Raw genomic sequence first — 56,859 nt, forward strand, 5'->3', positions numbered from 1 at the left:
GAACGCCTTGCTGACGAGCCGACGCAGCCGGGTGTGGTCCGGCGGGTCGATGTTCAGCAGATGCGTCATCAGCTCGGCCTTGCGCTCCCCCGGGATCCCCGTCCTGCCCTTGGCGTGCGCGGACCCGTCGTGGTGCGCGGGGTTCTTGGAGAGCCGCTGGTCGGCGAGGGTCTGCCGGGCGTCGGCGTACCGGGTGACGAGCCAGGCCTCCACCCCGCTGGGCAGCCGCGTCCGGTGCACCGGCGCGTGCTCCCTGAGCCAGGCGTACGCCGGGTAGGGATCGGTGGCGAACTCCCAGCTGAAGAGTTCGGGGGCGGGGCTCGCGGAGGTCTCGTGCTCGGTCACTCCCCGACGGTATCCGCCGGCGGCCGGGATGCCGGGGCGGGCCCGCGCGGCCGGGGCCACGCACGGGGGCGGGGCGCCACTCGTCCGGTTCGCCCGGGGCTGTCCGCACATCGGAAGCTGTTTGACTCGGCCGCGCGGCAGCTCCCACATTCACGCAGTGGACCCCGAAATACTCAAGTCCAGCTTCGCGGTCGTGGAGCGCCGGGCCGAGTTCGCCGTCAAGTACTTCTACGCGCACCTGTTCCGGCACCACCCGGAACTCCGCGAGCTGTTCCCGACGGACTTCCCGGAGGACATGGAGCGGCAACGGGACCGGCTGTTCGCGGCGCTCACCTTCGTCATGGACCGGCTCGAGGACCCCGAACTGCCCGACTACTTACGGGATCTCGGACGGGACCACCGCAAGTACCTGGCCCAGCCGGACCACTACGCGGCGGTGGGGTCGAGCCTGATCGCGGCGTTCGCCGCCGTCGCCGGATCCGCCTGGAGCGGAGAGACCGAGAAGGCCTGGTCCGAGGCGTACGGAGCGATCGCGAACATCATGCTCCAGGGCGCCTGGGAGGCCCAGCACCACGGCGAGCCCGGCTGGTGGGACGCGGAGGTCGTCGCCCGCACCCGGCACGGTGACGACCTCGTGGTCCTCACCCTGCGGCCACGGCAGCGCCTCACCTACTCCGCCGGGCAGTACGTCAGCGTCAGCACGCCGCATCTGCCGGGCATCTGGCGCCCCTACTCCCTCGCCAACGCACCCCGGCCCGACCGCACCGTCGACCTGCACGTCAGCCGGGTCGAGGGCGGAGTGCTCTCCACCGCCCTCGTCCGCCAGACCCGCGTGGGCGACGTCCTGCGGCTCGGCGCGCCCGGCGGCGGCCTCACCCTGCGGACCCCGGCGGACCGCCCGCTGACCCTCATCGCGGCCGGCACCGGCTGGGCGCCGGTGAAGGCCCTGCTGGAACAGCTCGAACCCGCCCACGAGGCCCGCCTGTTCCTCGTCGCCCGCGACATCGCGTACCTCTACGACCAGCCCTCCGTGGACCGTCTGCGGGCCCGGCTTCCCCGGCTCACCGTCACCCACATCACCCCCGCGCCCGGCCGCCCCAAGGCCCAGGCGACCGAACGGCTGCTGACCGCGCTCGGCAACCGGGCGGGCTGGACCCGGCACGACGTCTACCTCGCGGGGCCGCCCGACCTCGTCGAGGAGGTCGCCGACACCCTGCCCTCCCTCGGTACACCGGAGGGCCGACTCTTCCACGACCTACTGCCGCCGACCGGCGGAAACCGCCCGCTGGGGGCGGCGGAGTGGCTCCTCGACCGCCCGCGGCCGAGCTGGCACAACCCGACCGGCCGCACCCCCGGAGCCTGAACTCCCCCGCCCGTCCGGCTCCTTACTCCTCCTGCTCCGACTCCAGCTCCAGCTCCAGCTCCAGCTCCTCCTTCTGCTGCTCCACCGGAACTCCCGCCCGCTCCTCCGCGAGGATCGCGTCCCGGTAGGCGCGGGCCGCCGCCCGCAGCGCGGCCTCCGGGTCCACGCCTCCGGCCTCGGCGCGCGCCGCCAGGGCCAGCAGCTCGTACCCCACGCCCTCGCCGGCGGGCAGCGGCACGTCGAGGCCCGCCGTGCGCACCCGGGACGACAGCTTCGCGGCAAGGGCCAGACCCGGCTGGCCGAGCGGGACGCCGTCGGTGACGGAGGTGCGCCGCTTCTCCTCGGCCTTGGTGCGCAGCCAGTGCTCCTTGACCTCCTCGGGGGTCGTCGCCGTGGCGTCGCCGAAGACATGGGGGTGCCGGTGGATCAGCTTGGCGACGATGCCGCCCGCGACGTCGTCGACCGAGAAGGGCGCGTCCTCGTCCTCCTCGGCGATACGGGCGTGGAAGACGACCTGGAGCAGCACGTCGCCCAGTTCCTCGCGCAGCTCGTCCCGGTCGCCGTCCTCGATGGCCTCGACGAGTTCGTAGGCCTCTTCGATGCCGTACTTCGCCAGGCCCTCGTGGGTCTGCCGGGACGACCAGGGGCACTCGACGCGGATACGGTCCATCACCTGGACCAGGTCGAGGAGGCGGGCGCCCGGCAGGTCGTAGGAGGCGGGGAGCAGCTCCAGGTCCGGCATCCGCACCCGGCCGGAGCCGGCCAGCCGGGCCAGTCCGTCGGTGAGCCCCGGCTCGCCCTCGCCGGTGGCGACGACCACCAGGGTGCGGCCGCCCGCGCAGGCGTCGACCAGGTCCTCGGCGGTCGGGGACACCTCGTCCACACCGATGCCCGCCTCGCGCAGATACGGGATCTGGGGATGCGCGCCGTCGGCGCACAGCACCCGGTCCGCGCCGTGCAGCGCCTGCCAGGCCGGCCAGGACAGCAGGCCGGGAGCGACCCGGTGGCTGGTGGTGAGCAGGACGATACGGCCGGGGTCGGTGGCGGTGGGGCCGCCCTCGGAGCTGCTGGTTGCGTTCACCCCTCGAACGTAACCCACCCCGCCGACGGCCCCGGAGGTTGTCCACAGGTCCGCCGGGGGCCGGTGACGGCCCCCGTACGGATCACGTCGTCTGCTGGGTACCCGCCGACGTGACCTCGCGCAGCCACGGCGTCTTCGCGTCGACCCGGCTGCTCTTCTGGACGTCCCAGGCGCCGTAGCGCGGGTTCAGGTCGACGTGGAGCTGCTTCGAGGCGGTGGACATCGCCTTCCAGAAGACGGCCTTGCCGTCCGTGGTGTTCATGTCGGCGCCGAGCGCGGCGGCGAGCTTCTGCGCCTCGATCTCGGTGCGCAGGCTGTCGTCGAGTCGCTTGGGCGCGACCCCGTAGTTCTGCAGCCAGGCCGTCTCCAGGGCCTTCGAGCCGCCCGCCTGCTGTTCGAGGGCCGACCGCATCTGCTGGGAGTCCTTGCGGGTCACGGTCACCCCCTCGTTCTTCGCAGCCCGGTCGAGGACCTGGTCCAGGACCATGCCGTGCAGGGTGTCGCGGGTGAGCGTGCCGGTCTTGGCGATGGCCTGCTCGTACTGCGCCTCGTCCTTGGTGGCGGCGCGCTGCGCCGAGCGCACCTCGTTCACCCGGCTCTCCAACTGCGCGACGGTGATCCGCCGGCCTCCGACGACCGCGGCCGCGCCCGGATGCGCGTCACTGCCGCAACCGGTCAGCAGGGGGGCCGCGGCGACGATCGCGGCGGAGAGGACGAGCGCGGTGCGACGGCGGCGGTGCAAGGAAGCCTCCCGAGGAGATTGTGCGGCGGTGCACAAAGTCTTGCGGTGATCGATGGTAGGCAGTGGCTCGCCTCCCGGCCAGCCATTCGACCAACGATTCACGACGACTTCGGGCACCGCCGCACGTCACATCGCGATCAGCCCGTGATCGCGACGGGCGCGTCCCACGCGTCGCGGTCCACCGTGATCGTGTAGGCGCCGCGGGTCTCCTTGCTGTTGACCATGTACTGGTGCGCGCGGCTGTGGTTCGTGAACTGGGTCGCTCCCCACGGCCAGTCGGCCGTCGTGGTGTTGTTCTTGTCCCACAGCGCGTACCAGAGGTTGCCCGGCAGGTCCGTCTTGTCGCTCGCCGTCGCGATCGCCGTGGCGCTGGAGCTGGTGAAGCCGTAGTAGCCGGTGCGGTACGTCTTGGCGTGCAGGGTCTTGTCGAAGGCCCGCACGTACGTCAGCACGGCGTCGTTGCACGCCTTGTTCGTGACGTCGTACGACTCCATGTCGAGGTAGACCGGGCTGCCGGCCTTCATGCCGAGGGCCGCGGCCTTGGCGACCGCGTCCGCGCCGTCCTTCGCGCCGAGGGAGGCGGCCGTCGAGGCGGTCATCTTCTCGGGGCTGCTCCCCGTCTGGCAGGACGGCTGCGCGCCGACGTACAGGGGGACCAGTTTCCAGCCGAGCGCGCTGACCGACTTCACCCAGGAGGCGGTCAGGTTGGGCTGCGCGCAGCCGCGGTTCTTGCCGCCCACGTAGACGGCGGCGGCTCCGTAGAAGCCGGTGTGCCAGGCCTTCATCGCGGACAGCGAGGGCGCGGCGCAGGCGTCGAAGGCGCGGCCGGTGAAGGTGCGCTGCGCGGGCCACGTGGTCGCGGCCATCGAGGTCTGCGCGGCGATCCCCGCGCCGGCGACGACGGCGGCACCGGCCGCGGCCCAGGCCACGTATCTGCGCTTCTTGGAATGCCGATGGCTGGACATGAAAATTCCCACCCCATGGTTCAACTGGTGCAACGGGTACGACGGGTACGACGGTCGGAACGGCACGACGGGTCGACGGCCGCCAGGGCTGCCGTGCCGGTGCTGTGTGCCGGGTGCGGGTCACGCGGTCGTGCGGCGCGTCCGGACCGGGCCGCGCACGCGCGCGTGACGCACGGAAGACCGCAACTTACCCGGCGCGTCCCTCCGCCCGGGTAACCCCGCCCCCTGATCATCACAAGTTTCGGCCAAGGCGGCGCAAAACCTTCGGCGTCCGGGCGGGCTCAGCCCCGGACCTGCCCGAGCCACTGGAGTGTGCGGCGGATCTCCCCGGCCATGGGGTGCCCGGGCCCGCGCAGCCGGTCCACGTCGTGCAGGAGCCGGGCCAGCGTGTCGTGGGCGGCGGCCCGGTCGCCGAGCGCGAGCAGCAAGTGGCCCATCCTGCGGCGCACTTCGAGCGAGATCTCCGGGTCTCCCGCGACGTACTGGTTCTCGTAGTACGGCAGCAGCGCGCGGTACTCGGCCAGGGCCGCGGCGGGTTCGCCGAGCTGTTCCAGACACTGGGCGGCGTCGTAGCGGAAACGCAGTGACTGCGGGTCGGCGTGGCCCGCCTCGGAGGCGCGCTCGTCGGCGAGCCGGCGCAGTTCCGGCAGGGCGCGGCGGTACTGGCCGTCGTCCATGAGCGTGGCCGCGTACTGCTTGCGCAGGGTGCGCACCACCGGCGAGTGCTCCCCGTGCTCGGCGGCGGCGGCCGGGAGGATCGAGCCGAGGATGTCCACGGCCTGCGTGATGCGGCCCTCGCCGAGCAGCCGCTTCACCTCGTCCACGGCACCGGCCACGTCGGGCTTCTCCACGGCGGGCGCGGCCTGCGGCTGGGTCGCGGGCGTCCGTGCACGGTCCGGCCACGGGGCGTGCGGGCGCAGGAACGGCCGCGTGGGATCCAGCGGCGCGCCGGTGGGCGTGCCGCGCGCGGGCAGCAGCGGGAGGAGCTGCTCGTACGTCTCCTGTGCGGAACCCGGGCGGTGCTGGGGGTCCTTGGACAGCAGGCGCAGCACCAGGTCCTCCAGCGCGGGCGGCACCTCGGGGCGCAGCCGGCGCACCGGCAGCGGCGGCTCGTACAGGTGCCGGTGCAGCACGCCGAGCGCGGTCGAGCCGGAGAACGGCACGTCCCCGCTGAGCAGTTCGTGCAGCAGCACACCGAGCGCGTACAGATCGGTGTACGGGCCGACCGCGCCACCCATCGCCTGCTCGGGGGCCATGTAGGCGGGGCTGCCGATGGGCGAACCGGTGTGCGTCAGCCGCGTGGTGTCGGTGTCCATGACGGAGGCGACGCCCAGGTCGAGGACGGTGACCGTGCCGTCCTGCTTGACCATCACGTTCCGCGGCTTGAGGTCGCGGTGCACGATCGGCACGGCGTGCACCGCGCTCAGCACCGCGCACAGCTGGGCGGCGACCGCGACGGCCCACTGCCACGGGTAGGGGTCGTGCTCGGCGAGGTGGTCGGAGAGGTCCGCTCCGTCGACGTACTGCATGACGAGGAACAGCTCGTCGCCGACGCTGCCCGCGTCGTGGACCGTGACCAGCCCCGGGTGGTCGACCTGCGCGGTCACCCGGCACTCGCGCACGAAGCGGCGGCGCAGCTCGTCGGCCTCCTGGCCCGCCACCTTGTCGGGGCGCAGCAGCTTGACCGCGACCCGCCGGTCCAGGCGCTGGTCGTAGGCCGTCCAGACCTGGCCCATGCCGCCCTGGCCGATGAGCGTGGACAGTTCGTAGCGGTCGGCGATCACCCGGCCCGTCGCAAGGCTCACCTGCCGTCCCCGCCGTCGGTCCGGCCGTCGCGCTTGCGGAGGTAGTCGCTGAGCTCGTCGAGTTCGGCGCGCACCTGGTCGATCCGCACGGGCGCGGGACGCTGCGGAGGCGGCGGCACGACGGGCGGCTGCGGCAGGGGCGGCTGCTGGTGCGGCACCGGCGTCCCGTACGGCGATCCCGTACCGGCCGTCTGCGGGTAGCCGTAGTGCGGGCCGGGCTGCGGGGTCCGGTGGAGCGGCGCCGGGTAGCCGGGCGGGGCGAGCCGGCTGTAGTGGCGGATGTCCGCGAACAGGAAGTACCCGGTGCAGGCGACCGCGTTGAGCAGCAGGATGCTCATTCCGACGTTGCCGTTCGGGCTGCTGAAGTCGTCGGTGTGGTCGGTGCTCAGGTAGGCGAAGCTGATGCCCATCGCCAGCAGCGACCCGAGGAAGATCCACCAGTCCACGGCGCGGCGCGTCACCAGCGCCACGCGCAGGGTGGACCCCCATGCCAGGAAGCCGATGCTCAGGAGCGGCAGCGCTCCGAAGATCACGCGCAGCGCGACGAGCAGCCCGGTCGGGGGTCGCTTCGGCGGAGGCGGCGCGTAGCCGTGGCCGTGCATGGCTGCTCCTGGAGGCCTGATGGGGACGGACGTACGAGTTGGAAGTCCGAGCGTATAGGCCGACAAGGACAACCGGTCCCGGGTTGTACCGAACCGTTGTCGCGCTGATCACTTCACGTGGTCCGGCGCCCGCGTGGCGCCCCTTCGGGAAGCCGCCGTTCCGCCCGTCCGGGGCGCCTCCGCCGTCACCCCGCGCGGGTCAGCCGGGAGCGACCGTCCCGTCCGTCAGCCCGTCGTACATGCCGCGGACGAGCTGCTCCCCGAGGCGCCCGGCGCGGCGCAGCGCGTCCTCGAACTCGGCGAGGGCGCGGAAGCGTTCGCCGTAGCGGCGCTGGTCCTCCAGCGGCAGGCGCGGCAGGTGCAGCCGTCGTACGTCGAGCCGGGTGGCGGTGGACGCGTAGCTGCTGGCCTGCCGGTTGTTGGCGGTGCCGCGCAGGAATCCCGCGAGGAACCACGGGTCCAGCGCGGCCAGGTCGGGGCGCAGGAGGGTGAGGTTGCGTCCCAGTACCGCGCCGGCCGTGTCCGCGTCGATCACGCGCGCGACGGAGCCGCCCCCGAGCACGGGGACCACGACGTCGCCCGCCTCGACCGGGACGGTCTCCTCGTCGCCCTCGGGGAGACTCCCGGAGGGTGCGGTCCCGGCGAGCACGTCGTGGTCGGTGAGCACCCTGGCGCGCGCGGGCGCGCTGTTTCCGCCCGTGCGCAGCAACAGGGCTCCTCCGCGCGCCAGTTCGCCGACGGTGATGAGCGGCCAGCGCACGGCGGGGGTGTGCAGCGCCTCGGGGGGCGTGAGGCCTGCGGCGAGCCGCAGGGTCTCACCGAGGTCCTCGCGCACGCTCGCGAGCCGCTCGGAGCCGCCTCCCGCGGCGGCCGGCGGCAGATGGCGGGCGGGCGCGAGATCCACGTCGTCGTCGAGGAGTTCGATGACCGGCACCGAACGGCTGAACCCCGGCTCCTCCCGCACGCTGCCCGCGCGTTCGAAGGGCCGCCACGCGTCGAGCACCGCTCCGCGCACGGCGGCCCAGTCGAAGGCCCTGCCCTCCCCGGCCGACGCGCCGGTGTCCACGAGCAGCAACTCGGGCTGTGCGGGCGCCTTCTCGGGACGGCGCAGCACCCAGACGTGCAGCGGGATGTTGTACGGCGGTGCCGCGCCGATCGGCAGCGCGATCACGGCCCGCAGCGCGCCGCGGCGCAGCAGGTCGGCGCGGATACGGCGGCCGGAGCGGCGCGAGGCGGCGGCGGGCGGCATGAGGACGACGGCGCTGCCGCCGTCCCTGAGGTGCGCCAACGCGTGCTGCACCCATGCCAGTTCGGACTCGGTGCGGGCCGGGAAGCCGTACTCCCAGCGGGCGTCGTAGGCGAGTTCGTCGTGTCCCCAGTTGCGTTCGTTGAACGGCGGGTGGCACAGCACGACGTCGGCGCGGAGCGTGGGAAGGGCGTCCGCTCGGAGGCTGTCACCGGTGGCGGTCCGCACGGCGGCCTTGCCCTGGAGCGCCAGCCGCAGCGCGGAGAGCGCCGCCAGTTCGGGGGCGCTGTCCTGCCCGAACAGCTCCTGCCCGGGCCGGGCGGCCACGGCGCGCAGCAGGGCGCCGGTGCCGCACGCCGGGTCGAGTGCGGTGCGTGCCGGTCCCGCGAGTTCCGCCATCAGCGTCGCGAGGCCGGCGGGGGTGAGCGTGTACTGACGGGGGTTGGCGTCGAGGTGGCGCCCCAGAAGGAACTCGTACGTCTGGCGGGCGCCCAGCTCGGCGGCCAGTTCGGCGGCGCCGCGCAGCAGGGGTGCGGAGGTGAGCAGCTCCGGACCGGCCGGGGTGTTCACAGCGCGTTCGCGCGGGGGGCCGAACCTCGGGGTGATCACCTGGTCGAGGGCGGCGGGCAGCAGCGCGGCGAGCCGTTCGTCGGAACCGGCGCTCAGTTCCAGCCAGTCGGTGGGGCGGTCGTGGATGAGCAGGAGCACGCAGCCCGCGTGGACGAGGGCGGTGACAGGGCCTCCAGGGTGACCGGCGAGCTGCTGCCAGACGCGTTCACGGAGGGGGACCTCGGCGAGTTTCCCCTGGTCGCGCAGCCAGGCCTCGACCTCGGTGAGGGCGAAGGAGGGACTGGTCTCGGTACCGCCGACCGGTTTGGGGAAGTCGGCGTGGCGGCGGCGCCAGTTGCTGACGGCCGCGCGGCCGACTCCGGCGAGCCGTGCGATTCCGGCGGCGGTCACCTCTGTCGCGTTGTGCTGCACCCGCCCGGCTCCCCTCGTTCTGGTCGGCACCCCTGTGACCCCGGCCGGCCCGCCGTCACCACCGCACCGCAATCCCGGTGTTCTGGCACTTCGGCAGTCCGGTGCTCCGGTGTTCCGGTGCGTGGCGCCGAGCATACCGGCGCATGCAAGATCTACCCCTTCACAGGCGTGTACACAACCTTCCCCGTGAACCGTGTTGACTCGGTTCACAAGCTCTGCTGTTATTGACCCATCGAACGGGCAGGCCGCCGGAGCGATCCGGCCGCCCCTGGCTCCACCGACACCGCCACCCACTCCACGCCAAGGAACTCTCATGCGTCGCACCGCACTTGCCGCTCTCTGCCTCGCCGCCGCGGCCACCGCCGGTCTCACCGGTTGCCTGCCCGGCGAGACCAAGGCGGACAGCAAGCCGAAGGGTCCGTTCGCCGGTCTGTCCGGGGGCGAGATCGCCGACCGGGCCGTGAAGGCCACCGACGGCGCCGCCTCGCTCCGGATGAAGGGCGACGTGCCCGACGACGAGGACGGCGGCACCATCCGTATCGACATGGCCCTCAACAAGAAGGGTGACTGTGCCGGAACGCTGGGCATGGGCGGCCAGGGCAAGGCCGATCTCATCAAGACCGGCGACACCGTCTACATGAAGTACGACGAGGCGTTCCTGCGCGCCCAGGGCAAGGGCGACTCCAAGGCCGACACGGACGCGGTCGTGAACATGCTGGCCGGCAAGTGGACCAAGATGTCCGCGACCGGCTCCGACGCCAAGGACATCGCGGGCTTCTGCGACCTCGACTCGGTGCTCGCCGGCGCGGAGGACGTCAACTCCGATGCGACGCGCGGCAGGACGACCACCGTCGACGGGACCGAGGCGATCATCCTGCACGAGAAGGACGGCAAGGACCGGTACACCCTGTACGTCGCCACGAAGGGCAAGCCCTACCTGCTGCGGGTCGACAGCACCTCCGCCAAGGACCCCGGCACGATCACCTTCGGCGACTACGACAAGCCGGTCCCCGCCACCAAGCCCGCCGGCAAGGTCATCGACATCGACAAGCTCGGCAGCTGACCGGCGGGACGCGGGGGTACGGCGTCCGTCCGGCGCCCGGCCCGCGACCGGACGCGGCCGGGGGGCCGGGGGACGCACCGCCGGGCACGGCCGCTAGTTCGCGGTGAACCGCTTCGGGGCGTCCGTCGGGTTGCCGCCGGAGGGGAGCTTCTGGCCGGGGCAGCCGGACAGGACCTTCTTCATCGCGGCCTTCTCGGAGCCGGTGACCCACAGCCCGTACTTCTTCTTCACGGCCACCTGTCCCGCCACGTACGTGCAGCGGTACTCCTTGTTCGGCGGGAGCCAGGTCGCCGTGTCGCCGTCGCCCTTGCTGCGGTTGGCGCTGGCGCCGACGGCGGCGAGGTTGAGCGGGTCGTTGGCCAGCGCTATCCGCTTGCTCGCGTCCCAGTACTTGGCGCCCTTCTGCCAGGCGTCCGAGAGGGCGACGAGGTGGTCGATGTCGACCAGGCTGCGCCCGCGGGTGAAGGTGACGTCCTTGCCGCCGTAGGGGTCCGGTTCGAGGACTCCGTGCGACACCTTGCACTTGCCGTCGCTGTACTTCACGTCCTTGAGGTCCCGCTTGAGGATGTCGTCGCGGGTGTCGCAGTGGTTCGCGTCGGTGTCGGCCCAGGCCGTGCCGAACCGCTCCCTGCTGTAACCGGTCTTCGGGGCACGCCCCTTGACGGTCAGCGAGTCCACCGCGGAGAGCGCGGCCCCGCCACCTCCGCCGCCACCGCCCGCCGTCTCCTCGGGCCCCGCGGAACCTATGGCGTCCTCTTTGCAGCCGCTGACCCCGGCACCGAGCACGATCAGCACCGCCGCGGCAGCAGCCGCCCCACCCCTCATACGCACGACAAACGCCCTCCCCTTCGCCTGCCCGGGTCCGCCCCGCCCGGGCGTGCTTCCCCTCTGCCCAACCTATCGGGGCGTACTCCCGGGTCATACCCGACCCAACGGGCAATTGGCGCACGCCCGGCGTATCGTCGGTGGTGAGTCAGCCCCCGGAAGGAGCTCTGGATGGGCATCTTCGACAGGTTCAAGAGCAACCGCGCGGCACAGGACAAGGCGAAGGACATGTCCGACGCCGCGGAGAAGCAGGTCAACAAGAAGACCGGCGACAAGTACACGGACAAGGTCGACGACGCGCAGGGCAGGGCCGAAGGCGCGATGGGTATGGACCGTGACCGCGACCGGCCTTGATCGGTCCTGACCGGCCCGGACAGCCATATCCGGAGCGGATGCCGGGAGCGGGTGCCCGAGCGGGCATCCACTCGGCCTTCCCCGCAGTCGGCCGCGTGCCGAGGTGACGGCGCCTCAGAACCGAAGAGGTCCGTGTCGGACTCCGACAGGTCGGTGATCCCACGGCCGGTGTGAACGGACCGGTGGCCCTGGCCCTCCTCGCGCGCCCCTCACGTCCCGCCCCACCACGGTGTCCCACCGGGTGGGGCCGACGTCGTCATGGACTCGGGTCCGACGACCCGGCAGCGGCCCGGGCGTCCCGCCCGCCTCACACCTTCCCGATGCCCAGCGTCGTCTCCGCGGGCAGCAGCCCCGAGCCGATGACCGCCACCCAGAACTCGCCCAGCAGATCGGCGAGTCGACCGGTGGCATCCGGACCGAGCGACTGCCAGGGCCCGGCGGCCAGTCGGTCGGTTCGCTCCTCGACCTCGCGGCGCAGCGCACGGCCGGCGTCCGTCGTGACACCTCCTGCGTCCACCAGGCCGCGGGCGGCGAGCCGCTCGCGGCCGGCCGCCCATTCCCGCGGGCTCCACCCGCGGCTCTCGAAGCGCTCCACCGAGGCCGCGCCTATCGCGGCGAACGAGACGAGGGACTCGACGGGATCGAGACCGGCGACGAGCAGAGCCGCGAGGTGGCCGTCGCCGCGGTGTTCGCGCAGGATCGTCGCCGCGTGCCACAGCTGGAGGTGCGGCGGCTCGGGCCAGTCCAACGCGGCGCCGGCCGCGGCGAGCGGGCGCCCCGCCGTGTTCGCCGCCTCGGCCGCCCGCCGGGCGAGAGCCGCGGCCTCGGCCATCTGTGGCCCGGCGATTCCGTCACCCAGCAGCGCCCGGTAGGCGCGGTCGACGGATCGCTCCCGCGCGGCGAGCACCTCCTGCGGACTCGCCGTCCGCCAGGCCGACGCGATGTGTTCGTCGACCATGCGAGGGCTGAAGCTGTAGAAGGCGGAGGCCACCCGCTCGGCGCCGACGGGGCCCAACGGGGCCGCGCGGTAGGGGAAGTAGCTCGGCCAGCGCTCCTCGGTCCCGAACCCGAGCGCGGCCGCCTCCTCGAAGCTCTCCGGCGCGTAATACAGCACGGCGTGCAGGGGCTCCAGAAGATGCCACAGCCGGCGCACCTGGCCCGGTGCGATCCCGCCCTCGCCGACACCCCCCTCCGCCGCCGCCACACCGCCTCCCCCGGTGCTCCCCTCGAACCGATCCGTCCCGCCGGCCCCGCTGACGTTCCCCGACATGACCGCTCCCCTTGTCACGTGACGACCCGCTCCACAACTTGACACCGACAAGATTGCCCGACCGCCCCGCAACTTGTCAATGACTAGATTCCGCGTACGCTGCTGTCCATGAATCCCGCCCCGCCCAGCGACTCCGCGCGCCCCTATCACCACGGGGATCTGCGGCGCGCCATCCTCGGTGCCGCGCTCGACGTCATCGCCGCCGAAGGGCCCACGGCGCTGAGCCTGCGTGACCTGGCCCGCCGCGCGGGTGTCTCGCACGCCGCCCCGGCGCACCACTTCAAGGACCGCACCGGCCTGCTCACGGCGATCGCGGCGGAGGGCTACGCGCTGCTGGCGGCGGCACTCGACACGGCTGACGACCTGCGGGACGCCGGCGTTCGCTACGTCCGCTTCGCGCGGGAGCACCCCGCCCACTTCCAGGTCATGTTCTCCCCCGAGCTGCTCCGCGGGAACGACCTGGAGCTGACGGCGGCCAGGACCCTCGCGGGCGAGCGGCTGCGCGCCGCCGTCTCCGACGTCCCCGCCGAGGGCCGGGGGGAGGACGCCCGGCTCGCCGGGGTCGCGGCCTGGTCACTGGCCCACGGCTTCGCGACGCTCCTGCTCAGCCACAATCTGGACGGCCCGGTGGGCGACCAGGACCCCGACGAGGTGTTCCACGCCCTGACGGGCCTGCTGTTCCGCCCCCGGCAGCCGTGACCGGGGACCGGGCGGGCCCGGCGTCCTGGGCGCGAAGGCACGCCCGGCCCTCGGGCCGGGACGGAGCACCACCGGTCCTGCCGGTGTCACGGACCACCGCCCCCTGCCGGCGTCACGGACCACCGGCCCCCGCCCGCGTCACGGACCACCGGCCCCCCCCGTCGGCGTCACGGAACCGCCGCTCCCTGCCGGGCTCCCGCCTTCGGACGGCGGGAGCCCGGCCGCCGGAGACGACCGGGCACCCGCGTCCGGCTGGGCTACGACCCGAGGATCGTGGCGAGGAACTCGCCGGTCCAGCCGAGGAGTTCGCGGCCGACCAGCGGCTTCCCGCCCACCTTCGCCGTCTTCGGGCGCGGGACCAGGAGCTGGTGGGCGGCCTGCTTGACGACCGTCCCCGGGTAGAGCCGCTGGAGACGCAGCTCCTGGGACTCCCTCAACTCCACCGGAGCGAAGCGGATGTTGTTGCCCTGGAGGACGATCTCCCCGACCTCGCAGCTGCGCGCCAGCATCCGCAGCCCCGCGACGAGGAGCAGGTTCTCGACCGGCTCGGGCAACTTGCCGTAGCGGTCCACGAGTTCCTCGCGTACGGCCTTCACGTCCTCCTCGGTGTTCGCGGAGGCGATGGACCGGTACGCCTGGAGACGCAGCCGCTCGCCCGGCGCGTAGTCGTGCGGGACGTGCGCGTCGACCGGCAGCTCGATCTTGACCTCCAGCGGCGGCTCCTCCTCCACCCCGCCGTCCAGCGCGGCGCGGTAGTCCGCGACGGCCTCGCCGACCATGCGGACGTAGAGGTCGAAGCCCACCCCGGCGATGTGGCCGGACTGCTCGCCGCCGAGCAGGTTGCCCGCGCCGCGGATCTCGAGGTCCTTCATCGCCACGTACATGCCCGCGCCCATCTCGGTGTGCTGGGCGATCGTCGCGAGCCGCTCGTGCGCCGTCTCCGTCAACGGCTTCTCCGGCGGGTACAGGAAGTAGGCGTAACCGCGCTCGCGGCCACGGCCGACGCGGCCGCGCAGCTGGTGCAGCTGCGAGAGACCGAAGTTGTCGCCGCGCTCCACGATCAGCGTGTTCGCGTTCGAGATGTCGATGCCCGACTCGACGATCGTCGTGGAGACGAGCACGTCGAACTTCTTCTCCCAGAAGTCGACGACCACCTGCTCCAGGGCCTGTTCCGACATCTGTCCGTGGGCCGTCGCGATCCGCGCCTCGGGCACGATCTCGCGCAGCCGGGCCGCCGCGCGGTCGATGGACTCGACCCGGTTGTGGATGTAGAAGACCTGTCCCTCGCGCAGCAGTTCACGGCGGACCGCCGCGCCGATCTGCTTCTCCTCGTACGGGCCGACGAAGGTCAGCACCGGGTGCCGCTCCTCCGGCGGGGTGGTGATCGTCGACATCTCGCGGATGCCGGTGACCGCCATCTCCAGGGTGCGCGGGATCGGCGTCGCGGACATCGTCAGGACGTCGACGTTCGCGCGGAGCTTCTTCAGCTGTTCCTTGTGCTCGACGCCGAACCGCTGCTCCTCGTCGACGATGACCAGGCCCAGGTCCTTGAACTTGGTCTCCGAGGAGAACAGCCGGTGGGTGCCGATGACGACGTCGACCGATCCGTCGCGCAGCCCTTCCAGGGTCGCCTTCGCCTCGGTGTCGGTCTGGAAGCGGGACAGGGCGCGGACATTGACGGGGAACTGCGAGTAGCGCTCGGAGAACGTGCCGAAGTGCTGCTGCACCAGCAGGGTCGTGGGAACCAGGACCGCCACCTGCTTGCCGTCCTGGACCGCCTTGAACGCGGCGCGGACCGCGATCTCCGTCTTGCCGTAGCCGACGTCGCCGCAGATCAGGCGGTCCATCGGGACCGTCTTCTCCATGTCGTCCTTGACCTCGGCGATCGTGGTGAGCTGGTCGGGCGTCTCCACGTACGGGAAGGCGTCCTCCAGCTCGCGCTGCCAGGGGGTGTCGGCGCCGAACGCGTGCCCGGGGGCGGCCATCCGCGCCGAGTACAGCTTGATCAGGTCGGCGGCGATCTCCTTGACGGCCTTCTTGGCGCGCGCCTTGGTCTTGGTCCAGTCGGCGCCGCCGAGGCGGTGCAGGGTCGGGGCCTCGCCGCCGACGTACTTGGTGATCTGCTCCAGCTGGTCGGTGGGGATGTAGAGGCGGTCGCCGGGCTGGCCGCGCTTGGCGGGGGCGTACTCCACGACCAGGTACTCGCGGGTGGCGCTCTGCACGGTGCGCTGGACCATCTCGATGTAGCGGCCGACACCGTGCTGTTCGTGGACGATGTAGTCGCCGGCCTCCAAGGTCAGCGGGTCGATCGTCTTGCGGCGGCGGGCCGGCATCCGGGCGCCGTCCTTGCCGGCCGCCTTCTGGCCGGAGAGGTCGGTCTCCGTCAGGACGGCGAGCCGGAGGGCCGGGTCGACGAAGCCGTAGTCGATGGAGCCGCAGGCCACGTGCACGACGGAGGGGCCGATGTCGGTGAGGTCGATGTCCAGGCGGGCGGCGATGCCCTCGCCGCCGAGCACCTCCGCGGTGCGGGCGGCCGGTCCCTGTGCCTCGGTGACGTAGACGGCGCGCCAGCCCTCGGCCAGCCAGCCCTTGGTGTCGGCGAGCGCGCGGGCGGTGTCGCCGCGGTAGGTCTCGGGGGCGTGCATGCCCAGCTTGAGGGTGTCGCCCGCCGCGCCGGGGGCGAAGTCGGCGAGTTCCCCGTCGGCGGCGAACGGCGACACCGACCACCACATCATGTCCAGCGCGCGTGCCCGTTCCCGTACGTCCGCGATGGACCACAGGGAGGCGGCGCCGACGTCGATGGGTGCCTCGCCGCCGCCCGCGGTGGCCGCCCAGGACGCCTGGAGGAACTCCTGCGAGGTGGCGACGAGGTCCGCGGCCCGGGTGCGGACCCGCTCGGGGTCGCAGACGACGGCCATCGAGCCCTCGGGCAGCACGTCGAGGAGCAGTTCCATGTCGTCGACGAGGACGGGGGCGAGGGACTCCATGCCCTCCACGGCGATGCCCTCGGCGATCTTGCCGAGGAGTTCGCCCAGCTCCGGGTGGGCCTCGGCGAGTTCCGCCGCCCGGCGGCGCACGTCGTCGGTGAGCAGCAGTTCGCGGCAGGGCGGCGCCCACAGGCCGTGTTCGGCGACCTCCAGGGACCGCTGGTCGGCGATCTTGAAGTAGCGGATCTCCTCGATGTCGTCGCCCCAGAACTCCACGCGCAGGGGGTGTTCCTCGGTGGGCGGGAAGACGTCGAGGATGCCGCCGCGGACGGCGAACTCGCCGCGTTTCTCGACGAGTTCGACACGGGAGTACGCGGCCGCCGCGAGCGCCTCGACGGTCTCGCCCAGGTCGGCGCTGTGCCCGGTGCGCAGGATCACGGGCTCCAGGTCGCCGAGCCCCTGCACCTGCGGCTGGAGCACGGAGCGGACGGGGGCGACGACGACGGACACCGGGCCGGTCTCCGGGTCGTCGGGGCGCGGGTGGGCGAGCCGGCGCAGCACGGCGAGGCGGCGGCCGACGGTGTCCGAGCGGGGCGAGAGCCGTTCGTGCGGCAGCGTCTCCCACGAGGGGTAGTCGACGACGCCCTCCGGGGGCAGGAGGGTGCGCAGGGCGGCGGCCAGGTCCTCTGCCTCGCGGCCCGTCGCGGTCACGGCGAGGACGGTGCGGCCGGCCTCCCGGGCCAGGGCGGCGATGGCGAAGGGGCGTGCGGCGGGCGGGCCGACCAGGTCGACGTGCATCCGGTTGCCGTCGCCGGCGGCCTTGACCGCTTCCGTGAGGGCGGCGTCCTTGACGACGGCGTCGAGCAGACCGTGCAGGCTCATGAAGGGCTTCCATCCCGGGGAGTGGGCAACGCGAGACGCCCGACACGTGGGACGGGCCGGGGGTTATCCAGCCTACGACTCCGCGCCGACTCGCGCGTGGCCGTTCCTCGTGGGACCGGTCACCCAGCGTGACGCGCAGGCGCGGCGGCCGGGCGCTTCCCTGTGTCCCCGGCCCGTGCCCCCGGCCCGGTTCGGTGCGGGGGACCGGGGGGCCTCGCCGGGGTGGGACGTCCGCAGGCACCCCCGGCCCCGCTCGGTGAGGCGGGGGCCGGGACGCGCCGAGGGCCCGGTCCGAAGAGCGTGCTGCTCCTCGGACCGGGCCCGTCCGCCGCGACCCCCGTGCGCGGTGGTCCGGTGCGGCCGTCCCCGGCCGGGATCGCCGGCTATTCGGTGGCGATGGCGTTCAGGACGTTCATCCGGCCGGCCCGGAACGCCGGGATCAGGGCGGCGAACAGGCCCACGAAGGCCGATCCGATGAAGACGCCGATGATCGTCGGCCACGGGATGTCCAGGACCTTCAGCCCCTCCAGGGCGAGGAGCTTCTGGGCGGTGGCGCCCCAGCTCATGCCGAGCCCCAGTCCGAGGAGGGCGCCGAAGAGGGCGATGACGACCGACTCCAGGCGGATCATGCGGCGCAGTTGGCGGCGGGAGAGGCCGATGGCGCGCATCAGGCCGATCTCGCGGGTCCGCTCGACGACCGACAGGGCGAGGGTGTTGACGACGCCGAGGATCGCCACCACGATCGCGAGGCCGAGCAGGCCGTAGACCATGTTCAGGAGCTGGCCGACCTGGTCCTTCAGTTCCTGCTTGTAGTCGGTCTGGTCGCGCACCTGGTACTGCGGGTACGGCTCCATGGCCTTCTTCAGGGCCGCGTAGGCCTGCTTCTGCCGGCCGTCCTCGGCCTTGGCGAACATGATCTCGTTCGGCGGGATCTTGCTCGCGGGCACGTACTTCTTCATGGTCGCGATGCTGGTGTAGCGGGCGCCCTTGTCGATGGCGACGTCGTCGTCCGTGATGGCCGCGACCTTGAGCTTCGCCGTGGAGCCGCCCTTGAAGGCGACGCTGATCGTGTCGCCGACCGTGACGTGGTGCTTCTTGGCGTACTCGGAGCCGACCGACATGGCGTTCGTGCCGTACGCCGCCGCCAGGTCACCGGCGGTCGTCTCGCGCCGCAGGTCCTGGGCGTACGAGGGGTCGGCCGCGGTGATCTCGTAGTCCTCGGCCTTGCCGTCGGGCGAGGTCATCGTGGTCGAGAGGTCCTTGTAGCGGGTGACGTGGTCGAGGCCGGGGGTGTCCTGCATGGCCTTCTCTGCCTGCGGGACGATCCGCTGCTGCCCTTGGACGATGAAGTCCGCGCCGACCGACTTGTCGAGTTCGTCGGTCGCCGAGGCCACCATGGACGAGCCGACGACCGAGAGGCAGGCGACCAGGGCGAGGCCGATCATGAGGGCCGCGCCGGTGGCGCCCGTGCGGCGCGGGTTGCGCAGCGCGTTGCGTTCGGCGAGCCGGCCGACCGGGCCGAACATCCGGAGCAGGACGGCGCTGATCACCCGGACCACGCCCCCGGCCAGCAGCGGGCCGACGATCACGAAGCCGATCAGGGTGAGCACGACGCCCGCGCCGAGCACGAGCGAACCGTCGCTCGCCTTGTCCGCGGTGGCCGCGAGGTACAGGGCGAAGGCTCCGGCGCCGGTCAGCACCAGGCCGATCAGCCCGCGGACGAGTCCGGCCCTGCCGTCGGCGGGGGTGCCGGCGTCGCGCAGCGCGGCCATCGGGGAGACCTTGCCGGCGCGCCGGGCCGGGAGGTAGGCGGCGAGGACGGTGACGACGACGCCGAGGATCATGCCGATGACGGGGGTGGCCGTCTTGACGGTCAGGTCGCGGGTGGAGAGGTCCATGCCCATGGAGGACATGAGTTTCATCAGGCCGACCGCGAGGCCGATGCCCGCGGCGACGCCGAGGACGGAGCCGATGAAGCCGAGGAGCAGCGCCTCGACCAGGACGGAGCGGTTGACCTGCTTGCGGGAGGAGCCGATGGCGCGCATCAGACCGATCTCGCGGGTGCGCTGGGCGACCAGCATCGAGAAGGTGTTGATGATGAGGAAGATGCCGACCAGGAACGCGATCCCGGCGAAGCCGAGCATGGCGTACTTGATGACGTTCATGAACGCGCCGACGCCCTCGCGGTTCTCGTCGGCGTTCTCCTTCTGCGTCTGGATCTTGTAGGACCCGTCGAGCGTGGTGGAGACGTTCTGCTTGAGGCGCGTGTCGGAGACGCCGGCCGCGGCGGTGACGTTCAGCTGGGTGAACCGGCCCGTGGAGCCGAGGAGTTCGCGCTGGGCGGTCGCGGTGTCGAAGTAGACGACGGCGGCACCGGGGTTGGTCACCTTGAAGGTGGCGATGCCGACGATGCGGGCCTTGAAGTCGCCGGTGACGGCGATGGTGCGCAGTTCGTCGCCCATCTTCAGGTGGTGCTTGTCGACGGTGTCGGCGTCGACCATGACCTCGGTCGGGCCGCGCGGGGCGTGGCCGGAGGTGATCTCCATGGACCGCAGGTCGTTGTGCGTCCAGTTGCCGGCGATGGTCGGGGCGCCGGTCGTGGAGCCCATGTTCTTGTTGTCACCGTTCACGACGGTCACGTTCATCGAACTGACCGCGCCCTCGGCCGACTTGACGCCGTCCGCCTGCCTGGCCTGCGCCAGCGCGGAGGCCGGGACAGACTCGGGCTTGCCGTTCTGCGGGGTGTCGTCGCTCTTCGCCGCCTTCGGCAGCACGGTCACGTCCGAGGAGGTGACCGCGAAGAGCTTGTCGAACGTCGTGTTCATGGTGTCGGTGAACACCAGGGTGCCGCAGACGAAGGCCACCGACAGCAGGACCGCCACGGCGGACAGCGCCATGCGTCCCTTGTGCGCGAAGAAGTTGCGCATCGAGGTCCTGAGGACGGTCATGACGTCCGCCCGCGGGAGTCGAAGTCCTTCATGCGGTCGAGGACCTGGTCGGCCGTCGGCTGGTGCATCTCGTCGACGATCCGGCCGTCGGCGAGGTACAGGACGCGGTCCGCGTACGAGGCGGCCACCGGGTCGTGCGTGACCATCACGATGGTCTGGCCGAGGTCGTCCACGGAGCGGCGCAGGAAGCCCAGCACCTCGGAGCCTGCCCGGGAGTCGAGGTTTCCGGTCGGTTCGTCACCGAAGATGATCTCGGGGCGGGCGGCCAGTGCCCGGGCCACCGCGACGCGCTGCTGCTGGCCGCCGGAGAGCTGGTTCGGCCGGTGCTTGAGGCGGTCCGCGAGTCCGACGGTCTCGACGACCTGGGCGAGCCACGCCTTGTCGGGCTTGCGGCCCGCGATGTCCATGGGGAGCGTGATGTTCTCCAGCGCGTTCAGCGTCGGGAGCAGGTTGAACGCCTGGAAGATGAACCCGATCCGGTCCCGGCGCAGCTGCGTCAGCTTCTTGTCCTTGAGGCCGGTGATCTCGGTCTCGTCGAGGTGGATCTGGCCGGAGGTGACGGTGTCGAGGCCGGCGAGGCAGTGCATCAGCGTGGACTTGCCGGACCCCGAGGGGCCCATGATCGCGGTGAAGCGGCCCCGCTCGATGTCCACGTCGACGTGGTCGAGGGCGACGACGCGGGTCTCCCCCGACCCGTACGCCTTGACGACCTGCCGCGCTCGCGCGGCAACGGCCGTACGCCCTCCAGTGCCCCCGTGCCTGGGAATGGTTACAGCCGATGTCACGGTATGTCTCCTATGTCGGCCAACAGGGCGAGCTGCTGGGCTGCGAAGGTTCGAACGGTCGGGAGGGACGGCGGTGTTCGCGCCGCCCCGGTGTGGTGCGCTGCCCACGTCCGTAAGTCTGGTGCCGGCGGAGGGTCGGGCGCGCTGGTGCACGGCCCCGTCTTCTGCTGGGGAAAACCCCACCCCCCAAGGTGTGGTCCGTACGAGGCGAACCCGCCCTCCGACGACGTAAAGCCAGGTTAAGGAAGCACCCCGGCCCGTCTCGTCCTCCGCCGGGACGAACCCGCCCCGACCCGTAGTAAGGAGGTCCCCCTAGGGGACCTCCACCCTTCGGTGGACAACTCCTCGGGGTCGCGTCCACCCCCGGGCCCACCGGCGGACGCCCTCCCGCGCCCCTGCCCCCAAGTGGCAAGCTGGTCCCGGCAGACGGATGCAGGGGGAAGGGATCCCGTGGGCGAGGGGGACACCGGGATACCGGTCGTGCAGGAGAAGCCGCCGGTCGGAGACCGTGCGGACGACCGCCGCCGGCGGGCCGTCGTCGCCGCGCTCATGCTGGCGATGGGGCTGGCCGCACTCGACTCCACCATCGTGTCGACGGCCGTGCCGCAGATCGTCGGCGACCTCGGCGGGTTCTCCGTCTTCTCCTGGCTGTTCTCGGGCTATCTCCTGGCCGTCACGGTCACCCTCCCCGTCTACGGCAAGCTCTCGGACACCTTCGGCCGCAAACCGGTCCTCGTCGCGGGCGCGGCCGTCTTCCTCATCGGCTCGCTGCTGTGCGCCACCGCCTGGAACATGGCGGCGCTCATCGCCTTCCGGGTCGTGCAGGGGCTGGGCGGCGGCGCCCTCCAGGGCACCGTGCAGACCCTCGCCGCCGACCTGTACCCGCTGAAGGAACGCCCCAGGATCCAGGCCAAGTTGTCCACGGTGTGGGCGACCTCGGCGATCGCGGGCCCCGCTCTCGGCGGTGTCCTCGCCGCGTACGCCGACTGGCGGTGGATCTTCCTCATCAACCTGCCGATCGGTGCCGTCGCCCTCTGGCTGATCGTCCGCCACCTGCACGAACCGCAGCGGGCCCCGCTGGCCCGCCGGCCCCGCGTCGACTGGGCGGGCGCCCTCGCCGTGTTCGCCTGCGGCGGTGTCCTGCTGACCGCCCTCGTGCAGGGTGGGGTCGCCTGGGCCTGGCTGTCGGCGCCCTCGCTCGCCCTGTTCGGCGCCGGACTCGCGCTGGTCGGCGTCGTCGTGGCCGTCGAGCGGCGCGCGGCGGAGCCGATCATCCCCGGATGGGTGTGGCGCCGCCGGACGATCGCCGCCGTCAACCTGGCCCTCGGCGCGCTCGGCCTGCTCATGGTCGCGCCGACGGTCTTCCTGCCCACCTACGCGCAGGCCGTCCTCGGTCTCGCCCCGGTCGCCGCCGGTTTCGTGCTCTCCGTATGGACGTTGAGCTGGCCGGTGTCCGCGGCGCTCAGCCAGCACGTCTACCGCAGGATCGGCTTCCGCAACACCGCCTTGATCGGCATCGGCACCGCCACCCTCCTGCTGCTCGCCTTCCCCTTCCTCCCGTATCCCGGCGAGCCGTGGCAGCCCGCGCTGCTGATGCTGCTGCTCGGCGGCGCGCTCGGGCTCTTCCAGCTCCCCCTGCTCATCGGCGTCCAGTCCACGGTCGGCTGGGCCGAGCGCGGCACGACCACCGCCTCCGTCCTCTTCTGCCGCCAGACCGGACAGACCCTGGGCGCCGCCCTCTTCGGCGCCGTCGCCAACGGAGTGCTGGCCGCGCGGCTCGGCGGCGCCGGAGACCTCGACGCGGTGACCCGGGCCCTCGACTCGGGCGCGCCGGCCGGACATCTGCGGCACGCGGTCGCCGACGCCGTCCACGCCGTCTACCTCGGCGCCGCGGGGGCCGCCGCCCTCGCCTTCCTCGTCCTGCTGCTCGTCGCACCGCGCCGCTTCCCCGTCCTCAAGGACGCGGCGGACTGACCGCGGGCCGGCACCGCCCGCAGCCGGCGACGGGGGTCCGGACACCGGCGCGCGCATGGCCCGTCGGGGAGCCGCCGGACCCGGCGCCGCCCGCGCCCGGGGAAAGCGCGTTCACGTCCCATCCGTCACGGGGTGCACTCCAGTCCCACACGTGACGTCCTGCGAAACCCCTCCGGAACTCCGGCGGAACTCCACAGGTGAACGCGGGTAACACCCCAGGTCACCGAAGTAAGCGCGTACCGACCGACCAGTTCGGTCAAACCGCTACGCACGCGAGCTACCTACGAGTAGCGTGCGCTGCTCACCCCCCAGCTCCCTGCGGTCCCCGCACCGGACCCGAGCCACGCAAGGAGAACCGGGATGCCCGACGCATTCTCGTCCCCCGAGCACCCAAGGCCACGCCAGCAGCACCCGCAGCACCCGTACCGGCAGAACCGGCCGTACGACCGGAATCCGCAGACCCCGCCTCCCCAGCCGCAGGGAGACCCCTCCTCCCCCGCGTATCCCCCTTACCAGCCGCCTCGGGCACGGCCCCCTCAGCAGCCGTACCAACCGGACCAGCCGCACCTGACCTATCCCTGGCAGCCCCGGCCGAAGCCGCCCGAGCCGGCCCCGCGGCGCAGGCCGCGCCATCGCGCGCTCGGGCAGCACAGCGACATCCGCGTGCTGCGCGGCGCCTACCGCCGGCAGCGCCGCGTCGCGACCCTCACCGCGCTCGGCTACTTCACCCTCTTCCTCGTCCTGTCCGCGTTCGCCCCGTCGCTGATGACGAGCACCGTGTCCGGCGGACTGTCGACCGGACTGCTCCTCGGCCTGCTCCAGGTCCCCGTGACCTGCCTGGCGATCGGACTGTACGAGCACAGCGCGCGCCGGAGCGTCGACCCGATCGCCGACCGGATCCGCAGACAGGCCGAACTGGACGCACGGCGGGAGGCGGCATGATGACCGGGTTCAGCAGTTCCGCGCAGACGATGTCGCTGGTGGCGTTCACCGCGGTGGCCACGATCACGCTCCTGCTGTGCGTGATGACGGGCCCGGACCGCGACGACCTCGACGAGTTCTACACCGGGTACGGATCGCTCTCCCCGATGCGCAACGGCCTCGCCATCGCCGGCGACTACATCTCCGCGGCGACCGTCCTCGGCACCGGCGGCGTCATCGCCCTGGCCGGCTACGACGGCGTCGTCCTCGCCCTGAGCACCGCCCTGTCCCTGATGCTCCTGATGTTCCTGCTGGCCGAACCCCTGCGCAACGCGGGCCGGTTCACCATGGGCGACGCCCTCGCCCGCCGCACCCCCGGCCGTGCCGTCCGCAACACGGCCTGCGCGGTGACCATCGTCGCGCTGCTGCCGCTGATGCTCGTCCAACTCGCGGGCGCCGGCGACCTGCTGGCCTTCATCCTCGGTTTCTCCAGCGACTCCCTGAAGACCGGCTGCGTCATCGGCCTGGGCGCCCTGATGATCAGTTACGCGGCGATCGGCGGTATGAAGGGCACCGCCCTCATCCAGATCCTGAAGATCGTGATGCTGCTCGGTTCGGGCGCCGTGGTCGCCGCCCTCGTCCTGAACCGCTTCGACTGGAACCCCGGCGCCCTCCTCGACAGCGCCGCCGCGAACAGCGGCGTCGGCGCCGCCTACCTCCACTCCGGGCTCCAGTTCGCGGGCGGCTCCAACCCCCGCCTGGACATGATCACTTCGGAGCTGACGGTCGTCCTCGGCGGCGCCTGCCTCCCGCACGTCACCATGCGCATGTACACCGCGGGCAGCGCCCGGCAGGTGCGCCGCTCGCTGTCCTGGGCGGTGCCGTGCGTCGCCCTGTTCGTCCTCGTCATCGGCGTGATCGGGTTCGGGGCCACCGCCCTCGTCGGGCGGGACGTGATCGTCGCGGGCGACCCGCAGGGCAACACGGCCTATCTGCTGGGATCCCGGGCCGTGTTCGGCGCGTCCGTCTCCACCGCCGAGACCCTGCTCTTCACCACGGTCACGACGGCGATCTTCCTGACCCTGCTCGCCTCCGTCGCCGGGATGATCCTGGCCTGCGCCAACTCCCTGGCCCACGACGTGTTCGCGCACAGCCGGTTCTTCCGGGGCCGCCGCCGCGGCGACGAGCTCTCCCCGCGCCGCGAGATGCTCCTCGCCCGCGTCTCCGCGCTGGCGGTGGGCGGACCGGCCATCCTGCTCGCCACCCTCGCCCAGCACCGCAGCCTGCAGCCCCTGATCACGCTGTCGTTCTGCCTCGGCGCCTCCGCCATCGCGCCCGCGCTCGTCTACAGCCTCTTCTGGCGCCGCTACACCCGAACCGGCCTGCTCGCCACGCTCATCGGCGGCACCCTCACGGTCCTCCTCCTCATGCCCGGCACCAACCTCGTCTCCGGCTCCCCCACCGCGGCCTTCCCGGACGCCGACTTCAACTGGTTCCCGTTCACCACCACGGGCATCGTGTCGATCCCGCTGGGCTTCGCCTACGGCTGGCTCGGCACGGTGGTCTCGGGCCGCCGCAAGGCCGAGGAACAGCGCCGGCAGTACGAGGCGGTGGAGGGCTGGATCCTGGCGGGGGCGGTACGCAGGGGAAGGTGAGGCCGCTGCCGGCGAGCCGGGTCACTCGGCGGGGGCGCGCCCCGTCAGCGACATGAGGCTGCTGCGTACGTGGTCCATGTGGGCCCGCACGTCGTCCCACCGCTCCCCGTGCTCACGCAGCACCCGCTCGGTCTCGCGGGCGATCCGGTCCTCGCGGACCCGTGCCTCGGCGATCACCTCGGCCGCCCGCACCTCCGCCTCGTCCTGCCGGCGCCGGTCCGACTCCTCCGCCTCGGCGAGGGCCCGGCCGGCCTCGGCGAGCGCGGCCTCGGCGCGGGCCACCCGGTCCTCGTGGTGCGCCTCGAACGCGGCCTCCCGTTCGACGGCGGCCCGTTCGGCCTCCGCCCAGCGCACCGCCTGCTCCTTCTCCTGTTCGACGAGGAGCCCCTCGGTCCGCCGGCGCACCTCGCGCAGCCCGGCCAGGGCCTCGCCCCGGTTCTCCTTGACCTCGCGCCGCGCGGAGATCCGTACGTCGTCGGCCTCGGCCCGTGCGGCGAGCAGCCGTTGCCGGGCGTGCTCCTCGGCCTCGCCGCACACCTCGTCGGCGTAGGCCTGTGCCGCCTCCCGTACCGCTCGGTCCGCCGCCTCGGTCTCCTCCACCGCCGACCGGACCCTCTGCCGCGCCGCTTCGCGCAGCGCCTCGGCCTCCTCCTCGCCGAGCTCGAAGATCCGCCGGGCCCGCTCACCGAGTTCGTCGTACGTCTGCGGGACGAGCCCGGCCACGGCCTCCCGCATCCGCTCCGCCTCGGCCTCCATCTCCTTCTCCAGCACGGTCAGCCGGGCGGCGCGCTCCCAGGCGGCGTCGCGGTCCGCGGAGAGCGCCGCGGCGTACGCGTCGACCTGTTCGGGACGGTAACCACGTCCCCGTACGGCCATGAAGCCGTGCGGTGACACCGATGTGCTGCTCATCCTTTGACCCCTCTCCGCCGACCCACACAAAATGACGATTTGGCGCACATCTTGATGGATCACACGGAAGTGTTCATAACGCGACACTCCGCCCGCAGGTTCGGACGTGAAGGGGTCGTTCACGCGTCATTTGAGGTCAGGAGCCTGCGAGGAGGGTGGCGCGCCGGGCGCGGAAAGGGCGCACCCGACCGTTCGGACGGACCCCCGGACGGACGCGCCCTCTCACAAGACGGGACCGGACGGGAACGCGAACGCGTCGGGCCGGAACGCCCCCACACACACGACGAGGCGCCCGCCCCGTCACCGGGCGGGCGCCTCGACCGTTCTCCGCAGCGGCCCTGCCGCCGCCGCGCTGTTCCCCTACCTCCGCATCGCGGCTACAGGAGTCCGTCCCACATCTGCTCCAGCAGGACCGACCACCAGCTCTCGGGCGAACCGAGCGCCGCCGGGTCGAGCGCGGCGAGCTGCGCCTGGAAGTCGACGGTCCAGCGGCCCGCCTGCTCCTGGTTGAGCCCGAACCGCAGCCGCCACATCCGGCCCAGCAGCCCCAGGCAGCGCGCGAACTCGGGCAGTCCCGTGTTCACGAACTGCGGCGGCACCGGAACACCGCCCGGACCTGCCTCCACCGGCACCGCGACGATGTTCGCCGTGCCGTACTGGACACAGATCGCCTTGCCGAAGTCGCTGCCCATGACGAGGTACGAGCCCGCGTCGGGACCGGCCGCCACCCCGCGCTCCTGCGCCAGCTCGGCGAGCGTCGGCACGGGCCGGCCCGGCTGGGCCTGCGCCCAGAAGAACGGCCCCATGTCGAGCGGCAGTCCGGCCACGACCAGGGTGTGCGCCACGATGTCCGGCACCCCCTGCCGCGACACGGCGCCCTGGTCGAACCGGAACACACCCGGCCCGAACGCGGCCGCCAGCTCCTGCCCGATCGCCTCCGGCGGGACCGGCGGCGCGGGGTGCACCGGCGGGATCGGCGCCCGGACCGGCGCGGGACGCGCGGGCCCGTCCGCGACCTGATGCAATTCGCCCTGATGAGCCAGGAGTTGATGCATCCCCTGCTGCCGGCTCGCGTGGTCGGTGCCGTACGGAGCGATGCTCGTGATCCGCGCCTGCGGCCAGGTCTCCCGGATCATCCGCGCGCAGTACGCACCCGGCAGTTCACAGGACTCCAGCTCCGTGTGCAGCTCCAGCACCTGCTGCGGCGGCACGTTCATCGCACGCAGCTCGTGCAGGATCTGCCACTCCGGATGCGGGGTGCCCGGCGCGGACCGGCGGATCAGCTGCTGCTCCGAACCGTCCTGCGCGCGGTAGCGCAACACCGCCTGATAGCCGGGCCCGACGGTCGGCTGCGCCGCCTGCGGATAGCCGTACGCGGGCGGCTGCTGACCGGGCAACGGCCCCGGGACACCCGGCGGCGTGCCGGGAGCCTGCGGCGGCAGCGGCGCCCCGGGGCCACCGACCGGCGGACCCCCGAACACCGTCGCCGCGTGGTGCGCCCCGCCCGGAGGCATCCCGCCGGGAGGCTGCGGCGCACCGGGAGCACCCGGCGGCTGCGGCGCGCCCGGACCACCGACGGGAGGCCCGGCGAGCATCGTCGCGGCATGGTGCACACCGTCGCCCGGAGGCGTACCGCCCGGCGAGCTCGGCGCGCCGGGACCGTTCTGCTGCTGCCGGGGAGCGCCCGGCGCACCGGGTGCGCCGGGAGTGCCCGGCGCCTGCGGAGCGCCCGGACCGCCCACCGCGGGCCCCGCCAGCATGGTCGCGGCGTGGTGCACACCGTCACCCGGAGGCGTGGCGGCCGGGGGCCGGGGTGCGCCCGGCGGACCCACGGGACCCTCCGGCCCCTCGGGACCGAGCTGCGGGACGAGACTCGTCGGCACGTACCCGCCCGCGGGAGCACCGGGAGCACCCGGCCCGGGCGGCGGCGGAACGCTGCCCGGCCGTGCGCCCGGCACACCCGGAGCGCTCGGCGGATGCGGCGTCCCCGACCCGGCCGCGCGGGCCCCGCGCGGCGGCTGGGCCTTGCTCGTCGCGGCGTCGGCGATGTCACCGGCGTGCGGCGGCAGCGGCCGTTCCGGCGCCGCGGGCGGCGTGCCGGGAACACCCGGAGCCTGCGGAGCGGCGGGCGGCGGCGTGCCGGGACCGTGCGGGAACCCGTACGCGGGCGGCGTCCCCTGCGGACCGCCGGGAGGCGGCGTACCGGGACCCTGCGGATAGCCGTACGAAGGCGCAGCGGGCGGCGGGCCCGCGGGCTCGCCGTGTCCCTGCGCGGCACCGGACGGCGTGTCGGGGCCGGGCTGTTCGACCTTCGGGGCCATGGCGGTACGCGGAAGCCGACTGCCCCCGGACATCAGGGCCGTCTTGGCCTCCGGCAGCGAGGCGGGCGGCGGGGTGCCGGAATCGTCGGAGCCGGTCAGCGGCGGCGCGAACACGGTCGCCGGCAGCGGTACGGAACGGTCGTCCCCCGCGTCGGCGTTCGTGTCCGTCCCGGCCCACGGCGTCGCGTCGGCGGGCACTCCCGGCGTCGTGTCCCGCAGGTCCGGATCCGCGTCGTCGGCGCTCGCGGCGGCCGGCCACGGCGTGGCACCACCAGGAGCGGACGGCACACCCGGAGCAGGAGTGGGCGGGGCGTCGGCGGGCGGCGGAACCGGAGCCGGCGGTGAGGAAGCAGCGTGCGCCCCCGGCGCGGACGGAACACCGTACGCCCCCGAATGTCCCGATGCACCCGGAAGCGAACTCCCGTCCCCCGAAGCACCGTTCACGGACCCGTCGCCCGAAGAAGCGGCAGCCGCAGCCGGACGCGATCCCGCCCCGTCCGACGCCCCCGCACCCGCACGCCGGTCCGGAATACCCATCCGGTCCGCGGCCTCCTGCAACCACTCCGGAGGACTCAGCAAGAACGACGTCTGATTCAGATCCACCCGCGCCGGAGGCTCCGGCGCCGGCTCGGGAGCACCGTCCGGACCCCCGTACTCCTCCTCGTACCGACGGATGACCTCACCCACCGGCAGCGCGGGCCACAACGTGGCCTCCCCGCTGTCCCGGGCGATCACCAGGCGCTGCGCACCCCCGTCGGAACGCGGCCCCTCGGCCCGGTCCTCCGCCCACACCACGAAACCGAGTTCGAACTCCCGCACCCGCACCTCACGATGCTGGTACCCGGGCACGTCCCCGTTGATCCACTCCTCGGCGCGCTCCTGCGCCTGCGCGAACGTCACCATCGCAAGCTCACTCCCCCACCGAGGACACCGAGGACACCGAATCCGCCGGCCCCTCGGACTCCGACACCACGGACACCGCGTACGCGAACCCGCCGTCCACCATCAGATTCGCCACCGTCTCCAGCTCCGGCGGATTGCCCGCGAGCCGCGACAGGAACGCGTCGAAGTCCTCCCCGCACGGCAGCAACAACCGCTCCACCCGCTCGGCCGGCGGCCACGCGTCCTGGTCACGGGCATCGTCGAACGCGCAGAACCACACCGAACCGATCCGGTCGCCCTTCACCTTCACCGCCAGCAGACCACCCTGCACGAACCCCACACCCAGGTAGTCCTTGGTCAGATGGTCGCGCAGACACTTGTTGACATAGACCAGATCGTTCACCGCGGCCTCGTCCCGCACCGTGAAGAACGGCTGGTCCACCAGCAGCCCCAGCTCCGCGTCGAGCGCGGCACCCACCGGCGCACACCCGCCCGCGGCCTTCAGGAACGACCGATAGGCACCCGGCAGCCGGTAGCCGAGATCCTCCTCGACCCCCTGCACCTGCTCCTCCGTCACCGCGACCGACGACTTCGGCAACCCGAAGTGCGCGGGCCGCGTCTCCTGCAACGGCCGCGTCCCCCGCTTGTCCTGATCCACGACCGTCGTCGCCACACCACCGTGATGCCGCAACAACGCCTTGACCTCGACCGGCACCAGCTCCAGCCGCCTGGTCCCCGCCACGTGATGCCACGTCCACCCGTGCGGCGTCGCCACCGACGGGATCGTGTCCCACAGATCGTGCCCGGCCGCGGCCAGAGCCGCGTTCGCCGAGACATAGTCCGTCAGCCGCAACTCGTCGACACCGAACCCCTCCGGGGGCTCGGCGATCTCCGCGGCAGCACGCGCGTAGAGCGAGAAGTCGGGATAACCGTGCTCGTCGATCCGCACACCCCTGGGATGGCGGGCCGCCCGGACAGGATCCGGAAAATGCACGACCTGCCCGGCATAGGCCGCGTTCGGCGGCACGGCTTGCCCCCCAGCCTGGCGGCTGGGAGGTGCCCCCAGCCCGAGCCGACCTGTCGTCATGGCTGTTGCCCCCTGCGGCGTTCTCAGTAGCTGGATGGAGCCCGGATGTCGACAGCCTATGCGGTCGTACGACACCGGTCACCGGGCCTCCGGTTCCGTGACCTGCCGTCACCCCGCCGTGACCCACAGCCGAAGACCGGGCGTGTCGCGACGCCCCAGCTTCCGCACACGCCACGGCATTTGGCAGTCTGTCTCCGCACCGGGGGATGCACGGGAGGGAAAACGATCATGAGCGCGACGCATACGGGCACGTCCGGGGATCCCCGGGTCGGCTGGAGCAGCGACGAGGCACCGCACACCCCCGTCCTCCACCACCGACGCGACGGCATACTCCCCACCGTCGCCGCCGCCCTCTCCGTCCGCGGCGCCACCCTGACCGGCACCGCCGCCCGCGGCGACCAGCCACCCGCCCTTCACCCTCTGGTCCAGGACTTCCTCGACACCCTCACCAACGCCCAGCGCGACCGCTTCACCGGACGCTGCGCCGAGGCCATCCTCATCTCCCGGCACATCGCCACCGCCGACGCCGAACGCAGCAAGCGCGCCGCCCGCAAGCCGATGACCAACGGCGAAGCACGCAAAGCCCTCAAGCAGGCCAAACTCACCGCCCGCCGCATCCGCGAGGACGGCGACCCCCTGCACGGCAGCTTCGCCGCACCCTGCCGCTCCTGCACCGCCCTCAGCGACCACTTCGGCGTCCGCATCGTCGACCCGTCGGCACCGGGCGCCTGAACACCCCCCACCCCCGCACACGTATCCACCACCGGCGCCCCGCGACGCCACCGTCCCATCCCCCGACGAACGAACGGCAGATGCAAGCAGAACGCTCCTCCTCCAAGCTCACCGCTCCCCCCGGGCCCGGGGGACCCACGTCGACCCGCTTCCCCGAACCCGTGGACTCCGCGCTGCGCTCCGCGGGATGGCAGCCCGGACGCTGGGACATAAAGCAGGCCGAGTACTGGGCCGACGCCCTACGAGGCCACGCCTCACCCGCCGGACACCGGCACGCCGTGTTCCCGGCGGCGGTCGAGGCATGGGCGGAGTTCGGAGGACTGCACGTCACCGCCACGGGACCCGGACGACAGGTCGCGCCCGCCGCACTCGACCTCGACCCACTGCACGGACTGCACCTCGCCCGCACCCTCGTCGACCTCGGCCGCGCCCTCGACACCGAGGTCTGCCCCCTCGGCGAGGAGTCCGACTCCCGCGCCCTCCTCGCCATCGACGCCGAGGGCCGCGTCTACACCCTCGACCACACCGGCGACTGGTACGTGGGCGCCCACATCGACGCAGCCCTCACCACCCTCCTCACCGGCACACCCCCCACCCGCCTGACGACGGCGTAACAGACCGTCCCTCGCCCCCTCCGCCCCTACCCTTCCCATCCCTGGGGCTCCGCCCCAGACCCCGCTCCTCGAACGCCGGAGGGGCTGAATTGCACGCACCCGGCACCCGACGAAAGGGCCGTGCCCAGGCCACGCGCGCCCCGCAGTCGGCCTACGCCCGGATCGAGCAGCGGTCCGCTTCTCCCCTCACGTCTGATGCAGCGGCGACGGGCGGATGTACCGGCACGACCCCGCCCCACCCACCGGACCGACACCGCGCCCGCGCTCCCGACAGCACCAGCACCAGCACCAGCACCAGCACCAGCACCCCCAACCGCAACCCACCCGGAGGGCTACGCCGGGATGACCGCCGACACCCGGAACCCCCCGGCATCCGTGGGCCCCGAAACGAACACGCCCCCGAGCGCCGCCACCCGCTCCTTCATCCCCAGCAACCCGTTCCCCCCACTGGGCAACCGCACCGACGACCCCGCGCCCACCTCCGGCGGACACTCGTTCTCCACCTGCATCGCGATCTCCGACACCCGATGCGCCAGCCGCACATACGTCTTCGCGCCCGCCGCGTGCTTGTGGACGTTCGTCAACGCCTCCTGCACCACCCGGTACGCGGTCTGCTCGATCTCCCGCGCATACGCGCGCACATCCCCCTCGACCGACAGCGCCACGACCATCCCGGCCGCCGCCGACTGCCCCACCAGCTCGTCGAGCTCCGCGAGACACGGCCCCTCCACGACCCCGCCGACACCCGGCCCCGCACCCGACACCGCGCCGGCCCGGGACCCGTCCGCCGCCCGCGAAGCCGCCACAGCCGCCGCGACACCCACCGCCGCCAACGGCACCGCCGCGACCGCCGACCCCGAAGACGAGGACGAGGACGACGACGAGGAGGAAGAAGGGGAGGAAGAAGACAGCGCGGCAGACGACGAGGCCGCCGCCGACACCCGCCCGTCCGCCCCGTTCCCCGACCGGAGAACACCCAGCATCTCCCGCAACTCCGTCAGCGCCTGCCGCCCCATGTCCCCCACCAGGGCCGCGTTCTTCACCGCCTTCTCGGGATCCTTCCGCGCGATCGCCTGAAGCGCCGCCGCGTGCACGACCATCAGCGACACCCGATGCGCGACCACGTCGTGCATCTCCCGCGCGATCCGCGTCCGCTCCTCGTTACGGGCCCACTCCGCCCGCTCCTCCGCCCGCTCCGCGAGCAACTGAAGCTCCCGCTCCAGCGAGTCCGCCCGCTCCCGCAGGCTCTCCATCAACCGGCGCCGCGCCCCCATGTACAGGCCGAGCAGCACGGGCGGCGCGGTCATGCCGATCGCGGTCGTGATCGACGCGAACGGGACGAACCAGTCCCCCATCGTCACGTCGCCGCTCATCACACCCTGATGCGTCCGCACGAACGTCACGATCAGCATGCCGGCGAAGGACATCGCCGCCAGCGCGGCGGTGATGCGGCGCGGCAGCTCGGACGCGGCGAGCGTGTACAGCCCGACGAGGCCCATCAGGAACCCCATCTGGGCGGGCGTGATCGCGATGGACACCAGCACGACCGCGATCGGCCACTTCCGCCGCACGAGCAGCACGGACCCGGCGATCACCCCGAAGACGACACCGATCGGAACGGGCAGCCCCGCGTCGTGCGCGAACCTGACTCCCTCGCCCCCGCACTCCGCCGCGGACGCCAGCGCGAGCCCCGCGTCCAGCACGGCACTGCGCCACCTGACCCACCACCACGGGCCGGTCCCGGCCGCGGTGTGCTCTTCCCCCGTCGTGGTCATGACTCCAGCCTACGGGCGGGCCCCGCCCCTTTTCCGGTGAGTTTCACCTACTGGCCTACACCACCCACCCCCTCGAACAGAAGCGAAATCAACAGTTATCCCTCGAACTGTTGACTGACTCACTCTTCGCCCCCGGAAGGTCCGATTCCGCCCGGACGATATGCCCATGGCACATGCACGACGCGACTACGACGACTTCGAGGCACTCCGGGACCAGGCACTCTCACTCCGCGCGGCCGGCCTCAGCCGCCGCCAGATCCGCGACCGCATCCAGGTCCACAACAACGACCTCCTCAACCGCCTCCTCGAAGGCGAACCCCCTCCCGGCCGCCCCCGACACCCGAGGGCGAAGGACGACCTGCGCGCCCGGGCCCGCGAGCTACGCCTCCAGGGCTGGACCTACGACCGCATCCAGCTCGAACTGGGCTGCTCGAAAAGCTCGATCTCCCTCTGGGTACGCGACCTGCCGCGGCCCGAACGGCGAGACCCCTCGGATCAGGCGAAGCTGGCCGCGAGGAAGCGCTGGGAACACGAACTGGCCTTCCGGGACGAGGGCCGCCGGCGCACCAAAGCCACCGCCTCCCGGGAGATCGGCACGATGAGCCAGCGGGAGCTGTTGGTTGCCGGTGCCGCGCTCTACTGGGCGGAGGGGTCGAAGGACAAGTCGTACGCCCGCCGGGAGACGGTCGCCTTCGTCAACAGCGACCCGGGAGTGATCAAGTTGTACTTGGCGTGGCTGGCCCTTGTCGGGATAGAGCCCGAGCGCCTTCAGTACCGGGTCATGATCCACGCAACGGCCGACGTGGAGGGCGCCGAACACTTTTGGGCCGAACTCGTCGGCGTCGGTGTGACCGAGCTCCAGAAAACGACCATCAAGAAGCACAATCCCAAGACCGTCCGGAAGAACGTCGGCGACACCTACCGTGGCTGCCTCGTCATCCGCGTGTCCCAGGGTGCGGAGCTGTATCGCCGCATCGAGGGCTGGTGGTCCGGCATGGTGGACTCAGCCCTGCGGGATCATGCGCCGCCCCTCCTCCGGTAAGGTCTGAGGCAGCAATCCGCCGTGGGGTAGCGGCATCCCGCAGGCCTTTGGAGCCTTGAGACGCTGGTTCGAATCCAGCCGGCGGAGCTACACAACCCGGGCCCTGACACCTCTGTCAGGGCCCGCTCTCATGTCCCTCCTGATACGCCCCGGTATCCTGCGGATGTCCACACCCCAAGCATCCGAAGCCGAAGGGCATTCCCGTGAGCGCCAATCGCCCGGCAGCCGTCGTCGTTCTCGCAGCGGGTGAGGGCACCCGTATGAAATCGGCCACACCCAAGGTCCTGCACGACATCTGTGGCCGTTCCCTCGTCGGTCATGTGCTCGCCGCGGCGGGCGAGTTGGACCCCGAGAACCTGGTCGTCGTCGTGGGTCACGCCCGCGAGAAGGTCGTCGCCCACCTCACCGGGATCGACCCCGCCGTGCGGACCGCGGTGCAGGCCGAGCAGAACGGCACCGGGCACGCCGTGCGGATGGGCCTGGAGGAGCTGGGCGGCGGTGTGGACGGCACCGTCGTCGTGGTCTGCGGCGACACCCCCCTGCTCAGCGGTGCGACGCTGCGCGCCCTCGCCGAGACGCACGCCGCCGACGGCAACGCCGTGACGGTGCTGACCGCCGAGGTCCCCGACGCGACCGGTTACGGCCGCATCGTGCGGGACGGCGCGAGCGGCGCGGTCACCGCGATTGTGGAGCACAAGGACGCGAGTGACTCGCAGCGTGCGATCCGTGAGATCAACTCGGGTGTCTTCGCCTTCGACGGGCAGCTTCTGGCGGACGCGCTGGGCAAGGTGCGGACGGACAACAGCCAGGGCGAGGAGTACCTGACGGACGTCCTCGGGATCCTGCGGGAGGCCGGGCACCGTGTGGGCGCGGCGGTGGCGGGTGACCACCGGGAGATCGCCGGCATCAACAACCGGGTGCAGTTGGCGGAGGCGCGGCGCATCCTGAACGACCGGTTGCTGACCGAGGCGATGCTGGCCGGTGTGAGTGTGGTGGATCCGGCGACGACGTGGGTGGATGTGACGGTGACGTTCGAGCAGGACGCGATCGTGCACCCGGGGACGCAGTTGCAGGGTGCGACGCATCTGGCGGAGGGCGCGGAGGTGGGTCCGAACTGCCGGCTGAAGGACACGCGGGTGGGTGCGGGGGCCCGGGTGGACAACACGGTGGCGGACAGCGCGGAGGTGGGTCCGCAGGCGACGGTGGGTCCGTTCGCGTATCTGCGTCCGGGGACGCGGCTGGGCCTGAAGGCGAAGGTCGGCACGTACGTGGAGACGAAGAACGCCACGATCGGTGAGGGGACGAAGGTTCCGCATCTGTCGTATGTCGGGGACGCGACGATCGGCGAGTACTCGAACATCGGTGCCGCCAGTGTGTTCGTGAACTATGACGGACAGGACAAACACCACACGACGATCGGGTCGCACTGCCGGACGGGTTCGGACAACATGTTTGTGGCTCCTGTCACGGTGGGGGACGGTGCGTACACCGCGGCGGGGTCGGTGATCACGAAGGATGTGCCGGCGGGTTCGCTGGCCGTGGCCCGTGGCCAGCAAAGGAATATCGAGGGTTGGGTGGCCCGTAAGCGTCCCGGGAGCGCGGCGGCGAAGGCCGCGGAGACGGCTGCCCGGGGGACGGAAAGCGAAGACTGACCGGAAAGCGGTACGTCCGGGACGGCGTACCGTGATAGGTGCACACCCCAGCTGAGAGGGCTTCTCGCAACCCAGCTGAGACGACCTCTCGCGCCCACTGAGTAGACCTCTGAGGAGACAGTGCTGTGACCGGGATCAAGACGACCGGCGAGAAGAAGATGATGTTCTTCTCCGGCCGCGCCCACCCCGAGCTTGCCGAGGAGGTCGCCCACAAGCTGGGTGTCGGGGTTGTCCCGACGAAGGCCTTCGACTTCGCGAACGGCGAGATCTACATCCGCTATCAGGAGTCGGCGCGCGGTGCGGACTGCTTCCTGATGCAGAGCCACACGGCTCCGATCAACAAGTGGATCATGGAGCAGTTGATCATGATCGACGCTCTCAAGCGGGCGTCCGCGCGGAGCATCACGGTGATCGTGCCGTTCTACGGTTACGCGCGCCAGGACAAGAAGCACCGTGGGCGTGAGCCGATCTCGGCGCGTCTGATCGCGGACCTGATGAAGACGGCGGGTGCGGACCGCATTCTGACGGTGGATCTGCACACGGACCAGATCCAGGGCTTCTTCGACGGTCCGGTGGACCACCTGTTCGCGCTGCCGATCCTGGCGGACTACGTGGGTGCCAAGGTCGACCGGTCGAAGCTGACGGTGGTCTCGCCGGACGCGGGCCGGGTGCGGGTGGCGGACCGTTGGTGCGACCGTCTGGACGCGCCGCTGGCGATCGTGCACAAGCGTCGTGACAAGGACGTGGCGAACCAGGTCACCGTGCACGAGGTGGTCGGTGACGTGAAGGGCCGGGTGTGCATCCTGGTCGACGACATGATCGACACGGGTGGCACGATCTGCGCGGCGGCGGACGCGTTGTTCGCGCACGGTGCGGAGGACGTCATCGTGACGGCGACGCACGGCGTGCTGTCGGGTCCCGCGGCGGACCGTCTGAAGAACTCGAAGGTCAGTGAGTTCGTGTTCACGGACACGCTGCCGACTCCGGGTGAGCTGGAGCTCGACAAGATCACGGTGCTGTCGATCGCGCCGACGATCGCGAACGCGGTGCGTGAGGTCTTCGAGGACGGTTCGGTGACGAGCCTGTTCGAGGAGCAGTAGGCCTCGGTTCCGCCGGTCCTCTAGATCGATTTCTTGTACGGCCTCCCCGCCCCGTAAGCTGTCACAGTTGCTCGGCGAGGGAGGCCGTTCCGCTGTCATCGGCGGGTACGGCGGTCCGTTATCGACGCGCTCTTCGTAGCAGGCCGACGGTTTGGCCGGGTGACCTTTTTCGTCAGGTTTCCCAGTTCTACGAGGAGTGAACATGTCCGAGGTCAAGCTCGCCGCCGGCACCCGCACCGAGTTCGGCAAGGGCGCTGCCCGCCGCATCCGCCGTGAGAGCAAGGTTCCCGCGGTCGTCTACGGTCACGGCACTGAGCCGGTCCACATCACGCTGCCGGGTCACGAGCTGCTGCTCGCCCTGCGTACCCCGAACGTTCTGCTGACGCTGGACATCGAGGGCAAGACCGAGCTGGCGATCCCGAAGGCCGTCCAGCGTGACGCCATCAAGGGCTTCATCGAGCACGTCGACCTGCTGCTCGTGAAGCGTGGCGAGAAGGTCACCGTCGAGGTCTTCGTGCAGACCGAGGGTGAGCTGGCCCCGGGCAGCTTCCTGCTGGAGCACGTCCTGAACACGCTGACCGTCGAGGCCGAGGCCACGCACATCCCGGAGTCGGTCACCGTCTCCATCGAGGGCCTGGAGGCCGGTGCCTCCATCCACGCCAAGGACATCACGCTCCCCAAGGGCACCACGCTGGCGATCGACGAGGACGCGGTCGTCCTCCAGGTCCTGTCCGCGCAGGCCGAGGAGCCGGCGGCCGAGGACGAGGCCGCCGAGGCGGACGCGCCCGCCGAGGCCTGATCCTCACCGCCATCTTCAGTCGTGCCGGCCGCCGCTCCTGTCAGGGGCGGCGGCTGTCGCGTATCAAGGACACATGGGAGAGACGGACGTGACGACCGACGCCACCGCGCCCTGGCTGATCGTGGGCCTGGGGAATCCGGGCCCGGAGTACGCCATGAACCGGCACAACGTGGGCTTCATGGTGGCCGATCTGCTGGCGGGGCGGATCGGTGGGAAGTTCAAGCGGGCGGGGAAGGCGCAGGCGCAGGTGATCGAGGGGCGGATCGGGCCGCCGGGTCCGGCGAACCGGCGGGTGATTTTGGCGAAGCCGATGTCGTACATGAATCTGTCGGGTGGTCCGGTGACGGCGTTGCGGGACTTCTACAAGGTGCCGACGGGGAACATCGTGGCGGTCCATGACGAGCTGGACATCGATTACGGGGTGTTGCGGCTGAAGCTGGGTGGCGGGGACAACGGTCACAACGGGCTGAAGTCGATGACGAAGGCGATGGGCGCGGACTATCACCGGGTGCGGTTCGGGATCGGGCGTCCGCCGGGGCGGATGCAGGTGGCGGATTTCGTGCTGAAGGATTTCGCGTCGGCGGAGCGCAAGGAGCTGGACTACTTCGTGGACCGGGCTGCGGACGCGGTGGAGGCTCTGGTGATCGAGGGTCTGGAGCGGGCGCAGAGCACGTACAACTCCTGAGGTCGGGTGGGGGCCCGGGGGGCTCGGAGGCGGTCGTTGTGCGGGTACAACGGGGGACTTGTCCCTGCCGGAGTTGACCGAGCGCTCAGCCATGGCCAATGATCCCGGCCATGCCTGCTGTCACCTCCCGTCAGAGCGCCCACGCGGCGCTGCGTTTCGGGCGGCTCGCGGCGATGGGCGCGGTCACGCTGCTCATTCTGGTCGCGGGTGTCTGGGCCTCGTGGGGCACCGCTCAGCACGTGATGCTGGGCAAGGGCCGGGAGCGGGGCACGCTGGCGGTGGTGTCGTGTGCGGACGGGACGTGCTGGGGGCCGTTCACGCCGTCCTCGCCGGGTTACCGGGCGCGGGACCGGGTGCGCATCGGCCAGGAGCCGGCGGTGCGGAAGGGCCGGACGTACGCGGTGACGGTGAAGCCGGACAGTGACGAGGTGGTCCGCAGCGGTCCGGCCGGCCTGCTCTACGCGTGGTCGCCGCTGGCCGGGGCGTTGTTGCTGGCGTCGGTGGTGGTGGCGGGCGGACTGCGGCTGACGCGGGTGGCGTGGGTGATGGCGGGTGCGGGGCTTGCGCTGCTGACGGCCGCGTTCCTGGCGCTGTAGCCGTCCGCTCCGAGGGCGGTGCTCCGTTTCTTCTTGGGACGCCGAAGGCGCCCTCTCTGTCCGGTCGGTTGCGACGGACGGGGAGGGCGCCTTCGTGTTCCGTCGGGCTGGGGCGCCCGGCGGAGGGTGGGCTCAGCCGGTGTTGCGCAGGCCGGCGGCGACGCCGTTGACGGTCAGGAGCAGGGCCCGTGCGAGCAGCGGGTCGGGTTCCTGGCCGGCGGCGGCCTCGTCGCGCTGGCGCTTGAGGAGGGCGACCTGGAGGTAGGAGATCGGGTCCAGGTAGGCGTCGCGGATGGAGAAGGTCTGCTGGAGCACCGGGTTGGTGTCGAGGAGCTTGTCCCCGCCGGTGATGCGCAGTACCTCGCGGACGGTGAGTTCGTGTTCGGCCCGGATGGCCTCGAAGACGTGCTTGAGTTCGTCGGGTACGAGGGTGTCGACGTAGTGGCCGGCGATGCGCAGGTCGGTCTTGGCGAGGGTCATCTCGACGTTGGAGAGGAAGTTCCGGAAGAAGTGCCACTGCTCGTGCATCTCGTCGAGCACCGTGTCGAGGCCGGCTTCGCGCAGTGCCTTGAGGCCGGAGCCGACGCCGTACCAGCCGGGCACGATCTGCCGGGACTGGGTCCAGCCGAAGACCCACGGGATGGCGCGCAGTCCGTCGAGCGAGACGCCCGAGCCGGGGCGGCGGGAGGGCCGTGATCCCAGGTGCAGGTCGGCGAGCTGGTCGACCGGTGTCGAGGCGAGGAAGTACGTCGGCAGGTCGGGGTCCTCGACGAGCCGCCGGTAGGCGGAGTGGGCGGCGTCGGAGACGACGTCCATCGCCGCGTCCCAGCGGGCGAGCGCCTCGTCGGACTGGCGGGGCGCGGTGTGCAGGGCGGACGCCTGGAGCGTCGCGGCGACCGTCAGTTCGAGGTTCTCGCGGGCGAGGGAGGGGACGAGGTACTTGTCGGAGATGACCTCGCCCTGTTCGGTCACCTTGATCTCGCCCTCCAGGGTGCCCCAGGGCTGGGCGAGGATGGCGTCGTGCGAGGGGCCGCCGCCGCGGCCGACGGTGCCGCCGCGGCCGTGGAAGAGGCGCAGGCGGACGCCGTAGCGGTGGGCGACGTCGCGCAGCCGGCGCTGGGCGCGGTGGATCTCCCACTGGGAGGTGGTGATGCCGCCGAACTTGGAGGAGTCGGAGTAGCCGAGCATGACCTCCTGGACGTCCCCGCGCAGTGCTACGAGGCGGCGGTAGGAGGGGTCGGAGAGCATGTCCTCCAGGATCGTGTCCGCGGCCTTGAGCTCGTCGGTGGTCTCCAGGAGCGGCACGATGCCGATCTTCGCCCAGCCGGCGTGCAGGTCGAGCAGTCCGGCCTCGCGGGCGAGGACGGCGGCGGCGAAGACGTCGTCGGCGCCCTGGCACATGGAGATGATGTACGACTCGATGACCTCGGGCCCGAAGATCGTCAGGGCCTTCTTGACGGTTTCGAAGACGCCGAGGGTCTTGTGTCCGGCGGCGTCGAGGGGCGCCGGGGTGGGGGCGAGGGGGCGCCGGGAGCGCAGTTCCTTGGCGAGGAGCTTGGCGCGGTAGTCGCGCGGCATGTCCACGTAGCGCCAGGATTCCTCGCCGAGGCGGTCGAAGAGCTGGCCGAGGGCGTGGTGGTGGGCGTCCGCGTGTTCGCGTACGTCCATGGTGGCGAGCTGGAGGCCGAAGGCGGCGAGGGTGCGGATGGTGCGGTTCATCCGGCCGTCGGCGATCAGGCCGCCGCGGTGTGCGCGCAGCGAGGTCTGGATGAGGATGAGGTCGCGGAGGAGTTCGGCGGTGCCGAGGTAGTCGCGGCCGTCCTCGTGCGTGGTGCCCTTGGCGAGGCGGAGCTTGGTGTTCTCCAGCTTCTGCCGGATGCAGGTGGCCTTGAGCCGGTAGGGCTCCTCGGCGTTGAGGCGCTTGTAGCGGGGGCTGATCTCCGGGAGGCGTTCGAGGTCGGTCTGGAGGGATTCCAGGAGGTCCTCGGTGGCGCCGGTGTAGCGGATGGAGTTCGACAGGAAGCCGCGGAGTTCGTCGATGAGTTCCAGGGCGTCGTTGATGCCGTGTTCGTGCTGGAGGATCAGGACGTCCCAGGTGACGTCGGGGGTGACGTTCGGGTTGCCGTCGCGGTCGCCGCCGATCCAGGTGCCGAAGGTGAGCGGGCGGGTCTCCTCGGGGAGGGTGACGCCGACGCGTTCGAGTTCGGCGGTGAGGTCCTCGAGGACGTCGCCGACGGCGCCGGCGTGGAGTTCGTCGAGGTAGTAGATGGCGTTGCGGGCCTCGTCGGCGGGTTCGGGGCGGACGACGCGGAGCTCGTCGGTCTGCCAGACGAGGTCGATGTTCTCGGCGAGGCGGGTGTCGTAGCGGCGGCGGTCGGCCTCGATGACCGGGGTCTCCAGGAGGGCGGCGATGCGGCGCAGCTTGTTGAGGACGGAGCGGCGGGCCGCTTCGGTGGGGTGGGCGGTGAAGACGGGTCGGACGTTGAGGTTCTTGACCGTCTGGCGCAGGTGCTCGGGGTCGGCGTCCTTGAGGCGGTCCGCGGTGCGGGCGAGGAGGCTGCCGTCGGCGGCGCGCCGGGCGCGCAGTTCGCGGCCTCGGTGGACCTGCTCGGTGACGTTGGCGAGGTGGAAGTAGGTCGAGAAGGCGCGGACCAGCTTGGCGGCGGTCTCCAGTTCGGTGCCGCGCAGCAGGTCGGCGGCGGCCTCGCCGTCCTCGCGGGTCAGGCGGCGGACCTTCTCGACCAGTTCCAGGAGCTCGGGGCCCTCCTGCCGTACGAGGGTCTCACCGAGCAGATCGCCCAGGCGGCGGATGTCGGCGCGCAGCTCGCTGCTGGTCGTCGTGGTCTGGTCGTCGGCACTGCTCACAGGTGCGGCTCCTTGCAGTGTTGAAGCTCGTCTGAAGAGTGGGGAATCTCGTCTGAAGCTCGGCTGGGAGGGAACCCGGGTGTTCGACCGCGCGGCGGGTGCCGTTCGGCGAGGAGGCATCCGGGTAGAAATCAGACGGACCGCGCTGTCCGACCGACTCCAAGGATAGGTGTCCATCAGGACGCGCAGGCTGTCGGGCTCTTGCCGCCGGGCTACGCGCTGACATACTTACGACGCCGTAGGTTACGGACCCGTAGGGTCTCCCGTCGTTCGACGGGTGAACCGTGGGGGCCGCACCCGGACTCTCTTCCCCGCCCTCCATCACCTTCGAACCCCACAGGGGACGCCCATGACCACGAGTTCCGATGTGATCGACGACGCCCCGGGGGCGGACGGCGACGGCAACCGGCTTCCGGCCGCGACGCTGGGCGGTGAGAGGAAGGGGTCGCTCGAACAGCTCACTCTTCTTCTCTTCATCGCCGTTCCGTTCGTCGCGCTGCTCGCGGCGGTGCCGCTGGTGTGGGGGTGGGGGGTGAGCTGGCTGGATCTCGGCCTGCTGGTCTTCTTCTACTACCTGGGATGCCACGGCGTCACGATCGGCTACCACCGTTACTTCACGCATGGCTCCTTCAAGGCGAAGCAGCCGCTGCGGATCGCGATCGCGATCGCGGGTTCGATGGCGGTCGAGGGGCCGGTGGTGCGCTGGGTGGCCGACCATCGCAAGCACCACAAGTTCTCGGACGCGGAGGGTGACCCGCATTCGCCGTGGAAGTACGGCGAGACGGTCCCGGCGTTGCTGAAGGGTCTGTGGTGGGCGCACATCGGCTGGATGTTCGACGAGGAGCGGACGCCGCAGGAGAAGTACGCGCCGGATCTGGTGAAGGACCCGGTGATCCGGGCGATCTCGCGGCAGTTCCTGTTCTGGACGCTGTTGTCGCTGGCGTTGCCGGCGCTGATCGGCGGTCTGGTGACGATGTCCTGGTGGGGTGCGTTCACCGGGTTCTTCTGGGGGTCTTTGGTGCGGGTGGCGCTGCTGCACCATGTGACGTGGTCGATCAACTCGATCTGTCACGCGGTGGGCAAGCGGCCGTTCAAGTCGCGTGACCGTTCGGGGAACGTGTGGTGGCTGGCGGTGCTGTCGTGCGGTGAGTCGTGGCACAACCTGCACCATGCGGATCCGACGTCGGCGCGGCACGGTGTGGACCGCGGTCAGATCGACTCGTCGGCGCGGATCATCCGCTGGTGCGAGCAGCTCGGCTGGGCGTACGACGTGCGGTGGCCGTCGCGCTCGCGGCTCGATTCCCGCCGGAGCGGCGAGGGGAACGGCTCCCGGCGCACGACGGAATCCGCTGAAGCGGCATGATTGACGGCGTGGCGACCGACTCCAGCAGCACCTCAGGCAGCAACGAGAAGCCGCGGCGTGCGCGCCGTACCCGGATGACGGGCGCGGAGCGTCGTCAGCAGTTGCTGGAGATCGGCCGCACCTTGTTCGCGGCGAAGGGGTTCGAGGGCACGTCGGTGGAGGAGATCGCGGCGAAGGCCGGGGTGTCCAAGCCGGTGGTGTACGAGCACTTCGGCGGCAAGGAGGGCCTGTACGCGGTGGTGGTGGACCGGGAGATGCGCCGGCTGCTGGACATGGTGACGGGTTCGCTGACGGCGGGGCATCCGCGGGAGTTGTGCGAGCAGGCGGCTTTCGCGCTGCTGGACTACATCGAGGAGTACACGGACGGTTTCCGGATCCTGGTCCGTGACTCCCCGATCCCGCAGTCGACGGGTTCGTTCGCGTCGCTGATCTCGGACATCGCCACTCAGGTGGAGGACATTCTGGGCCGCGAGTTCAAGAGTCGCGGTTTCGATTCGAAGCTGGCTCCGTTGTACGCGCAGGCCCTGGTGGGCATGGTGGCGTTGACGGGTCAGTGGTGGCTGGACGTGCGCAAGCCCCGCAAGGCGGAGGTGGCGGCGCATCTGGTGAATCTGGCCTGGCACGGTCTGGACGGTCTGGAGCCCAGGCCCCGGCTGATCGGGCACCGCAAGGCCTAGGACCGGATCCGTGGGTGTTCTTCCGGGCGGGACCGCTCCCCTGTGGCGGTCCCGCCCGGAAGGGTTTCCGGGAGGGGTTCGAGGAATTCGAGGCGGTTGCCGACGGGGTCCTCGGAGTAGAAGCGCCGGTGGCCGGGAAGTTCGTCGTCCCAGGTGACGGGGGCGCCGGTGGCGGCGATCCGTGCGGCGTAGGCGTCGATGCCGGTGACGCGGAGTCCGGGGTGGGCCTTCTCGGCGGGCCGGAAGCCGGTGTCGACGCCGAGGTGGAGCTGGACGGCCCCGGCCCGGAACCAGCAGCCGCCGCGGGCGGCGAGGGTGGGCGGTTTGGGTGTCTCGGTCATCCCGAGGGCGTGGACGTAGTAGGCGCGCAGCAGGTCCTCGGAGCCGGGCGGGGCGGCCAGCTGGACGTGGTCGACGGCGGTGAGCATCAGCTCTTCTTCCGGGCGACGACGAAGAGCCGGCGGAACGGCAGGACGGTGCCGTAGGACTGCTCGGGGTAGGCGTCGCGCAGCAGGTCGCGGTAGGCGGTGAGGAAGCTGTCGCGGGCCTCGGGGTCGTCGGCGAGGGTGGTGAGGAGGGGCCGCAGTCCGGTGCCCTTGGCCCAGTCGAGGACGGCGTCGGGTCCGTTCAGGAGTTGCATGTACGTGGTCTGCCAGATGTCGGTGGTGCAGCCGAGGGCTTCGAGGCGGTCCAGGTAGACGAGCGGGTCGTGGACGGAGTCGGTGGCGCGCAGGACGCCGGAGAGGCGGGTCTTCCAGCGGGCGGAGCCGGCGAGGTCGCGCATGAGGACGTGCAGGGGTGCGTCGATGTTGTCGGGCATCTGGACGGCGAGGGTGCCGCCGGGTGCGAGGGCGTCGAGCCAGCCGGGGAGCGCTTCCAGGTGTCCTGGCACCCATTGGAGGGCGGCGTTGGAGGCGATGAGGTCGTAGGTCTCGGTGGGTGTCCAGTCGGTGAGGTCGCCGTGGGTGAAGTCGAGGCGTCCGCCGCCGGGGGTGGGCCCGGCGTACTCCTCGGCCTCGGCGAGCATCTCGGCGGAGTTGTCGTAGCCGGTGATGTGGGCGGTGGGCCAGCGTTCGGCGAGTTGGACGGTGACGTTGCCGGGACCGCAGCCGAGGTCGGCGATGCGGGCGGGGTCGGCGGGCAGGTCGGTGACCCGGGCGAGCAGGTCGGCGAAGGGGCGGGCGCGGTGGGCGGCGTGGCGCAGGTACTGGTGGGGGTCCCAGGTGGGGGTGGCTGCCATGGGCGGGTCTCCTCGCGGGTCGGCGGAGCGGTCGCGGGCCTCCGGACGGGCTGCCCGGGGCCGGTCTTTTCGCCGGTCCAGCCTCACCCACAAAGTATCTCGACGTCAAGAGACTCCACATCAAGAGACTTCATGTCGACACAACCACTACACTGATCGTCATGGAGGACGAGGTCGATCGGCTGGTCGCTGCGTGGCGCCGGGAGCGCCCGGACCTCGACGTGGAACCGCTGGAGGTTCTGAGCCGGGTGAGCAGGCTCGCCCGGCACCTGGACCGCGCCCGCCGGCTGGCGTTCTCCGAGCACAGTCTGGAGCCCTGGGAGTTCGACGTCCTGACGGCGCTGCGGCGCGCGGGATCCCCGTATCAGCTCTCCCCCGGACAGCTCCTCACCCAGACGCTGGTCACGTCGGGCACGATGACGAACCGCATCGACCGCCTGACGAAGAAGGGCCTGGTGGAGCGCCTCCCGGACCCGAGCGACCGCCGAGGCGTGCTCGTCCGGCTGACCGAGGAGGGCCGCGACCGCGCCGACCAGGCGCTGGCCGGGCTGCTCGAACAGGAGCGGGCGATCCTCGCGGAGCTGAGCCGCGGGCAGCGAGGTGAACTGGCGGGGCTGCTACGCCAGTTGACCGCCCCGTTCGACAACATCCCCGGTTAGGTCGACGGGTCCGACCCCGGCGCGCCGGGCGAGGGCCACGGCGGCGAGGGTCGAGTGCACGCCGAGCTTCCCGAGCACGTTCTGCATATGGGTGCGGACGGTGTGCGGGGAGAGGAACAGCCGCTCCGCCACGGCCTTGCGGCCGAGGCCCGCCACCATGCAGCGCAGCACCTCGCGTTCACGGGGTGTCAGCGACTCCACGAGCCGCTCGCTCTCGGTGCGGTGCTTGCGCGCGGCGGTCAGCTCCCGCAGCACCCCGGTGAGCAGGGCGGGCGGCAGATGCGTCTCGTCGCGCAGGACACCCCGTATGACGGTGAGCAGGCGCGACAGCGAGCAGTCCTTGGCGACCCAGCCGGAGGCGCCGGCCTGCAGGGCGAGCGCGGCGCGGCGCGGGTCGTCCTTCTCGGCCAGGACGACCATGCGGACGCCCGGCTGCCCGGTGCGCACGCCGGCGACCAGCGAGATGCCGTCCACCAGGCCGTCCTCGTTGCTCTCCTGGACGGGTACCGCCGGGCGCATGCCGGGCAGATTGCCGCCCAGGTCGGCGTCGACGAGCAGCACGTCGAAACGGCGGCCCTCGGCCGCGGCACGTTCCAGGCAGCGCAGCGCGGCGGGCCCGCTGCCTGCCGCGGACACGTCGACATCGGGCTCGGCCGCGAGAGCTGCGGCGAGCGACTCGGCGAAGATGCGGTGGTCGTCGACGACCAGTACTCGGATGCGAACCACTGAAACCCCCACTGTCGGGGGACGGTCGGTACGGGTACGGCGCCCGAAGTGTTCCCGAGCCAGCTTGCGACCCGGAAGCGGGGTGCCGCAGCCGCACGGCCGCCGCCGTGCTGGAAGTGCTACCCCCACTTCGGGCGTCGTACCCGACTGTCTCGCCCCCTGATCAGCACCGGCCCCCACCGGTACTGCTCATCAGGGTACGGGCGGGGGCGGGGAGCGGAAGGCAATTTGCAGAACTGGTTGGCCAGCGCGTTTATGGTGAGCCGTATGTTTCGTATCGAGACAGGAGACGACAAAGAGCGTCGGGAACTGCTCCGTCGGCGACTGCTGGAGACCAACACGGCGGCGTCCCCGGTGCTGCGCGCGCTGCGCGGGACCCCGGGCGAGCGTCAGCGTCCGCTCCAGCTGTGGGCCCTGGACGAGGCGGGTGACCTGGCCGGCGGGCTGGTGGGGCACACCTGGACGACCTGGCTCCACGTCACCTACCTGTGGGTCGACGGACGCCATCGCGGCACCGGTCTCGGCAGCCGGCTCCTCGCCGACGCCGAACGGGCGGCGGCACGGCGCGGCTGCGACGCGGCCCGCCTGGAGACCTGGGACTTCCAGGCCCCCGACTTCTACCGAAAACAGGGCTACGAGGTGGTCTCCGTGATCCCCGACTACCCCCCGGGCATCACGGAGTACACGTTGACGAAGCGGTGGAAGGGGTTCAGCCCCTCCGGCGATTGAGGAGCCGCGGGTCCGGGGGCCGGGCCCCCGGATACGGGACGGGGGTTCAGCCGATCCGCCGGGCCCCCGCCGAGGGAACGGCCGGGAAGATGCGGGGGGCGGTGAAGCCCGCGGACAGGAACGCCTCCGCGATCGCCTTGCTGACGGAGTCCACGTCGGTGGATTCGAGCAGCACGATCGCGGACCCCCCGAATCCGCCCCCGGTCATCCGCGCCCCGAGCGCCCCCGCCGAGTTGGCCGCCGAGACGGCGAGATCCAGTTCGGGGCAGGAGATCCGCAGGTCGTCGCGGAGCGAGTGGTGACCGTCCGTCAGGACGGGCCCGATGGCGCGGACATCACCGGCGTCGAGCAGCGTGATGACCCGCTCCACCCGGTGGTCGTCGGAGACGACGTGCCGGACATAGCGGCGCACCCGCTCGTCGGAGAGCCGCGCGAGCGCCGCGTCGAGCCCGTCGAAGGGAACGTCCCGCAGATGGGGGACGCCCAGCTGACGGGCCCCCTCCTCGCACCCCTCCCGGCGCTCGGCGTACGCCCCGTCGCCCAGCGCGTGCTTGACGCGGGTGTCGACGACGAGGAGTTCGAGCCCCTGGGCGGCGAGGTCGAAGGGGACCTGGCGGATCGACAGGTCCCGGCAGTCGAGGTGCAGGGCGTGGCCCTCGGTGCAGCACGCCGACGCGGTCTGGTCCATGACCCCGCACGGCACGCCGACGAAGTCGTTCTCGGCGCGCTGCGCGACGCGGGCCAGTTCGGGACGGGTCAGGCCGAGGCCGTACAGCTCGTCGAGGGCGACGGCCGTGACGACCTCCAGGGCGGCCGAGGAGGACAGGCCGGCGCCGGTGGGGACCGTGGAGGCGAGATGGATGTCCGCGCCGCCGACCGGGTGGCCGGCCTCGCGCAGCGCCCACACGACACCCGCCGGGTATGCGGCCCAGCCGGTGTCCGAGCGGGGCACGAGTTCGTCGACCCGCAGCTCGACGACGGGCCCGTCGATGTCCGCCGAGTCGAGCCGCAGCACTCCGTCGGTGCGGCGGGAGACCGCCGCGACCGCCGTGTGCGGCAGCGCGAGCGGCATCACGAACCCCTCGTTGAAGTCCGTGTACTCGCCGATCAGGTTGACGCGGCCCGGTGCCGCCCAGACGCCCTCGGGCGCGGCACCGTACAGCTCCTCGAAGCCCTCACGTACCCCCACCTGCTCCACCTGCTATCCCTTCGCTACGTTCTGTGCGAACTCCCACGCGTCCGCGACGATGCCCGCGAGATCCGCGCGGGACGGGTTCCAGCCGAGTCGCTCGCGGGCGGTGTCCGCGGAGGCGACGAGCACCGCCGGGTCTCCGGCGCGGCGCGGTGCCACGACCTCGGGGATCGGGTGTCCGGTCACCCGGCGCACGGTCTCGACGACCTCGCGGACGGAGAAGCCGTTGCCGTTGCCGAGGTTGCAGATCAGGTGTTCGCCGGGCGAGGCGGCGGCGACCGCGAGCAGGTGCGCCTCGGCGAGGTCCGCGACGTGGATGTAGTCGCGGATGCAGGTGCCGTCCGGGGTCGGGTAGTCGTCGCCGTAGACGGAGATGGCGTCGCGGCGTCCCTGGGCGACCTGGAGGACCAGCGGGATGAGATGCGACTCGGGGTCGTGCCGCTCGCCGCTGTCGCCGTAGGCGCCGGCCACGTTGAAGTACCGCAGGGAGACCGCGGCCAGTCCGTGGGCGGCCGCCTCGCCGGTGATCATGTGGTCGACGGCGAGCTTGGAGGCGCCGTAGGGGTTGGTGGGGCGGGTCGGCGCGGACTCGACGATGGGGGTGGTCTCCGGCTCGCCGTAGGTCGCGGCGGTGGAGGAGAAGACGAGTCGGCGCACGCCGGCGTCGCGCATCGCGGCGAGCAGGGCCATGGTGCCGCCGACGTTGTTGTCCCAGTACTTCTCGGGCTTCACCACGGACTCGCCGACCTGGGAGAACGCGGCGAAGTGCAGGACGGCGTCGTACGAGGAGTCCAGCCACTTGGCGGCGTCGCGGATGTCGCCCTCGACGAAGGCGGCGCCCGCGGGGACGCCCTCGCGGAATCCCGTCGAGAGGTTGTCGAGGACGGTGACCTCGTGGCCCGCTTCCAGCAGGTGGCGGGCGACCACGCTGCCCACATAGCCGGCTCCACCGGTGACCAGGTACTTCCCACTCATGAACTCGCTACCTCTCGCAGTCGCTGAGCCGCGGTCTCCGGCGGCACGTCGTTGATGAACACGCTCATGCCGGACTCGGAACCCGCGAGGAACTTCAGCTTGCCGGAAGTGCGGCGAATGGTGAAAAGCTCGAGGTGGAGTGCGAAGTCGTCGCGGTTGACGCCCTCGAACTCGTCGAGCGGGCCGAAGGGGGCCTGGTGCCAGGCCGCGATGTACGGCGTCGGGGACCCGCTCGTCCCGTCCTTCACACCGTCCGGGCCGTCGAAGATCCGGTCGAAGCGCCTCAACAGTTCCAGATAGACCTGGGGGAACTCTGTGCGTGCCTCCTCGTCGAGGCCGAGCAGGTCGGGGACGCGGCGGCGGGGGTAGAGGTGGACCTCGTAGGGCCAGTGGGCGGCGTAGGGCACGAAGGCGATCCAGTGGTCACTCGACAGGACGACGCGTGAACCGTCCGCCAGCTCCTTCGCGACGACCTCGTCGAACAGGTTCTCGCCGCCGGTCGCCTCCTTGTGGGCCGCGAGGGACCGCAACATCAGGGCGGTACGCGGCGTGGTGAAGGGGTAGCCGTAGATCTGCCCGTGAGGGTGACCGAGTGTCACGCCGATCTCGGCGCCGCGGTTCTCGAAGCAGAAGACCTGTTCCACGGAGGGCAGATGCGACAGTTCGGCCGTGCGGTCCGTCCACGCCTCCAGCACGAGTGCCGCCTGCCGCTCCGTCAGATCGGCGAAGGACGCGTCGTGGTCGGAGGTGAAGCAGACGACCTCGCAGCGGCCCGCGTCGCCGGCCAGCGAGGGGAAACGGTTCTCGAAGACCACCACGTCGTACGAGGAGTCGGGGATCTCGCTCAGCCGGTCGCCCGAGGACGGGCACAGCGGGCACTCGTCGGCCGGCGGGTGGTAGGTGCGGCCCTGGCGGTGCGAGGCGATCGCGACGGCGTCCCCGAGCAGCGGGTCGCGGCGCACCTCGGAGGTGGTGACGGTCGGGTCGAGCGGACGCCGGTCCACCGCGTCGCGGACCTGGTCGTCCCGTGCGTCGTAGTAGATGAGCTCACGACCGTCGGCGAGCCGGGTCGAGGTCTTCTTCACTGTCGGACTCCCCATCCACACCCGATCAAACCTTCAAACATAACCGAACATAACAAACCACAAGGCACCAGCGCCGTCAACATCACAATCAAACAAAGGACACCACCGGAAGTGTTCATTTATTAGAAGCGGCGGCGTAGGTTCCGGTCCGATACGTTCACGCGACGAAGCGAGTTCTGATGCAGTCCCCCACATATCTCCCACCATCGGGCAGCGTGCTGGCCGCCGAGCTGCGGCTCCCCACGAACGCACTCGACTACACGATCCTCGGCATCTACTTCGTGGTCGTCCTCGGCATCGGCTTCGCGGCCCGCAGCTCCGTCAAGACGAGCCTCGACTTCTTCCTCTCCGGGCGCTCGCTCCCCGCCTGGATCACCGGCCTCGCGTTCATCTCGGCGAACCTCGGAGCCACCGAGATCCTCGGCATGGCGGCCAACAGCGCCCAGTACGGCGTCTACACCGTGCACTGGTACTGGATCGGCGCCATCCCGGCGATGGTCTTCCTGGGCCTGGTGATGATGCCGTTCTACTACGGCTCCAAGGTCCGCTCGGTGCCGGAGTTCCTCTTCCTGCGCTTCGACAAGTACGCGCACCTGCTGAGTTCGATCCTGTTCGCCTTCGCCGCGATCCTCATCGCCGGCGTCAACCTGTACTCGCTCGCGATCGTCGTCGAGGCGCTCCTCGGCTGGCCGCAGTGGGTGGCGATCGTCGTCGCCGGCTTCTTCGTGCTCGCGTACATCACCCTCGGCGGGCTGTCCTCCGCGATCTACAACGAGGTCCTCCAGTTCTTCGTGATCCTGGCGGCGCTGATCCCGATCGCCGCGCTCGGCCTGAAGCGGGTCGGCGGCTGGGACGGTCTGACGGACTCGCTCGACGCGTCGCACGGCCACAACTTCACGACGGCCTGGGGCGGCACCGGCATCGGCAGCGCCAACCCGCTCGGCGCCAACTGGCTGACCATCGTGCTCGGTCTCGGCTTCGTGCTGTCCTTCGGCTACTGGACGACGAACTTCGCGGAGGTGCAGCGCGCGCTGTCCGCGAAGAACCTCTCCGCCGCGAAGCGCACCCCGCTCATCGCGGCCTACCCGAAGATCTTCATCGTCTTCCTGGTGATGATCCCGGGCCTGGTCGCGGCCGTCCTGGTCCCGAAGATCGGGATGAAGGGAAATCTGCAGTACAACGACGCGATCCCTTACCTGATGCAGGAGTTGCTGCCGAACGGTGTCCTCGGCATCGCCGTGACCGGTCTGCTGGCCGCGTTCATGGCGGGCATGGCGGCCAACGTCTCGTCCTTCAACACCGTGTTCACGACCGACATCTGGGCGCGGTACGTGGTCAAGGACCGCGAGGACGCCTACTACGTGCGCTTCGGCCGCGGGATCACCGTGATCGGTGTCCTGGCGTCGATGGGCACGGCCTTCCTGGCGTCGTCGTTCTCCAACATCATGAGCTACCTCCAGACGCTCTTCTCCTTCTTCAACGTGCCGATGTTCGTGGTCTTCATCGTCGGCATGTTCTGGAAGCGCGCGTCGGTGAAGTCGGGCTTCTGGGGTCTGCTGGCCGGTACGACGGCCGCGATGGTGAACTACTTCGTCTTCTACAAGCAGGGCATCATCGGCTTCCCCTCCGACCAGGGCGCCAACTTCGTCTCCGCGATCGCCGGCTTCGTCGCCGGTGCCGTGGTCATGGTCGCGGTGTCGCTGTTCACCGCCCCGAAGCCGGCCGAGGAGCTGGAGGGACTGGTCTACGGCACCCGCTCGCCCGGCATGGCCGAGCCGCCGGCCGCCGGTGACGACGCCTGGTACCGCAGGCCGGCGCTGCTCGGCTGGGGTGCCGTGATCCTGGCGGCCACCTGCTACATCCCGTTCTCGCTCTGACGAGTTCCGACGGGTTCCGACGAGGGAGAATCAAGAAACCATGTCCGACAATCCCGAACGCGACGTCCAGCGCGAGGTCACGGAACTTCAGAAGGAGTCCACGACCGCCGCTCGCCTGTTCGACATCCGCCTCATCATCGGCGGCCTGTTCGTCCTCTACGGCATCATCCTCACGATCGCCGGCATCACGGCCTCCGACGCCGACATCGACAAGGCGGTCGGCGTCAACATCAACCTGTGGACCGGCCTCGGCATGCTGATCCTCGGCCTGTTCTTCGTGGGCTGGCTCTGGCTCCGCCCGCTGGCCGCCCCGGTCCCGGACATCCCGGCCGACGACACCACCGGCCCGAAGGAGTAGCTCCACCGCTCAACCCCGCTGCCCGGGGCCGGAGTTCCCACCGGAACCCGGCCCCGAGGCATGCACCCGCGAGGCGCGCGGCCCGGCAGCCATCTCAACTCCTCCCGGACCAGGCGCTTTACGCGACGACGCGCGTGTGATCAGCTTCGCTGTGTCATGTACAGGCGGCCTCTGGGGAGGGGCCGTGGGGGCAGGGGGAGTCGACGGTGCACACCACCGCGGAGGAATCGGTCCAGGCATGCCCGGACTGCGGGAGCGAGATCCGCTTCAACAGCAGGTTCAGCGCGTGGTGCGCCGCCTGCGACTGGAACGTCGACCCCGCGCCCCCGGAGGAGAGACCGGGGCGCCTCGCCCGGGCCCAGCGCGCCCAGGCGCGGCGCTACGGCGAGAAGCTGCTGACCGAACTGACCGCGGGCGGGACCCTGCGACCCCTGCGCGACGCCTCCTCGGTCCTCGCCTACGCCCTCGCCCTCGCCGTCCACGCCGTCACCTTGGCCGTGGCAGGAGCCGGGATCGGCTTCCTGATCCGGGGCTGGGGCGGCTTCGGCATGGTGCCGGGCACGCTGTTCCTCGCCCTCGCATGGTCGCTCCGACCCCGGCTGCCGCGTCTGCCGACGGACGTGCCCGTCCTGCACCGCGCCGACGCACCGGAACTGTTCACGCTCGTCGACCAGGTGGCCGTCGTCGTCGGCACCCGCGGAGTCGACGCGATCGCCGTCGACAGCTCGATCAACGCGAGCGTCGTGACCTACGGCATCGGCGGCCGCCGCCTGCTCACGCTGGGGCTGCCCCTGTGGGAGATCCTCACCCCACAGCAGCGCATCGCCCTGCTCGGTCACGAGCTCGGCCACTACAGCAACGGCGACACCCGGCACAGACGGGTCGTCGCGACGGCGTACCGCTCGCTGGTCACCTGGGAGTACTTCTTCCATCCCTACTCGGACGCCACCCTGCTCACGATGACCGTGAACGTGTTCTACGCCCTGCCCCGTTGGATCTCCCTCGGGCTGCTGCTCCTGCTCGACCGGCTGACGCTGCGCGGCGCCCAGCGGAGCGAGTACCTGGCCGACCGGATGGCCGCCCGCGCCGGGTCCACCGAGGCGGCGGCGGAGCTCTTCGACTGGCTGCTCGTCTCCCAGTCGGCCGAGGTCACGCTGATGCGCGAGGCCAACGGCTCCGCGCTGCGCGGACGGGGCGGATCCGGGCGGGACGACGAGCGGATCGACGGACTGTGGGAGCGCCTCGCCGCCGACCTGAGGTCCGTCCCGGAACACGAACGCGAGCGGCAGCGACGGGCGAGCATCCGGCGGGGGCACAGCGTCGACTCCACCCACCCGCCGACCCATCTGCGCCGGACCGCGCTGCTCCTCGCACCGCCCGTACCGCCCGCGGTCGTCTCCGACGCCGGACGTGAGCTGCGCATCGGCGCGGAACTCACCGCCGTACGCAGGACGGTGGCCCGGCGGATCCTCCGGGACGGCTACGGGAACTGACGGGTCGAAGGGCCGCGCCGCCGCGCATGAAACCCGCCCAGCGGGAAGGCTGACCCCATGAACGACACACTCACCGTCAGCGTCCTCGGTACCGGGATCATGGGGGCCGCGATGGCCCGGAACATCGCCCGGGCCGGGCACACCGTCCGGGTCTGGAACCGTACCGCCGCCAAGGCCGGACCGCTGGCCGCCGACGGCGCGTACGTCGCGGCGTCGCCCGAGGAGGCCGTGCGGGGCGCCGACATCGTCCTGACCATGCTGTACGACGGGCCCGCCACCCTCGACACGATGCGGCAGGCGGCGCCCGGGCTGCGCGACGGGGCCGTCTGGGCCCAGTCCACGACGGCCGGGATCGACGCCGTCGCGGAACTGGCCGGCTTCGCCCGCGCGCACGGGCTCGCCTTCTTCGACGCGCCGGTCCTCGGGACGCGCGCCCCCGCGGAGGCCGGACAGCTGACCGTGCTGGCCGCGGGCCCGGTGGCCGCGCGGGACGCGGTGACGCCGGTCTTCGACGCGGTCGGCTCACGGACCGTGTGGACCGGCGAGGACGGAGCGGCGGGCAGCGCCACCCGGCTCAAGCTCGTCGCGAACAGCTGGGTCCTTGCGGCCACCGCCGCGGCCGGCGAGGCGCTCGCGCTGGCGAAGGGGCTCGGGGTCGACCCGCAGGACTTCTTCGGCCTCATCGCCGGCGGACCGCTCGACATGGGCTATCTGCACGCGAAGGCCGGCCTCGTCCTGGAGGAGCGGCTCTCCCCCGCCGCGTTCGCCGTCACGACCGCCGAGAAGGACGCCCGGCTGATCGTCACGGCCGGGAGGCGGAACGGCGTCCGGCTCGATGTCGCCGAGGCAGCCGCCGAACGCTTCGCCCGCGCCGCGGCCCAGGGCCACGGGGACGAGGACATGGCCGCCGCCTACTTCGCCAGCTTCGACGAGGACAAGCCCCCGGCCGCGTAAGGCCGGTCGCCCGGGAAGGCCCCCGGCCGAGCGATCTCGGCCGCAGGGGCACCGAGGCACCCGAGCGACGTCAGAGGGTCCCGGTCTCCGAAGGGTGCGGTGCCGCCGGCGCGGGGATCGGGCCCGCGCGGTCGAGCAGTCCCGTGCGGGCCGCGAGAGCCGCCGCCTCCAGACGGGAGCCGACGCCCAGTTTCATCAGCACCCGCTGGACGTGGGTGCGGGCCGTGGAGGGCGCGATGCCCATGCCCGCCGCGATGAGCCGGGTGTCCTCCCCGTCCGCGACCCGCACGAGGACCTCCACCTCCCGGGGCGTGAGCATCTGGAGCAGCCGCTGGCCCTCGTCGTCGGGCTGGGCCGCCGGGTTGAGCAGTTCGCTGAAGGCCCCCTGGAGCAGCTGCGGCGCGACGGCCGCCTCGCCCGCCCGCGCCTTCATGATGGCGCGCTCGACCCCTTCGATGCGCTCGTCGTGGCGCACGTAACCGGAGGCGCCCGCGGCGAAGGCGGCGGCGATACCGCGCGGGTTCGGGACCGGACCGAGCACCAGGACCGCCACCTGGGGACGCTCCCGTTTGATCCGCACGACCGGGTCGAAGATGCCCGGCTCGGCCGGTGTCGCGGTGCCGATCAGACAGACCTCGGGCGCCCTGGTGATCACCAGCTCCGCCGCCCCCGCGGCGGGCGCCGCCGCGGCGAGCACCCGGTGCCCACGCAGCTTCAGTGCCGAGGCCAGCGCCTCGGCCAGCAGTCGGTGGTCATCGACCACCATGAGCCGCACTCCCATCAGGCAACCCCCCAGTCCCCCCAAGCATCCCCACTGGTTCCCCGTGGATGAGAAGCCCCCCGGCTCTCCATCCCCCGGAAGCTACACGCTTGTTCGACGTTGCGCTTCCCCTACCGGAGAGAAGTGCCCCGGAATATCGAATTCTCTCGCCGTGGGGATTGATGCCGGATACGCGGCCGGCCCCGCCCCTGAACAGGGACGGGGCCGGCCGCGCGACAGGAACCGAACGAAACGGTCCGCGTCGTGGGCTACTTGGTT

General features: G+C 71.6%; 47 protein-coding genes, 1 tRNA gene and 1 pseudogene (2 of these 49 cut by a window edge). 24 read left to right on the top strand and 25 right to left on the bottom strand.

Features of this window, described 5'->3' with window-relative positions; genetic code table 11:
• A pseudogene (locus tag B0675_RS05995) lies at positions 1 to 345 on the bottom strand (cytochrome P450); its annotated part reaches 918 nt to the left of the window's first position; the annotation flags it as partial.
• A 157-nt stretch (positions 346 to 502) separates the two neighbouring features.
• Here B0675_RS05995 and B0675_RS06000 point away from each other — a divergent pair.
• A complete protein-coding gene (locus tag B0675_RS06000; RefSeq protein ID WP_081217703.1) occupies positions 503 to 1,708 on the top strand; it encodes a globin domain-containing protein in 1,206 nt (401 codons plus the stop codon).
• A 22-nt stretch (positions 1,709 to 1,730) separates the two neighbouring features.
• Here the strand turns inward: B0675_RS06000 and B0675_RS06005 are convergent, their stop codons facing one another.
• The 6 genes from B0675_RS06005 to B0675_RS06030 all read right to left on the bottom strand — a co-directional run bounded on the left by B0675_RS06005 (position 1,731) and on the right by B0675_RS06030 (position 9,130).
• Entirely contained in the window at positions 1,731 to 2,789 is a 1,059-nt protein-coding gene (locus tag B0675_RS06005) for a nucleoside triphosphate pyrophosphohydrolase (protein ID WP_081217704.1), read from the bottom strand.
• An 82-nt stretch (positions 2,790 to 2,871) separates the two neighbouring features.
• A complete protein-coding gene (locus tag B0675_RS06010) occupies positions 2,872 to 3,531 on the bottom strand; it encodes a SurA N-terminal domain-containing protein (RefSeq protein WP_081217705.1) in 660 nt (219 codons plus the stop codon).
• Positions 3,532 to 3,668: 137 nt separating this feature from the next.
• Complete coding sequence (locus tag B0675_RS06015) at positions 3,669 to 4,496, bottom strand: glycoside hydrolase domain-containing protein (RefSeq protein ID WP_081217706.1); 828 nt, start codon at positions 4,494 to 4,496, stop codon at positions 3,669 to 3,671.
• 281 nt (positions 4,497 to 4,777) lie between these two features.
• Positions 4,778 to 6,259 carry a serine/threonine-protein kinase gene (locus B0675_RS06020; RefSeq protein ID WP_277625245.1) on the bottom strand — a complete coding sequence of 494 codons (1,482 nt, stop codon included), beginning with the start codon at positions 6,257 to 6,259 and terminating at the stop codon, positions 4,778 to 4,780.
• A 38-nt stretch (positions 6,260 to 6,297) separates the two neighbouring features.
• Entirely contained in the window at positions 6,298 to 6,903 is a 606-nt protein-coding gene (locus tag B0675_RS06025; RefSeq protein WP_081217708.1) for a hypothetical protein, read from the bottom strand.
• A 199-nt stretch (positions 6,904 to 7,102) separates the two neighbouring features.
• The gene (locus tag B0675_RS06030; protein WP_081217709.1) at positions 7,103 to 9,130 is read right to left on the bottom strand and encodes an N-6 DNA methylase; all 2,028 of its coding nucleotides are present in this window, start codon (positions 9,128 to 9,130) and stop codon (positions 7,103 to 7,105) included.
• A 313-nt stretch (positions 9,131 to 9,443) separates the two neighbouring features.
• On the opposite strand from B0675_RS06030, the gene B0675_RS06035 reads away from it, so the two are divergent.
• Positions 9,444 to 10,193, top strand: a complete 750-nt coding sequence (locus tag B0675_RS06035) for a hypothetical protein (RefSeq protein ID WP_081217710.1) — start codon at positions 9,444 to 9,446, stop codon at positions 10,191 to 10,193.
• Between the two features lie 93 nt (positions 10,194 to 10,286).
• Here the strand turns inward: B0675_RS06035 and B0675_RS06040 are convergent, their stop codons facing one another.
• The gene (locus B0675_RS06040) at positions 10,287 to 11,018 is read right to left on the bottom strand and encodes an HNH endonuclease family protein (protein WP_081217711.1); all 732 of its coding nucleotides are present in this window, start codon (positions 11,016 to 11,018) and stop codon (positions 10,287 to 10,289) included.
• 171 nt (positions 11,019 to 11,189) lie between these two features.
• On the opposite strand from B0675_RS06040, the gene B0675_RS06045 reads away from it, so the two are divergent.
• Positions 11,190 to 11,372 (top strand): Rv0909 family putative TA system antitoxin, encoded by a 183-nt coding sequence (locus B0675_RS06045; protein ID WP_081217712.1) that lies wholly within the window; start codon positions 11,190 to 11,192, stop codon positions 11,370 to 11,372.
• A 307-nt stretch (positions 11,373 to 11,679) separates the two neighbouring features.
• On the opposite strand, the gene B0675_RS06050 is transcribed toward B0675_RS06045, so the two are convergent.
• Positions 11,680 to 12,642, bottom strand: a complete 963-nt coding sequence (locus B0675_RS06050) for a hypothetical protein (RefSeq protein ID WP_241539711.1) — start codon at positions 12,640 to 12,642, stop codon at positions 11,680 to 11,682.
• Positions 12,643 to 12,750: 108 nt separating this feature from the next.
• On the opposite strand from B0675_RS06050, the gene B0675_RS06055 reads away from it, so the two are divergent.
• Positions 12,751 to 13,341 (top strand): TetR/AcrR family transcriptional regulator, encoded by a 591-nt coding sequence (locus B0675_RS06055; RefSeq protein WP_081217713.1) that lies wholly within the window; start codon positions 12,751 to 12,753, stop codon positions 13,339 to 13,341.
• Between the two features lie 257 nt (positions 13,342 to 13,598).
• On the opposite strand, the gene mfd is transcribed toward B0675_RS06055, so the two are convergent.
• The 3 genes from mfd to B0675_RS06070 all read right to left on the bottom strand — a co-directional run bounded on the left by mfd (position 13,599) and on the right by B0675_RS06070 (position 20,883).
• Entirely contained in the window at positions 13,599 to 17,150 is a 3,552-nt protein-coding gene (mfd, locus tag B0675_RS06060; protein WP_081217714.1) for a transcription-repair coupling factor, read from the bottom strand.
• 383 nt (positions 17,151 to 17,533) lie between these two features.
• Entirely contained in the window at positions 17,534 to 20,098 is a 2,565-nt protein-coding gene (locus B0675_RS06065) for an ABC transporter permease (RefSeq protein WP_081217715.1), read from the bottom strand.
• Complete coding sequence (locus B0675_RS06070; RefSeq protein ID WP_081217716.1) at positions 20,095 to 20,883, bottom strand: ABC transporter ATP-binding protein; 789 nt, start codon at positions 20,881 to 20,883, stop codon at positions 20,095 to 20,097. The genes B0675_RS06065 and B0675_RS06070 overlap by 4 nt, the downstream gene beginning before the upstream one ends.
• A gap of 480 nt (positions 20,884 to 21,363) precedes the next feature.
• On the opposite strand from B0675_RS06070, the gene B0675_RS06075 reads away from it, so the two are divergent.
• The 3 genes from B0675_RS06075 to B0675_RS06085 all read left to right on the top strand — a co-directional run bounded on the left by B0675_RS06075 (position 21,364) and on the right by B0675_RS06085 (position 25,433).
• The gene (locus B0675_RS06075; protein WP_241539901.1) at positions 21,364 to 22,857 is read left to right on the top strand and encodes an MFS transporter; all 1,494 of its coding nucleotides are present in this window, start codon (positions 21,364 to 21,366) and stop codon (positions 22,855 to 22,857) included.
• Between the two features lie 567 nt (positions 22,858 to 23,424).
• On the top strand, positions 23,425 to 23,799 hold the full coding sequence (locus tag B0675_RS40415) for a DUF485 domain-containing protein (protein WP_107482762.1): 375 nt from the start codon (positions 23,425 to 23,427) through the stop codon (positions 23,797 to 23,799).
• Positions 23,799 to 25,433, top strand: coding sequence for a cation acetate symporter (locus B0675_RS06085; RefSeq protein ID WP_081217718.1), 1,635 nt, complete (start codon positions 23,799 to 23,801; stop codon positions 25,431 to 25,433). The genes B0675_RS40415 and B0675_RS06085 overlap by 1 nt, the downstream gene beginning before the upstream one ends.
• 21 nt (positions 25,434 to 25,454) lie before the next feature.
• Here B0675_RS06085 and B0675_RS06090 read toward each other — a convergent pair whose 3' ends face one another.
• The 3 genes from B0675_RS06090 to B0675_RS06100 form a co-directional block, all read right to left on the bottom strand.
• The gene (locus B0675_RS06090; RefSeq protein WP_081217719.1) at positions 25,455 to 26,342 is read right to left on the bottom strand and encodes a cellulose-binding protein; all 888 of its coding nucleotides are present in this window, start codon (positions 26,340 to 26,342) and stop codon (positions 25,455 to 25,457) included.
• Between the two features lie 377 nt (positions 26,343 to 26,719).
• Positions 26,720 to 29,566 (bottom strand): SUKH-4 family immunity protein, encoded by a 2,847-nt coding sequence (locus tag B0675_RS06095; protein ID WP_081217720.1) that lies wholly within the window; start codon positions 29,564 to 29,566, stop codon positions 26,720 to 26,722.
• 7 nt (positions 29,567 to 29,573) lie between these two features.
• On the bottom strand, positions 29,574 to 30,632 hold the full coding sequence (locus B0675_RS06100) for an SMI1/KNR4 family protein (RefSeq protein ID WP_081217721.1): 1,059 nt from the start codon (positions 30,630 to 30,632) through the stop codon (positions 29,574 to 29,576).
• Positions 30,633 to 30,860: 228 nt separating this feature from the next.
• On the opposite strand from B0675_RS06100, the gene B0675_RS06105 reads away from it, so the two are divergent.
• Together B0675_RS06105 and B0675_RS06110 are read left to right on the top strand one after the other, a co-directional pair.
• Positions 30,861 to 31,364, top strand: coding sequence for a YwqJ-related putative deaminase (locus B0675_RS06105; protein WP_081217722.1), 504 nt, complete (start codon positions 30,861 to 30,863; stop codon positions 31,362 to 31,364).
• Positions 31,365 to 31,444: 80 nt separating this feature from the next.
• Positions 31,445 to 31,978 carry an SUKH-3 domain-containing protein gene (locus B0675_RS06110; protein ID WP_081217723.1) on the top strand — a complete coding sequence of 178 codons (534 nt, stop codon included), beginning with the start codon at positions 31,445 to 31,447 and terminating at the stop codon, positions 31,976 to 31,978.
• Positions 31,979 to 32,310: 332 nt separating this feature from the next.
• Here B0675_RS06110 and B0675_RS06115 read toward each other — a convergent pair whose 3' ends face one another.
• Entirely contained in the window at positions 32,311 to 33,753 is a 1,443-nt protein-coding gene (locus tag B0675_RS06115; protein ID WP_081217724.1) for a histidine kinase, read from the bottom strand.
• A gap of 160 nt (positions 33,754 to 33,913) precedes the next feature.
• Here B0675_RS06115 and B0675_RS06120 point away from each other — a divergent pair, with 160 nt between their 5' ends.
• The 7 genes from B0675_RS06120 to B0675_RS06150 all read left to right on the top strand — a co-directional run bounded on the left by B0675_RS06120 (position 33,914) and on the right by B0675_RS06150 (position 39,627).
• On the top strand, positions 33,914 to 34,795 hold the full coding sequence (locus B0675_RS06120; protein ID WP_179165257.1) for a hypothetical protein: 882 nt from the start codon (positions 33,914 to 33,916) through the stop codon (positions 34,793 to 34,795).
• A 15-nt stretch (positions 34,796 to 34,810) separates the two neighbouring features.
• Positions 34,811 to 34,882 (top strand) — tRNA-Gln (locus B0675_RS06125).
• 116 nt (positions 34,883 to 34,998) lie between these two features.
• Positions 34,999 to 36,447: a bifunctional UDP-N-acetylglucosamine diphosphorylase/glucosamine-1-phosphate N-acetyltransferase GlmU gene (gene glmU / locus B0675_RS06130; protein ID WP_081217725.1), complete on the top strand. Its 1,449-nt coding sequence runs from the start codon at positions 34,999 to 35,001 to the stop codon at positions 36,445 to 36,447.
• A gap of 125 nt (positions 36,448 to 36,572) precedes the next feature.
• Entirely contained in the window at positions 36,573 to 37,547 is a 975-nt protein-coding gene (locus tag B0675_RS06135) for a ribose-phosphate diphosphokinase (protein ID WP_081217726.1), read from the top strand.
• Between the two features lie 202 nt (positions 37,548 to 37,749).
• Complete coding sequence (locus B0675_RS06140; RefSeq protein ID WP_081217727.1) at positions 37,750 to 38,346, top strand: 50S ribosomal protein L25/general stress protein Ctc; 597 nt, start codon at positions 37,750 to 37,752, stop codon at positions 38,344 to 38,346.
• Positions 38,347 to 38,419: 73 nt separating this feature from the next.
• Entirely contained in the window at positions 38,420 to 39,031 is a 612-nt protein-coding gene (pth, locus tag B0675_RS06145; RefSeq protein ID WP_081217728.1) for an aminoacyl-tRNA hydrolase, read from the top strand.
• 98 nt (positions 39,032 to 39,129) lie between these two features.
• Positions 39,130 to 39,627, top strand: coding sequence for a hypothetical protein (locus B0675_RS06150; RefSeq protein WP_081217729.1), 498 nt, complete (start codon positions 39,130 to 39,132; stop codon positions 39,625 to 39,627).
• A gap of 132 nt (positions 39,628 to 39,759) precedes the next feature.
• Here the strand turns inward: B0675_RS06150 and ppc are convergent, their stop codons facing one another.
• Complete coding sequence (gene ppc, locus B0675_RS06155) at positions 39,760 to 42,492, bottom strand: phosphoenolpyruvate carboxylase (RefSeq protein ID WP_081217730.1); 2,733 nt, start codon at positions 42,490 to 42,492, stop codon at positions 39,760 to 39,762.
• 349 nt (positions 42,493 to 42,841) lie between these two features.
• Between ppc and B0675_RS06160 the strand changes: the two genes are divergently transcribed.
• On the top strand, positions 42,842 to 43,855 hold the full coding sequence (locus B0675_RS06160; protein WP_081217731.1) for a fatty acid desaturase: 1,014 nt from the start codon (positions 42,842 to 42,844) through the stop codon (positions 43,853 to 43,855).
• Positions 43,852 to 44,532 carry a TetR/AcrR family transcriptional regulator gene (locus B0675_RS06165; protein ID WP_081217732.1) on the top strand — a complete coding sequence of 227 codons (681 nt, stop codon included), beginning with the start codon at positions 43,852 to 43,854 and terminating at the stop codon, positions 44,530 to 44,532. The genes B0675_RS06160 and B0675_RS06165 overlap by 4 nt, the downstream gene beginning before the upstream one ends.
• Here B0675_RS06165 and B0675_RS06170 read toward each other — a convergent pair.
• Entirely contained in the window at positions 44,529 to 44,960 is a 432-nt protein-coding gene (locus B0675_RS06170) for a VOC family protein (protein ID WP_081217733.1), read from the bottom strand. The two genes, B0675_RS06165 and B0675_RS06170, sit on opposite strands and share 4 nt — an antisense overlap.
• A complete protein-coding gene (locus B0675_RS06175) occupies positions 44,960 to 45,772 on the bottom strand; it encodes a trans-aconitate 2-methyltransferase (protein ID WP_081217734.1) in 813 nt (270 codons plus the stop codon). Before B0675_RS06175 ends, B0675_RS06170 begins: the two co-directional genes overlap by 1 nt.
• 161 nt (positions 45,773 to 45,933) lie before the next feature.
• On the opposite strand from B0675_RS06175, the gene B0675_RS06180 reads away from it, so the two are divergent.
• Positions 45,934 to 46,431: a MarR family transcriptional regulator gene (locus B0675_RS06180; RefSeq protein WP_081217735.1), complete on the top strand. Its 498-nt coding sequence runs from the start codon at positions 45,934 to 45,936 to the stop codon at positions 46,429 to 46,431.
• Here B0675_RS06180 and B0675_RS06185 read toward each other — a convergent pair.
• Positions 46,390 to 47,157, bottom strand: a complete 768-nt coding sequence (locus B0675_RS06185) for a response regulator transcription factor (protein WP_081217736.1) — start codon at positions 47,155 to 47,157, stop codon at positions 46,390 to 46,392. The genes B0675_RS06180 and B0675_RS06185 overlap by 42 nt on opposite strands.
• Positions 47,158 to 47,412: 255 nt before the next feature.
• Between B0675_RS06185 and B0675_RS06190 the strand changes: the two genes are divergently transcribed.
• Positions 47,413 to 47,886 carry a GNAT family N-acetyltransferase gene (locus B0675_RS06190; RefSeq protein ID WP_179165258.1) on the top strand — a complete coding sequence of 158 codons (474 nt, stop codon included), beginning with the start codon at positions 47,413 to 47,415 and terminating at the stop codon, positions 47,884 to 47,886.
• A gap of 46 nt (positions 47,887 to 47,932) precedes the next feature.
• Here the strand turns inward: B0675_RS06190 and galK are convergent, their stop codons facing one another.
• From galK to galT, 3 genes are read right to left on the bottom strand one after another with little or no spacing between them, the layout of a single operon-like run.
• On the bottom strand, positions 47,933 to 49,075 hold the full coding sequence (gene galK / locus B0675_RS06195; RefSeq protein ID WP_081221619.1) for a galactokinase: 1,143 nt from the start codon (positions 49,073 to 49,075) through the stop codon (positions 47,933 to 47,935).
• Positions 49,076 to 49,087: 12 nt separating this feature from the next.
• The gene (gene galE / locus B0675_RS06200) at positions 49,088 to 50,053 is read right to left on the bottom strand and encodes a UDP-glucose 4-epimerase GalE (protein ID WP_081217738.1); all 966 of its coding nucleotides are present in this window, start codon (positions 50,051 to 50,053) and stop codon (positions 49,088 to 49,090) included.
• A complete protein-coding gene (gene galT, locus B0675_RS06205) occupies positions 50,050 to 51,138 on the bottom strand; it encodes a galactose-1-phosphate uridylyltransferase (RefSeq protein WP_081217739.1) in 1,089 nt (362 codons plus the stop codon). The genes galE and galT overlap by 4 nt, the downstream gene beginning before the upstream one ends.
• Before the next feature lie 179 nt (positions 51,139 to 51,317).
• On the opposite strand from galT, the gene B0675_RS06210 reads away from it, so the two are divergent.
• The 4 genes from B0675_RS06210 to B0675_RS06225 all read left to right on the top strand — a co-directional run bounded on the left by B0675_RS06210 (position 51,318) and on the right by B0675_RS06225 (position 55,820).
• Entirely contained in the window at positions 51,318 to 53,015 is a 1,698-nt protein-coding gene (locus B0675_RS06210) for a sodium:solute symporter family protein (RefSeq protein WP_081217740.1), read from the top strand.
• Between the two features lie 40 nt (positions 53,016 to 53,055).
• The gene (locus B0675_RS06215; protein WP_081217741.1) at positions 53,056 to 53,373 is read left to right on the top strand and encodes a hypothetical protein; all 318 of its coding nucleotides are present in this window, start codon (positions 53,056 to 53,058) and stop codon (positions 53,371 to 53,373) included.
• A gap of 206 nt (positions 53,374 to 53,579) precedes the next feature.
• The gene (locus B0675_RS06220) at positions 53,580 to 54,866 is read left to right on the top strand and encodes a M48 family metallopeptidase (protein ID WP_081217742.1); all 1,287 of its coding nucleotides are present in this window, start codon (positions 53,580 to 53,582) and stop codon (positions 54,864 to 54,866) included.
• A 57-nt stretch (positions 54,867 to 54,923) separates the two neighbouring features.
• Positions 54,924 to 55,820, top strand: a complete 897-nt coding sequence (locus tag B0675_RS06225) for an NAD(P)-dependent oxidoreductase (protein ID WP_081217743.1) — start codon at positions 54,924 to 54,926, stop codon at positions 55,818 to 55,820.
• A gap of 70 nt (positions 55,821 to 55,890) precedes the next feature.
• Here B0675_RS06225 and B0675_RS06230 read toward each other — a convergent pair whose 3' ends face one another.
• Both B0675_RS06230 and B0675_RS06235 read right to left on the bottom strand, forming a co-directional pair.
• Complete coding sequence (locus tag B0675_RS06230) at positions 55,891 to 56,601, bottom strand: LuxR C-terminal-related transcriptional regulator (RefSeq protein ID WP_081217744.1); 711 nt, start codon at positions 56,599 to 56,601, stop codon at positions 55,891 to 55,893.
• Positions 56,602 to 56,849: 248 nt separating this feature from the next.
• Positions 56,850 to 56,859: the 3' end of a PQQ-binding-like beta-propeller repeat protein gene (locus B0675_RS06235; RefSeq protein ID WP_081217745.1), read on the bottom strand. 1,937 nt of this gene lie beyond the right edge of the window; only the last 10 of its 1,947 coding nucleotides appear in the window; its start codon lies beyond the right edge, outside the window — the gene reads right to left on this strand; the stop codon is at positions 56,850 to 56,852.

The organism is Streptomyces sp. M41(2017), from assembly GCF_002078175.1.
Lineage (GTDB): Bacteria > Actinomycetota > Actinomycetes > Streptomycetales > Streptomycetaceae > Streptomyces.

Excerpts from the sequence above, each read along its gene's own strand:
- B0675_RS06015 (WP_081217706.1), bottom strand. The coding sequence starts at position 4,496 with ATGTCCAGCCATCGGCATTCCAAGAAGCGCAGATACGTGGCCTGGGCC.
- B0675_RS06025 (WP_081217708.1), bottom strand. The coding sequence starts at position 6,903 with ATGCACGGCCACGGCTACGCGCCGCCTCCGCCGAAGCGACCCCCGACC.
- B0675_RS06035 (WP_081217710.1), top strand. The coding sequence starts at position 9,444 with ATGCGTCGCACCGCACTTGCCGCTCTCTGCCTCGCCGCCGCGGCCACC.
- B0675_RS06040 (WP_081217711.1), bottom strand. The coding sequence starts at position 11,018 with ATGAGGGGTGGGGCGGCTGCTGCCGCGGCGGTGCTGATCGTGCTCGGT.
- B0675_RS06045 (WP_081217712.1), top strand. The coding sequence starts at position 11,190 with ATGGGCATCTTCGACAGGTTCAAGAGCAACCGCGCGGCACAGGACAAG.
- B0675_RS06050 (WP_241539711.1), bottom strand. The coding sequence starts at position 12,642 with ATGTCGGGGAACGTCAGCGGGGCCGGCGGGACGGATCGGTTCGAGGGG.
- B0675_RS06055 (WP_081217713.1), top strand. The coding sequence starts at position 12,751 with ATGAATCCCGCCCCGCCCAGCGACTCCGCGCGCCCCTATCACCACGGG.
- mfd (WP_081217714.1), bottom strand. The coding sequence starts at position 17,150 with ATGAGCCTGCACGGTCTGCTCGACGCCGTCGTCAAGGACGCCGCCCTC.
- B0675_RS06065 (WP_081217715.1), bottom strand. The coding sequence starts at position 20,098 with ATGACCGTCCTCAGGACCTCGATGCGCAACTTCTTCGCGCACAAGGGA.
- B0675_RS06085 (WP_081217718.1), top strand. The coding sequence starts at position 23,799 with ATGACCGGGTTCAGCAGTTCCGCGCAGACGATGTCGCTGGTGGCGTTC.
- B0675_RS06090 (WP_081217719.1), bottom strand. The coding sequence starts at position 26,342 with ATGAGCAGCACATCGGTGTCACCGCACGGCTTCATGGCCGTACGGGGA.
- B0675_RS06095 (WP_081217720.1), bottom strand. The coding sequence starts at position 29,566 with ATGGTGACGTTCGCGCAGGCGCAGGAGCGCGCCGAGGAGTGGATCAAC.
- B0675_RS06100 (WP_081217721.1), bottom strand. The coding sequence starts at position 30,632 with ATGACGACAGGTCGGCTCGGGCTGGGGGCACCTCCCAGCCGCCAGGCT.
- B0675_RS06105 (WP_081217722.1), top strand. The coding sequence starts at position 30,861 with ATGAGCGCGACGCATACGGGCACGTCCGGGGATCCCCGGGTCGGCTGG.
- B0675_RS06110 (WP_081217723.1), top strand. The coding sequence starts at position 31,445 with ATGCAAGCAGAACGCTCCTCCTCCAAGCTCACCGCTCCCCCCGGGCCC.
- B0675_RS06115 (WP_081217724.1), bottom strand. The coding sequence starts at position 33,753 with ATGACCACGACGGGGGAAGAGCACACCGCGGCCGGGACCGGCCCGTGG.
- B0675_RS06120 (WP_179165257.1), top strand. The coding sequence starts at position 33,914 with ATGCCCATGGCACATGCACGACGCGACTACGACGACTTCGAGGCACTC.
- B0675_RS06140 (WP_081217727.1), top strand. The coding sequence starts at position 37,750 with ATGTCCGAGGTCAAGCTCGCCGCCGGCACCCGCACCGAGTTCGGCAAG.
- pth (WP_081217728.1), top strand. The coding sequence starts at position 38,420 with ATGGGAGAGACGGACGTGACGACCGACGCCACCGCGCCCTGGCTGATC.
- B0675_RS06150 (WP_081217729.1), top strand. The coding sequence starts at position 39,130 with ATGATCCCGGCCATGCCTGCTGTCACCTCCCGTCAGAGCGCCCACGCG.
- B0675_RS06160 (WP_081217731.1), top strand. The coding sequence starts at position 42,842 with ATGACCACGAGTTCCGATGTGATCGACGACGCCCCGGGGGCGGACGGC.
- B0675_RS06165 (WP_081217732.1), top strand. The coding sequence starts at position 43,852 with ATGATTGACGGCGTGGCGACCGACTCCAGCAGCACCTCAGGCAGCAAC.
- B0675_RS06170 (WP_081217733.1), bottom strand. The coding sequence starts at position 44,960 with ATGCTCACCGCCGTCGACCACGTCCAGCTGGCCGCCCCGCCCGGCTCC.
- B0675_RS06175 (WP_081217734.1), bottom strand. The coding sequence starts at position 45,772 with ATGGCAGCCACCCCCACCTGGGACCCCCACCAGTACCTGCGCCACGCC.
- B0675_RS06180 (WP_081217735.1), top strand. The coding sequence starts at position 45,934 with ATGGAGGACGAGGTCGATCGGCTGGTCGCTGCGTGGCGCCGGGAGCGC.
- B0675_RS06190 (WP_179165258.1), top strand. The coding sequence starts at position 47,413 with ATGGTGAGCCGTATGTTTCGTATCGAGACAGGAGACGACAAAGAGCGT.
- galE (WP_081217738.1), bottom strand. The coding sequence starts at position 50,053 with ATGAGTGGGAAGTACCTGGTCACCGGTGGAGCCGGCTATGTGGGCAGC.
- B0675_RS06210 (WP_081217740.1), top strand. The coding sequence starts at position 51,318 with ATGCAGTCCCCCACATATCTCCCACCATCGGGCAGCGTGCTGGCCGCC.
- B0675_RS06215 (WP_081217741.1), top strand. The coding sequence starts at position 53,056 with ATGTCCGACAATCCCGAACGCGACGTCCAGCGCGAGGTCACGGAACTT.
- B0675_RS06225 (WP_081217743.1), top strand. The coding sequence starts at position 54,924 with ATGAACGACACACTCACCGTCAGCGTCCTCGGTACCGGGATCATGGGG.
- B0675_RS06230 (WP_081217744.1), bottom strand. The coding sequence starts at position 56,601 with ATGGGAGTGCGGCTCATGGTGGTCGATGACCACCGACTGCTGGCCGAG.